This is a genomic window from Streptomyces sp. NPDC058221, from assembly GCF_042882365.1.
In the GTDB taxonomy this organism is placed as follows: Bacteria; Actinomycetota; Actinomycetes; order Streptomycetales; family Streptomycetaceae; genus Streptomyces.
Map to the genome: position 1 here is coordinate 55,690 of NZ_JBHVWF010000011.1, position 42,235 is coordinate 97,924.

The 42,235-nt window shown below is 67.5% G+C and carries 41 protein-coding genes (1 of these 41 cut by a window edge); 3 read left to right on the plus strand and 38 right to left on the minus strand.

Features of this window, described 5'->3' with window-relative positions:
• Window positions 1-666 carry the end of a bifunctional 3'-5' exonuclease/DNA polymerase gene (locus tag ACFVW8_RS06175; protein WP_389686546.1) on the plus strand. Its footprint begins 1,050 nt before the window's first position, so 666 of the gene's 1,716 nt are visible here — the last part of the coding sequence; its start codon lies beyond the left edge, outside the window; it ends in the stop codon at window positions 664-666.
• Between the two features lie 20 nt (window positions 667-686).
• Here ACFVW8_RS06175 and ACFVW8_RS06180 read toward each other — a convergent pair whose 3' ends face one another.
• Window positions 687-896 (minus strand): hypothetical protein, encoded by a 210-nt coding sequence (locus ACFVW8_RS06180; RefSeq protein ID WP_389686548.1) that lies wholly within the window; start codon window positions 894-896, stop codon window positions 687-689.
• Between the two features lie 222 nt (window positions 897-1,118).
• On the opposite strand from ACFVW8_RS06180, the gene ACFVW8_RS06185 reads away from it, so the two are divergent.
• Complete coding sequence (locus tag ACFVW8_RS06185; protein WP_389686550.1) at window positions 1,119-1,799, plus strand: phosphotransferase; 681 nt, start codon at window positions 1,119-1,121, stop codon at window positions 1,797-1,799.
• 828 nt (window positions 1,800-2,627) lie between these two features.
• Here ACFVW8_RS06185 and ACFVW8_RS06190 read toward each other — a convergent pair.
• The 37 genes from ACFVW8_RS06190 to ACFVW8_RS06370 form a co-directional block, all read right to left on the minus strand.
• Window positions 2,628-3,335, minus strand: coding sequence for a response regulator transcription factor (locus tag ACFVW8_RS06190; protein ID WP_389686552.1), 708 nt, complete (start codon window positions 3,333-3,335; stop codon window positions 2,628-2,630).
• 141 nt (window positions 3,336-3,476) lie between these two features.
• Window positions 3,477-4,235: a 3-oxoacyl-ACP reductase FabG gene (gene fabG / locus ACFVW8_RS06195; RefSeq protein WP_389686554.1), complete on the minus strand. Its 759-nt coding sequence runs from the start codon at window positions 4,233-4,235 to the stop codon at window positions 3,477-3,479.
• Window positions 4,236-4,319: 84 nt separating this feature from the next.
• Complete coding sequence (locus tag ACFVW8_RS06200) at window positions 4,320-4,520, minus strand: MbtH family protein (protein WP_389686556.1); 201 nt, start codon at window positions 4,518-4,520, stop codon at window positions 4,320-4,322.
• Window positions 4,501-5,811 (minus strand): cytochrome P450, encoded by a 1,311-nt coding sequence (locus ACFVW8_RS06205; RefSeq protein ID WP_389686558.1) that lies wholly within the window; start codon window positions 5,809-5,811, stop codon window positions 4,501-4,503. The genes ACFVW8_RS06200 and ACFVW8_RS06205 overlap by 20 nt, the downstream gene beginning before the upstream one ends.
• A 4-nt stretch (window positions 5,812-5,815) precedes the next feature.
• Window positions 5,816-8,836, minus strand: a complete 3,021-nt coding sequence (locus ACFVW8_RS06210) for an amino acid adenylation domain-containing protein (RefSeq protein ID WP_389686560.1) — start codon at window positions 8,834-8,836, stop codon at window positions 5,816-5,818.
• Between the two features lies 1 nt (window position 8,837).
• Window positions 8,838-10,406: a class I adenylate-forming enzyme family protein gene (locus ACFVW8_RS06215; protein WP_389686562.1), complete on the minus strand. Its 1,569-nt coding sequence runs from the start codon at window positions 10,404-10,406 to the stop codon at window positions 8,838-8,840.
• Window positions 10,407-10,441: 35 nt separating this feature from the next.
• On the minus strand, window positions 10,442-11,149 hold the full coding sequence (locus ACFVW8_RS06220; RefSeq protein WP_389686564.1) for an SDR family NAD(P)-dependent oxidoreductase: 708 nt from the start codon (window positions 11,147-11,149) through the stop codon (window positions 10,442-10,444).
• A 112-nt stretch (window positions 11,150-11,261) separates the two neighbouring features.
• On the minus strand, window positions 11,262-11,945 hold the full coding sequence (locus ACFVW8_RS06225) for a 4'-phosphopantetheinyl transferase (RefSeq protein ID WP_389686566.1): 684 nt from the start codon (window positions 11,943-11,945) through the stop codon (window positions 11,262-11,264).
• Window positions 11,946-12,137: 192 nt separating this feature from the next.
• A complete protein-coding gene (locus ACFVW8_RS06230; protein WP_389686568.1) occupies window positions 12,138-13,460 on the minus strand; it encodes an aldehyde dehydrogenase family protein in 1,323 nt (440 codons plus the stop codon).
• A gap of 16 nt (window positions 13,461-13,476) precedes the next feature.
• Window positions 13,477-14,847, minus strand: coding sequence for a carotenoid oxygenase family protein (locus ACFVW8_RS06235; protein ID WP_389686570.1), 1,371 nt, complete (start codon window positions 14,845-14,847; stop codon window positions 13,477-13,479).
• Window positions 14,844-15,617 (minus strand): thioesterase II family protein, encoded by a 774-nt coding sequence (locus ACFVW8_RS06240; protein WP_389686572.1) that lies wholly within the window; start codon window positions 15,615-15,617, stop codon window positions 14,844-14,846. Before ACFVW8_RS06240 ends, ACFVW8_RS06235 begins: the two co-directional genes overlap by 4 nt.
• Window positions 15,618-15,657: 40 nt before the next feature.
• The gene (locus tag ACFVW8_RS06245) at window positions 15,658-15,873 is read right to left on the minus strand and encodes an acyl-CoA carboxylase subunit epsilon (protein WP_389686574.1); all 216 of its coding nucleotides are present in this window, start codon (window positions 15,871-15,873) and stop codon (window positions 15,658-15,660) included.
• An 11-nt stretch (window positions 15,874-15,884) separates the two neighbouring features.
• A complete protein-coding gene (locus ACFVW8_RS06250; RefSeq protein ID WP_389686576.1) occupies window positions 15,885-17,474 on the minus strand; it encodes an acyl-CoA carboxylase subunit beta in 1,590 nt (529 codons plus the stop codon).
• Window positions 17,467-18,180: a 4'-phosphopantetheinyl transferase family protein gene (locus ACFVW8_RS06255; RefSeq protein WP_389686578.1), complete on the minus strand. Its 714-nt coding sequence runs from the start codon at window positions 18,178-18,180 to the stop codon at window positions 17,467-17,469. Before ACFVW8_RS06255 ends, ACFVW8_RS06250 begins: the two co-directional genes overlap by 8 nt.
• Window positions 18,181-18,184: 4 nt before the next feature.
• Window positions 18,185-18,757, minus strand: a complete 573-nt coding sequence (locus ACFVW8_RS06260) for an NADPH-dependent FMN reductase (protein ID WP_389686580.1) — start codon at window positions 18,755-18,757, stop codon at window positions 18,185-18,187.
• 122 nt (window positions 18,758-18,879) lie between these two features.
• Window positions 18,880-19,644 carry an SDR family oxidoreductase gene (locus tag ACFVW8_RS06265; RefSeq protein ID WP_389686582.1) on the minus strand — a complete coding sequence of 255 codons (765 nt, stop codon included), beginning with the start codon at window positions 19,642-19,644 and terminating at the stop codon, window positions 18,880-18,882.
• Window positions 19,645-19,719: 75 nt separating this feature from the next.
• Entirely contained in the window at window positions 19,720-21,210 is a 1,491-nt protein-coding gene (locus tag ACFVW8_RS06270) for an FAD-dependent monooxygenase (RefSeq protein WP_389686583.1), read from the minus strand.
• Window positions 21,211-21,215: 5 nt separating this feature from the next.
• On the minus strand, window positions 21,216-22,163 hold the full coding sequence (locus ACFVW8_RS06275; protein WP_389686585.1) for an aromatase/cyclase: 948 nt from the start codon (window positions 22,161-22,163) through the stop codon (window positions 21,216-21,218).
• Between the two features lie 26 nt (window positions 22,164-22,189).
• On the minus strand, window positions 22,190-22,975 hold the full coding sequence (fabG, locus tag ACFVW8_RS06280; protein WP_389686587.1) for a 3-oxoacyl-ACP reductase FabG: 786 nt from the start codon (window positions 22,973-22,975) through the stop codon (window positions 22,190-22,192).
• 17 nt (window positions 22,976-22,992) lie between these two features.
• Window positions 22,993-23,259 carry an acyl carrier protein gene (locus ACFVW8_RS06285; RefSeq protein WP_389686589.1) on the minus strand — a complete coding sequence of 89 codons (267 nt, stop codon included), beginning with the start codon at window positions 23,257-23,259 and terminating at the stop codon, window positions 22,993-22,995.
• 51 nt (window positions 23,260-23,310) lie between these two features.
• On the minus strand, window positions 23,311-24,525 hold the full coding sequence (locus tag ACFVW8_RS06290) for a ketosynthase chain-length factor (protein ID WP_389686591.1): 1,215 nt from the start codon (window positions 24,523-24,525) through the stop codon (window positions 23,311-23,313).
• Window positions 24,522-25,790, minus strand: coding sequence for a beta-ketoacyl-[acyl-carrier-protein] synthase family protein (locus ACFVW8_RS06295; protein WP_389686593.1), 1,269 nt, complete (start codon window positions 25,788-25,790; stop codon window positions 24,522-24,524). Before ACFVW8_RS06295 ends, ACFVW8_RS06290 begins: the two co-directional genes overlap by 4 nt.
• Entirely contained in the window at window positions 25,787-26,113 is a 327-nt protein-coding gene (locus tag ACFVW8_RS06300; RefSeq protein WP_389686595.1) for a TcmI family type II polyketide cyclase, read from the minus strand. The genes ACFVW8_RS06295 and ACFVW8_RS06300 overlap by 4 nt, the downstream gene beginning before the upstream one ends.
• 49 nt (window positions 26,114-26,162) lie before the next feature.
• Window positions 26,163-27,638: an FAD-dependent monooxygenase gene (locus tag ACFVW8_RS06305; protein ID WP_389686597.1), complete on the minus strand. Its 1,476-nt coding sequence runs from the start codon at window positions 27,636-27,638 to the stop codon at window positions 26,163-26,165.
• A gap of 257 nt (window positions 27,639-27,895) precedes the next feature.
• Window positions 27,896-28,747 carry an NAD(P)H-binding protein gene (locus tag ACFVW8_RS06310; protein WP_389686599.1) on the minus strand — a complete coding sequence of 284 codons (852 nt, stop codon included), beginning with the start codon at window positions 28,745-28,747 and terminating at the stop codon, window positions 27,896-27,898.
• Window positions 28,744-29,205, minus strand: a complete 462-nt coding sequence (locus tag ACFVW8_RS06315; RefSeq protein WP_389686601.1) for a hypothetical protein — start codon at window positions 29,203-29,205, stop codon at window positions 28,744-28,746. The genes ACFVW8_RS06310 and ACFVW8_RS06315 overlap by 4 nt, the downstream gene beginning before the upstream one ends.
• Window positions 29,206-29,218: 13 nt before the next feature.
• The gene (locus tag ACFVW8_RS06320; protein WP_389686603.1) at window positions 29,219-30,028 is read right to left on the minus strand and encodes a hypothetical protein; all 810 of its coding nucleotides are present in this window, start codon (window positions 30,026-30,028) and stop codon (window positions 29,219-29,221) included.
• Complete coding sequence (locus ACFVW8_RS06325) at window positions 30,025-30,978, minus strand: 3-oxoacyl-[acyl-carrier-protein] synthase III C-terminal domain-containing protein (protein WP_389686605.1); 954 nt, start codon at window positions 30,976-30,978, stop codon at window positions 30,025-30,027. The genes ACFVW8_RS06320 and ACFVW8_RS06325 overlap by 4 nt, the downstream gene beginning before the upstream one ends.
• On the minus strand, window positions 30,975-31,946 hold the full coding sequence (locus tag ACFVW8_RS06330) for a Gfo/Idh/MocA family protein (protein WP_389686607.1): 972 nt from the start codon (window positions 31,944-31,946) through the stop codon (window positions 30,975-30,977). The genes ACFVW8_RS06325 and ACFVW8_RS06330 overlap by 4 nt, the downstream gene beginning before the upstream one ends.
• Complete coding sequence (locus ACFVW8_RS06335) at window positions 31,943-32,701, minus strand: NAD-dependent epimerase/dehydratase family protein (RefSeq protein ID WP_389686609.1); 759 nt, start codon at window positions 32,699-32,701, stop codon at window positions 31,943-31,945. The genes ACFVW8_RS06330 and ACFVW8_RS06335 overlap by 4 nt, the downstream gene beginning before the upstream one ends.
• Window positions 32,702-32,710: 9 nt before the next feature.
• A complete protein-coding gene (locus ACFVW8_RS06340) occupies window positions 32,711-33,871 on the minus strand; it encodes a nucleotide disphospho-sugar-binding domain-containing protein (protein WP_389686611.1) in 1,161 nt (386 codons plus the stop codon).
• 57 nt (window positions 33,872-33,928) lie between these two features.
• On the minus strand, window positions 33,929-34,972 hold the full coding sequence (locus ACFVW8_RS06345; protein ID WP_389686613.1) for an aldo/keto reductase: 1,044 nt from the start codon (window positions 34,970-34,972) through the stop codon (window positions 33,929-33,931).
• Window positions 34,973-35,019: 47 nt separating this feature from the next.
• Window positions 35,020-36,270, minus strand: a complete 1,251-nt coding sequence (locus ACFVW8_RS06350; protein WP_389686615.1) for a beta-ketoacyl-[acyl-carrier-protein] synthase family protein — start codon at window positions 36,268-36,270, stop codon at window positions 35,020-35,022.
• A gap of 106 nt (window positions 36,271-36,376) precedes the next feature.
• Entirely contained in the window at window positions 36,377-37,456 is a 1,080-nt protein-coding gene (locus tag ACFVW8_RS06355; protein ID WP_389686617.1) for a beta-ketoacyl synthase N-terminal-like domain-containing protein, read from the minus strand.
• Window positions 37,453-37,701 carry an acyl carrier protein gene (locus ACFVW8_RS06360; RefSeq protein ID WP_389686619.1) on the minus strand — a complete coding sequence of 83 codons (249 nt, stop codon included), beginning with the start codon at window positions 37,699-37,701 and terminating at the stop codon, window positions 37,453-37,455. The genes ACFVW8_RS06355 and ACFVW8_RS06360 overlap by 4 nt, the downstream gene beginning before the upstream one ends.
• Before the next feature lie 145 nt (window positions 37,702-37,846).
• Entirely contained in the window at window positions 37,847-39,202 is a 1,356-nt protein-coding gene (locus ACFVW8_RS06365; RefSeq protein ID WP_389686621.1) for an acyltransferase, read from the minus strand.
• 375 nt (window positions 39,203-39,577) lie between these two features.
• Window positions 39,578-41,218: a DHA2 family efflux MFS transporter permease subunit gene (locus ACFVW8_RS06370; RefSeq protein WP_389686623.1), complete on the minus strand. Its 1,641-nt coding sequence runs from the start codon at window positions 41,216-41,218 to the stop codon at window positions 39,578-39,580.
• Window positions 41,219-41,317: 99 nt separating this feature from the next.
• Here ACFVW8_RS06370 and ACFVW8_RS06375 point away from each other — a divergent pair, with 99 nt between their 5' ends.
• Window positions 41,318-42,055 carry a TetR/AcrR family transcriptional regulator gene (locus ACFVW8_RS06375; RefSeq protein WP_389686625.1) on the plus strand — a complete coding sequence of 246 codons (738 nt, stop codon included), beginning with the start codon at window positions 41,318-41,320 and terminating at the stop codon, window positions 42,053-42,055.
• Window positions 42,056-42,235 lie beyond the last annotated feature (180 nt).

Consider the following 42,235-nt stretch of genomic DNA (forward strand, 5'->3'; position numbering starts at 1 on the left):
GAGGTGGCCGGTCACGACGGCGATCTCTACACGGCACTGTCCGACCGCGCCTTCCACGGCGACCGCGACCACGCCAAGATCGCCCTGCTCGGAGCCGTCTACGGGCAGACCTCGGGCGACGGCCTGAAGAATCTGGCCGCCCTGCGCCGAAGATTCCCGCACGCCGTCGCGTATGTGGACGATGCCGCGAAGGCGGGCGAGGAGGGCCGTCTCGTACGGACCTGGCTCGGCCGCACCAGCCCGCCCGCCGCGGGCAGCGGCGACGACGGCGAGGCGGGAATCCCGCAGGAGGGCGGCGACGGTCCCGCCGGGGCCGGCTCCGAGCACGCGTCGGACGGCGGCTTCACCCCCGGCTACGCCTCGTCGGACGCCCGCGCACGCGGCCGCTTCACCCGCAACTTCGTGGTGCAGGGCAGCGCCGCCGACTGGGCGCTGCTGCTCCTGGCCGCCCTGCGCCGGTCGCTGTCGGAGGCCGGACTCCGGGCCGAACTGGTCTTCTTCCAGCACGACGAGGTGATCGTGCACTGTCCGCAGGAGGAGGCGGAGACGGTGGTGGAGGCGATCCGGGCGGCCGGTGAACTGGCCGGGCGGACCGCCTTCGGTGAGACACCGGTCCGCTTCCCGTTCACCACGGCGGTGGTACGGCGGTATTCGGACGCGAAGTGACGGGGCGGCGGCCGCGGCGCTCAGGGGCCGGTCGGCGGACGCGGGCCCCGGGGCGGCGTCCCACTGCCCCGCCGCCCGGCGGCCGGGCCGCGGAACCCGGTGAGCCGGGGGTCGTGGGGAACAGCGGCAAGATGCTGCCGGTGGCGCTGCCGGCCGTTGAGCAGATGGATCGCGAACGCCACCACAGCGATCATGGCGAGGACTACCACCACGGTGATCAGGGTCTCCATGCGACATGGCCTCCTCGGGCCGTCCCCCGGTCCATCCAGGTTACTGCGCGCCCGCCCGCCGCGACGGCCCGGAAACAGCCGGGGCCGAGGACCGGCACGAGCCCCCTGAGCCGTGGGACGGCGCCTGCCCGGGGAGGAGAGCACGCCGACGACCGGCGGCGATACGGTGAAGCACCCGTTCCCGGCCTCCCCGCGAACAGTCGGCACGAGTAGGTTCCCCTCATGCGCATAGGCCAACTGCTGGGCACCGGTCGTTCCGCCGACGTATACGAGCTGGACGCGCAGTGGGTCCTGCGGCGTTATCGCGACGGACTGGACACCGCACGCGAAATGCCCGTCATGTCCTATCTCTCGGCCTCCGGCTATCCGGTCCCCCGCCTCGGCCCGCTGCCCGTCTCAGCCGGCCCCGGCGACCTGATCCTGCAGCGCCTGACCGGTCCGACGATGGCCGAATCGCTGCTTGCCGGCGAGCTCTCCGGCGAGGAGGGCTCCGCCATGCTGGCCGGTCTCCTGGCCGATCTGCACACAGTCCCGGCCCGGCTCTCGGCGGACCCCGAGGACCGGATCCTCCACCTCGACCTGCACCCGGACAACGTCATGCTGACGGCCGACGGACCCGTGGTGATCGACTGGAGCAACACCGAGGAGGGCCCGCCCGCCCTGGACCGGGCCATGACGGCGCTGATCCTGGCCCAGGTCGCCGTCGATCCCGGCGCCCCCGCCGCGGAAGGCGCCCGCGCACTGCTGGGCACCCTGATCCCGCGCCTGGCCGCCGACGACGGCATCCCGGCCCGCCACCTCGCCGCCGCGGCGGCCCGCCGCACCGCCAATCCGACGATGAGCCCGGCCGAACTGGCCCGGATCGGCGAAGCGTCGGCTCTGGTCAAGGCGTTGGCGGCCTGAGTCCGCGGTCCCGCCGGCCCGTCGCCCGGCTGGCGGACAGCCCTCAGGGGCTGTCCGCCGCGTGCCCTCGCCGCCGAACGCCCCGCCCCAGTCACTCGCGCATGCCCGCGAGTTCAACCGGCCGAATGCGCGGCGCGAACGAGGCGGGCAGCACGGTGAAGAACACAGCCGCCACCGCGCTCGCCGTGATTTCGATCGGCATCCCGCTACTGCTGACCCTCGCTCTCTCGCGGGCATCGCGGCGGGCCTCGCCGGAACGGCGGAGACTGCGACTGGTGACACGGACCGCATATCGGCCAGCATCTTTCGCGAGAGGGCCACCTTCGTGAATCCAACGATCCTGACCTTCGAGGCGGAGCAGATCGCCTGAGCCGGATTCCCATGGACGCCCGCCACCGAAGGCGCGTTGACGACACATCCAGATTTATGCTTCAGCATTCCGAAAACCACGTTCCGGTAAACGTTATGCATTTGAGATCGGCATCGATGGCGTCCTGGCAATCCTCGCCCCGCATCATCGCAGGCGGCCGTTCGCGTACGATTCCGACGAGGGTTACCACTACGTCGACGGCCCGAATGAGTCTCGGTGCCGAGCACCCATTCCGCACCCGTCCTACGTCTGCTACATTTATCTGACGGTGCAACACTCCCACTGAATGCCAGCCACTGCTTTCTCTGAATCGGTGGCCAACTCCAATTCACGCCGAAAACAGAACGCTACGGAATCTATCGCGAACCGACAACCGAGGGCGCCATTGCCATCAGCTGCGACATGGGGAGATCCATTCACTGTCCGGGTGCAGCGGACGTCGCGCCGGACAGGCCCAATCAGGCCGCCTCTTCCGCCAACGCTCTGTGGGTAGCCAGTCGAAAACCGACCCCACGAACAGTTTCGATGAGCATCGGCATCCTCAGCTTCTTGCGAAGCCCCGTCATGTGGACACCGAGCGTCCGCGTGTCTCCCGCACCGTCGTGCCCCCAGACCTCGCTCATTATCTGCTCGCGCGTGCACACCCGGCCCGGATTCGTCGCCAGCAACGCCAGAATGTCGAATTCCTTGCGTGTGAGCATGACCTCGTGGCCGCCTCGCAGCACCATTCGGCGGTGCATATCGATGCGGACCGGACCGAAATCGTGGACCTCGCCGTCCAGCTGGAGCCCCCAGGACTCCCAGGAATTCCGGGCACGCCGGTGAACCGCCTCAATCCGGGCAGCCAGTTTGCGCAGGCTACAGGTCCGCACAACGTAGTCGTCGGCTCCCAGCTTGAAACTCAGTACCTGGTCGAATTCGTCATCTCGCAGGCCTATGACGATTACTGGCACATGAGAAATGGCCCGAAGGGCCCGACATACCTCAAATCCGTCGACAACCGAGAGAGTGAGGTCGAGCAGTATCACATCGACACTTCTACTCTTTTCCAGCGCCGTACGGATACAACTCTCCCGTTGGACCTGAAACCCCTTGCCCCCCAGCCCTTCTGTTAACTCCAAAGCAAAGTCAAGATCATCGGCAATGACTAACACCTGCATCATCATCCCCCGCTCCCTGGTCCCGCCGTAGCTTCGCCCTATAGCGGACCAAACGCTCCGTCGTCAATTAGCCAGAAAAACTAGACTTAGCATACAGTGGATCTTTTTGGTGTCACAAGGGATTTTACCTTAACTAGCCAATCGACGTTACTGCGGCCCTCCGTCCACGTAGATGGTCTGGCCGGTCAGGTACGCCGCATCCGCACTTGCCAGGAACGCCACCACCCCAGCAATGTCCAATGGTGAACCAACTCTGCGTAGCGGCACCCTCAACGCCGCCTTTTCCCGAAAATTCACCGGGTCGGTACCAAGCCGGCGGGCCGTATCGTCGGTCATCGCGGTGGCAATGAAGCCGGGGGCCACCGCATTGACCGTGATCCCGTGCGGACCGAGTTCGACCGCCAGGGTGCGGGTGAGTCCCTGGACAGCGGCCTTGGCGGTCGCATAATTGGCTTGACCCGGGTTGCCCAACGCCGCGATGGAGCTCAGGTTGATGATCCGGCCCGAGCCCTGTCGCATCATGTGCGGCCGTGCTGCGCGCGCCGCCCGGACGGCGCCGTGCAGATGCACGTCGATGACGGTGTCCCAGTCCTCGTCGCTCATCATGAAGAACAGGTTGTCCCGGGTGACCCCGGCGTTGTTCACCAGGATGTCCAAGCGGCCGAACTCCTCGGCCGTGCGGTCGATCGCCGCGTCCACCTGGTCAGAGGCCGTGACATCGCACCCGATACCGACGCACCGGCCGCCGGCCGCACGAATCGACGAGACGGTGACAGCGGTGTCCGCCTCGATCCGTTCGATGACGGCGACGGCGGCGCCCTCACGGGCGAGGCGTTCGGCCGTGGCTGCGCCGATGCCCCGTCCCGCTCCGGTGACGATGGCGACTGTGTCGGCGGCGAGGCCCATGCGCGGTCCTTCCTCTGCGGGCTGTCAGTGGCTGTCGGCGGCGGAACTGGCTGGATCTGGACGCTGTCCGGACCGGTGACCCTGCTACGGGCAGATCAGACTCTTCGGACGCAGATCGGTCCATTGCAATTCGATGTGCGCGAGGCATGCCGAGCGATTGTCCGGCCCCATCACGACCCGCCATCCGGTCGGCACGTCAGCGAATTCGGGCCAGAGCGAGAACTGCTCCTCGCCATTTCGTAGCACCAGATAGCTGCCGTTTTCATCATCGAACGGGTTGGCCATGACCTATACCCTTCCGCAGAGGTTCTTGAGGGGCCGTCTGGCCACCTGTGCCAGATGGCTGGCGTCGGGCTTCGAGGGAGACCGGCAACGAGCTCATTCCCTGCAGGACGCTCGAATAGATCCATTTTTCGGGCGCAGTCTGCTCGAAGTCGGACACCGTGCGGCGCAGTCCGTCCAGCGTCGCCTCGACCTCCATACGGGCGAGGAAGTGGCCGAGGCAGTAGTGAGAGCCGGTGGCGAACGTCAGGTGCTTGTTGGGCGTGCGGTTCAGGTCGAACCTGTCCGGCTCGGCGAAGGTCCGCTCGTCCCGGTTGGCCGAGGCAAACCAGACACTGACGATCTCGCCGGCCTTGATGAGCTGCTCGCCGTTCACCACGGTATCCGCGGTGGCGTAGCGGCCACCGTGCAGAGGCGGAACGGTCCACCGCAGAACCTCTTCCGTGGCGGTCTTCAGATCTGCCTCGCCCCGCTTGAGCGCCTGCCACTGGTCCCGGTGCTCCATCAGCGCAAGCAGCCCGCCGGTGATCGCGTGGCGGCCGGTCTCGTCCCCTCCGATGATCAGCCCATAGCAGTTGGCCATGAGCTCAGCAGCGTTGAGCGGCTTGCCATCGATCGTGCTGTTGGCCAGCAGGCTCACCACATCCGTCTCGTCGCTGCCCCGGCGAGTCTCCGCCAAATCGGCGAAGTACAGAAGAATCTCGTTCTTGGCCACCGCCCCCTCCTCCGGCGGAGCGTCGGCATAGTCCGAACTCAGGACGTGGCCGGTGAGGTTGAGCAAATACTTCCGGTCCGTCTCCGGAATGGCGAGCAGGTCGCAGATCGCCGCGAGCGGGACGTTGCCCGACACATCGGTCGCGAAGTCGCAGCCCCCGCCGGCTGCCGCATCGGCCAGGAGTTGGTCGACCGTCCTCGTCAGGGTGTCCTTGATCTTCATCAGCATCCGCGGCGAGAACGCCCTCGTCAGGATCGCGCGCATCTGCGTATGCCGGACGCCGTCGGTCACCGCCAGCATCGTACGAGCTGCCGCGTCGCCGCCAGCGACCAACATCGGCAGGACGTTGCCCCTCTCGGCGGTGAAGTTCTCCCGGTCCTTGTACACGGCGGTGGCGTCGGCGTGGCGCGTGACCGCCCAGAATCCGGGTTGCGAACCACGCGGGCGCTGCCAATAGAACGGGCGCTCCTCCCTCAGCCGACGCCACACCTCACTGAGATCGTTCTCCGCGTGCAGCCTGGGATCTGCCAGATCGATGTTGTCGAGCTCATGCGGCGGGACTACCGGTAGTGCGGTCATCGTCTTACCTTCCGTTTCCGTCCGTCAGAGCTGCCGCGCGTGCCGGTGCTTGGTCGACACTGCCCGCTGCTGCGGCAAGCGCCTCGACGGTCGGGTTCATGACGAGATCCTTCGGCGAGATCGCCAGACCGGCCTTCCGCGCCTTCTGGATCACGGCGATGGCCACCATGCTGTTGCCGCCGAGCTCAAAGAAGTTCCTGTCGGCATCCACCGGGGGTATGCCGAGCACTTCGCCGAAGATCTCGCTCAGTGCCTTCTCCTGCGGAGAGTCGGGAGCCCGCCCGGTCGACTCGGGCTCGGCCGTCGGCGCAGGCAGCGCCCGACGGTCGAGCTTGCCGCTCGGCGTCAGCGGAAGCGAGTCGATCAGGACGTAGGAGCCCGGAACCATGTAGTCGGGCAGGAAGCGTCCGGCGTGCCGGCGAAGCTCCTGCGTGGTCGGTGTGGCACCGGAGGGAATCAGATACGCCACGACCTGCCGTGTGCCGGCCCTGTCCTCACGGATCACTGCGACAGCCCGGTCGACTGCGGGGTGCGTGGCAAGGGCGGCCTCCACCTCCCCGAGTTCGACCCGGAACCCACGCAGTTTCACCTGCTCGTCGGCGCGGCCGAGGAAGTCGAGGGCCCCGTCCGGCCGCCAGGACACCACGTCACCCGTCCGGTACATGCGGGAGCCGTCGGCGGCGAACGGGTTGGCGACGAACCGCTCGGCGGTCAGTGCCGTACGCCCGAGGTAGCCGCGTGCGAGTCCAGGACCGGCAACGTACAACTCCCCGGGCACTCCCACAGGCACCGGGCGTAGTGCCTGGTCGAGTACGTAGCACGCCGCGCCGGCGATGGGCCCGCCGATCGGCGGCGCTGCCGCGGCCGACAGCGGCTCACTCATCGTTGCGCAGACAGTCGCCTCGGTCGGGCCATAGGCATTGATCACTCGACGGCCGGTCGCCCAGCGCCCGACGAGGTCTGCGGAGGCGGCTTCGCCGGCGAGCACGAGGGAGCGCAGATCCGGCAGGTCCTCGGGGGACACGCTTGCCGCAGCCACCGGCGGAAGGACCGCGTGGGTGATTCGCCGGCTGCTGAGGACGTCGGACAAGGTGTCGCCGGCCAGAATCGCGGCAGGTGGAATGACCAGGGTTGCACCGGAGCCGATGGTCACGAGGAGTTCCGTCAGGAAGGCGTCGAAGCTCGGTGACGCGAACTGGAGAATCCGGCTCTCCTGATCAACTTCCATCCGCTCGACCTTGGCTGCCGCGAGGTTGGCGAGACCGGCGTGGGTGACCGCGACGCCCTTCGGCTTCCCGGTGGAACCGGAGGTGTAGATGACGTAGGCGAGCCCCGCGGTTGACAGCGGTGCCCTGCCGTCGCAGTCCCCGAGGTTCTCATCGGACAGCCGCTCCGTCTCGGCGACGACGGCCGCATCGTCCAGCACGATGCGCTGAGGCTCCTGCGGCAGCCCGGCCGCCGACTCCCGGTTGGTGCACAGCAGCACGGGACCGGCATCGGCCACCATGAAGGCGACGCGATCAGCGGGGTAGCCGGGGTCGATCGGCAGAAAGCCTGCGCCGGTCTTGGCCACCGCCAGTATCGCGACCACCATCTCGATCGAGCGGGGAAGAGCCAGGGCCACCAGCTGTTCCGGTCCGGCACCTCGGGCGGCCAGCAGCTGCGCCAGCCTGTTGGCGCGACGGTTCAGCTGGTCGTACGAGAGGGTCTCACCGCTGGAGACCAGCACGGTGTTGCCCGGGCTTCGCTCGACCCTGCGTTCCAACAGGTCCGCCAGGGTGACGGCAGGCACGACCTGGTCGACGCTGTGCGAGCCGAGCAGGATCCTCTGGTCCTCGGCATCGTCGAGCATCCGCACCCGGCCGACGGGCTGCGCCGGCTCCTCGGCGAACGCGTTGCAGATCCGGCACAGCACATCCAGCACCCGCTCGGCTTCGGCGCGGGCGAACAGATCCGGCCGGAAGTCCAGCACCAGTCGCAGCCCGTCATCGCTGCGACGCACGACCAGGGCGAGTGCGGCGCCGAAGTTCTCGTGATGCTCCACCGAGACGATGCGCAGCTCAGGGAGGGCGCCGAGGTACCGGGCCGGATCGGGATCCACGTCCTCAAGCACCGCGACCGTGTCGAAGACCCGCTGCCGGCCGGCAAGGGCATCGATCTCCGCCGCGCGGAGGGGCGCGTGTTCAGCGATCCGCGCCTGCTCCCGCTCCAACCGGGACAGCATCTCCACGAGCGGCTCGGCCGCACTCCAACGCACCGGCACCGGCAGGATGTCGGAAAAACCACCCACCATCGACTCAATGCCAGGGAACCTCGGCGGGTCCGCGTGGGTGCTGCCGAAGACGACCTCTCGACGGTTGGTCAACCAGCCCAGCAACAGCCCCCACGCGCCCTGGACCACCGTGGCGAGCGACAACTGGTGGTCATGCGCCTGGGTCAGCACTCGGGCTCCGACCTCGGCCGGGAGTTCGCAGACGACTCGCTCCAACGGCATCGGCTTCCCGGCGGGGACCACCGGCGCCACCAGGGTGGGTTCGTCCGCTTCGGCGAGCCTCTCGCGCCAGGTGCGTTCGGCAGCGGCACGGTCCCGCCCGGCCAGCCATGCTTCATAGTCGTCAGTGGCCGTCGGCACGGGCAGGTCGGCCACATCGAGGGGCTTGACGTACCAGTCGAGGAGTTCACCGAGAAGCATGCGATGGGATCGGCCATCGAGCACTGCGCGATCGCTGGTCAAGCGGAGCCGATGGGTGGTGGCTCCCAGCCGCACCAACGTCAGGCGGAGTGGGACTCCGTCGGCTGTTCCCTGCTCCTCCCGCGACTCGATCCGGTCCAGCTCGGCTCGGCGCCGTTCCTCGTCGAACTCGCTCAGGTCGACGGTATGCCAGGACAGACCTGCGGCAGACCCGGGGTGCCGCGTCGCCAGGACATCCGCGGCGGCGGCGAGCGCTGCCGCATCGACAGAGCCCTCGATGTCGACCACCGAGACCACACCGCCGGGCGACATGGCCATGTTGTTCTCCGTCATCTCAGGCACCCTCTTCGCCGTGGGTGGCCACGAGGCGAGCCAAGGCATCCGTACGGAGCCGCAACTTGTCCGGCTTCCCGGGGCCGATGACCGGGAGGCTCCTCCGCAGCTCGATGTCGGTCGGAGCGTGATTGGCGCTGAGCAGGCTCTCGACGTGCTTCCGGAGTTCGCCGGGAGCAGCCTCCATGCCCTCCCGCAGGACGACCGCGGCGCAGATGTGCTCAAGGCGGTCGGCGTTCTCCACCCCGAACACCACTGCCTCCGCGACAGCGGGGTGCTCCAGCAGTACACGCTCGACCGAGGCGGGATAGATCTTGATTCCGTTCGCCTTGATCACATCCGCGATCCGGCCGTACAGATGGAGGTAGCCCGCGGCGTCAAGATGCCCGATGTCCCCCGTGCGGATCCATCCTTCCCGCACGGTGCGCGCGGTCTGATCGGGATCGTGCCAGTAATGATCCATGGCCCGGGGCGAGTTGACGCATACCTCACCGGACTCGCCGGGCGCCAGCACCCGGTCGTCCTGCGGATCGCGGATGGTCACCTGCAGCCATTCGAGCGGACGCCCCACCGTCGCGCGCAGGGCGTCGTCTCCGTGCTCGTGCGGCAGGAGCCAGCTGATCATGTTGGTCTCGATCGTGCCGTAGACCTGCATGAGCACCGGCCCGAAGACCTTCGCGGCCACCGCCAGCCGCTCGGGCGAGGCGGGCAGGCCGGTGTAGAAGAGGTCACGCACACTCGACAGATCGGCCTGCGCCGTGTCCGGGTGGTCGGCCAGTGCGTACAACTGCGGTGCGGACAACACCAGTCGGTTGACCCGGTGCAGGGCCACCGCCCGCAGGACCTCTGCCGCGTCGAAGCCGGGCAGCAGCACGACCGTGCCGCCGGGAACCATCACATCGTCCGCGGCGAAGCCGCTGGTGTGGGTCAATGGTGCGGTGATCAGGCTGGTCGCCTTCTGTGCCCGGAGGGCGGACGCCGTGACCATCTCGTTCTTCACTCTGAACGACCAGCTCGCCCCTTTGGGCCGGCCGGTCGAACCGCTGGAGTAGGTGACCACGGCAATGTCACCACTGCGCGCCATGTCCGGCCGGAAGGCATCCGGGGGCAGGGCTGTCAGGTCAACGACGTCGCTACCCAGGTCGCCGAACCCGGCGAGCAGCGGGCGGTCCGCCATCGTGCCGCAAATCGCCCGCGCACGGCTGAGATTGGCTGCGTCCACGGTGATCATCGCGGGCGCTGCCTCGGCTGCGATGCCGCCCTGCGAGTCCATCGAGAGCTGGTCGGCAGGATTGACCGCGTTGACACCGGCGAGATGGACCACGGTGGCGCCCAGCAGATTCGCCGCGTAGCGCGACACCAAGGTCGCAGGGGTGTTGGGATCGGCCAGAATGCCAACCACGCTTCCCACCCCGACAGCGTGCGCGCCCATCACCGCGGCCGCCGACGTGACCGAGTCGGCCAGGTCGCCGGCTGTCGTGGGAACGTCACGGTGGACAAGCGGTATGCCGGAGGGGTTGGCTCGGAAGGCGTTCAGGATCTGACGGACATAATGCTCGTTGCCTTGCAAAACACATTCTCCAATCCAGCTGACGGGGCGAGGTGTCAGACCATTTCCTCGTCGCCCACATGGACGACCTGACCGGTCACCGATGACGCCCCATCGCTGACCAAGAACGCCGCTGCCGCGGCGATCTGCGCCGCGTACCGCGGCCCGGCCGCTTCGGCGATTCGTGGGCCGGTATCAGCCCGGGTGTCCGCGGCGGGAAGCGCGGGCGCGATGGTGTTCGCCGTGATCCCGAACGCTCGCAGCTCCAGCGCGATCGTCCTGGTGAACCCCTCGATGCCGGCCCGCACGGAGGCGTGGTCGTGCGGCCCGCTCGCCGCAGACGTGGGCAAGTCTGCGATGTTGATGATGCGCCCCCAGCCCTGCCTGCTCATCGGATCGATCACTGACCGGCTGGTGACGAAGAGTCCTCGAAGGGGGCGGCCGGTCACTGCGCGCCAGTCATCATCGGAAATCCGGCTGAGCACATCGTGGACGGTGACGGCGACGTTATTGACCAGGACATTCGGAACACCGAGTTCGGCGCACACCCGGCCGAGGGCGGCATCGACCGAAGCGGAATCAGCGATATCAGTCTCGACGGTCAGGGCCTGGCATCCGGTCTCACGTATTCGATCGACGGTCTCTGCACTCACAGCACCATCCCGAAAGAACATCGCAATGTCCCAGCCAAGCTCCGCCAATTGCACGGCGACGGCATCACTCGACATCTCGTTTCCGTCGGCAACAATCGCGACAGGAGCCATGCGCCGATCCTCCTTGAATTACCGCCGTCCATTATGCGACGACTTTAAAAAGGTTCGGCGCATCCTGTAAGAACCCTCTTCGAGTACCGAAGAAAACTCAAGCGACCAGTGACTAAGCTTTCGCTAAATCTGCGCTACCGGGGGCCACGGTGACCGCCGTGAGCACGAGCCCGTTCCGGACCAGCCAGCGCCCGTCGAACCCCTGCAGTCGATCCCCGCCGATGACGGGGCCGGGGACCAGCAGCCGGGCTCGGAATGTTCCGGCATTCGGATCGATGGTGACCGACGCCTCCTCGAATCCCAGCCACCGGTTGGTGAGTGGGAACCATGCCTTGTACACGCTCTCCTTGGTGCTGAACAGCAGCCGGTCCCAGCAGATCTGCGGCCTCCGGGCCGCAAGGCCGGACAGCCGGCTCCGCTCCTCGGGAAGCGCGACGACATCCAGTTCGCTGCCAGGCAGCGGCTCGTGGGGCTCGGCGTCGAGACCGATTGTCAGCAGGTCGGCGGCGCGCGCGACGGCGGCGGCCCGGTACCCCGCGCAGTGGGTCATTGAGCCGACGACGCCGTCGGGCCAGGCCGGCGCGCCTTGTGGCCCGGGGAGGATGGGCGCGGGAGCGATTTCAAGCCCGGAGAGAGCTGAGCGAGCACACGCCCGCACCGTGCCGAACTCCCTTCGCCGGCTGTCCACCGCCCGCACGATCAGGGCCTCCTCCTCGGCGAAGAGCATGGGCGAATCCACCGGGTCGGTGAAGGCCTGGACAGCTACGACCGGCGGCGCCAGTAGCTGCTCAATCATTCGACTCTCCGCACCGCCGCCAACTCAGGAAGGATCCCCACCAGTCGGCCAGCGTCTCGACGACTCTCCTGTTGTCGTCGTAACGGACATGCACATCGCTGATCGTCACCAGGCTGCACAGCCTTCTCACCGCCCCCTGCCCCCTTCGCCTGAAGAATCACCAGATGAGTTCCAGAGCCCCGCTAAATCGGCTTAGCGTTCCGGCACTTCGAGCACGGTCTTGCGATGGCTGAAGGCGGCCAAGGAGTGTGCGCCCCGGTAACTGCCCATCCCGCTCTGCCCCACCCCGCCGAACGGCAGTCCGGGGCCCAGGACCTGCGCCATGGGCAGGCCGAGCACGAGACTGCCCGAGGCCGTCTCCTCGGCCAGCCGGCGCCGGATCTCCGAGGACCCGGTAAAGCCGTACACCGCGAGCGGCTTGTGCCGCTCATTGATGAAGGCGATCGCCTCGTTCACCCCGGGCACCTCAACGATCGGCAGGACCGGACCGAAGATCTCCTCCTGCATCACGGGTGAATCGGCCACCACATCGGCCAACACCGTCGGCGCTATAAACCGGCTCTCCCGATCGTGGCCGCCACCGACGACGATCCGGCCGGAGCCGAGAAGACGGGCGATGCGGTCGAAGTGCCGCAGATTGATGATCCGTCCGTACTCCCGCGAGTCTTCCGGCGCCTTTCCGAACAGCTTCTCGATGGCCCGGGAAAGCTCCGCCTCCAGCGCCCGCGCGGTCTCAGGGTCGGTCAGGACATAGTCCGGGGCGACGCAGGTCTGGCCGGCATTGGCGAACTTGGCCCGGGCCAGCCGTGCTGCCGTGACTTCGAGACACGTCCCGCGGTCGACGAACACCGGTGTCTTGCCCCCCAGTTCCAGCGTGACCGGGGTCAGATGCTCGGCTGCGGCACGCATGACGATCCGTCCGACCACGCCGTTCCCGGTGTAGAAGACGTGGTCGAAGCGTTGGGCCAGCAGCGCCGTGGCCTCCGCGACTCCCCCCTCCACCACGGCGACCGCATCCGTGTCCAGATACCGCGGAATCAACCGGGCCATGAGCGCCGAGCAAGCGGGCGCCACCTCACTGGGCTTGGCCACCACCGCGTTGCCGGCGGCCAGCGCCCCCGCGGCCGGAACGAGCAGCAGTTGCACCGGATAGTTCCAAGGCGCCATCACCAGCACCACGCCCAGCGGGTCGTACTGGAGGTGAGCCGTCGAGCCGGGAGGGCACCCGGTCACGGCCACCGGCACCGGCCGCAGCCACTGCGCCAGGTTCACCAGGATGTGGTCGATCTCGCGGATCGTGAACCCGATCTCAGCCGCGTACGCCTCGGTCCGGCTCTTGCGCAGGTCGGTGTGAAGGGCGGCGGCGAAATCCTCGGCATGGTCGCGCAACAGGTCCCGTAGCCGGGAGAGCTGCTCCGTCCGCCACTCCAGTGAGCGGTAGCGGCCGGTGCGACATGCGGCGGAGAGACGAGCGACGATTTCCTCGGAACGCTCCGGAGCAGATGTGGGCGGCAAGGGACCTTCCGTTCAGTCAGGCCGGGTCAGCGATCCAGCTCCCGTGGAATCCGAGCGGCACGCGGGCGGGCAGATGCACGGTGGCCAGGGGGTCACCCGTGAAGTCCTGTGCGGACAGGACAACGAGATCACTGGCGCCGCGGTCGGGGTCGTGGACATAGGCGAACAGATAGCCCTCGTCCTCCGCACCTGCCGAGGCGCCGGGGACGAAGACCGGCTCACCGGTGTAGTGGCCACGGCCCAGGGAACGGACCGCGGTGGTTCCAGCAGCGAAGTCATGCTTGAGCAGCGCATCGCCGTACGCCCGATCAGGCAGGCCTTCCAAGTCGTTGTGGGGGCCGAAGTAGGAGTGCATATCGGGGACAACGGCCGCGTAGCCAAAACGGTGAGGTGCCGAGACCACGGCCGGGTTGACTCCGGGAAACTCCTGGGCGCGGTCGTCCAGGCGGGTCTCGGTGACCTTGCCGCTCACCGTGTCGATGACCCAGCGGTCAAGTGTGGGCAGGGAGTTGCCGTCCAGCCGGAGGCCCGTGTACATGCGGGGGTATCGAATGACATCGACAACCACCCGGTCGCCGTCGTCATATGCGTTCAAGGTGTGGAAGACCCAGCACGGGGCGATCTCGAACCAGCGCACCTCGGTCCCGTCCCTCGGCAGCAGCCCGATCGTGGCTCCCCGGCTCTCCTGCCAGTCGTACACCAGGGGTTGACCGGACGCCGCCGCGACCAGGCTGTTGACCACCGGCAGGTCATAGAGAACGGCATACTTGCCGGTGAGCGCGAAGTCGTGCATCACCGGGCGGTGCGGCGCGGGGATGTTCACGATCCGTGTGACCATGCCGGCGGGAGAGAGCACCGAGTACTGCACGAACTCCGAACGCGTCGCGTAGGCGATGGCATGGAGTTCGCCGGTCTGCGGATCGAGCTTGGGATGGGCCGAATACCCCGCCGGGAGCGTGCCACGGAAGTCGCATGGGCCAACGGTGTCCAGATCCTCGGTCAGTTCGTACGGCCGGAAACCGTTCTCGACCAGCGCGAGGATCCGTCCGGCGTGGCCGATCACATGGGTGTTGGGGGCGAAGTCCGACCCCGCAAAGCGCGAGCCCCGGCGCACCCTCTCCCCGAAGCCCCTTGCCACGGCGGCGGAGCGGACCCACCTGTTTCGGTACCACTCGGCCCGGCCGCCCCTCAGCCGCACCCCGTGAACCATGCCTTCCCCGAGGAACAGATTGAGGCGCGGGTCGTCCAGGCGCAGCGGATTCGGACCGATGCGCAGATAGCGACCTTGCAATTCAACGGGAATCCGTCCGGTCACTGGCAGATCGAAAGCAGTGACCTCCTCACTCACCGGCGTGAAAGCCCCCTGATAGGGGTCCTTGATGCTCACCGGACAACTCCTCTCGTCGATTCCCCGGCCAGGGCGCAAAACTCCAGCGTTTCGGCAATGTCTGCCAGGAGTGAACGCCCGTTGGACGGCAGGAAGGGGAAGAAGTGGCCTCCGGCCAGGGTCCTGGAGCGAAAGCGACCGGTGGTGAAGTCACGCCACCCCGGCAGCGTGGACGCGGGAACCAGCGGGTCATCGGCACCGGCATAGGCAGTCAGCGGCAGGCCGAGCCGGATACCTCCCAGCCCGAGAAGGGCGCTACGGGCCAGCACCAGGTCGTGGGCCAGCACGTACTTTGCCCGGGTGTGACCGCTGCCGGCGTCCAGGGCCTCCAGCGGCACCCGGTGCCGGGTGAACATCAGCTCCAGCCCTGCCGGTGAATCCAGAGGAACCGCAAGGCCGAGCGAGTCGGGACCGGGGATCCCTGCCGTCAGGACGAGGGCGTCGCACGAGCCCGGGCGGTGTGCCGCGACAGTCACGGCCAGCAGCGAGCCCATGCTGTGACCCCAGTAGAGAGTGGGGAGCGGCGGAAGAGTCGCCAGTTCACCACTGACGCCCTCGACGGCCGCGCTGAGCAGGCCGGTCGGCGACTCATCGGCCCGGTGATCACGCCCGGGAAGGGTGACCCCGGTCAGCTCGACATCGCCCGGCAGTCCGGACAGCAGACGTGCGTAGGTCTGGGGCCCCGCACCGGCGTGGGGGAAGACCACAAGCCTGAATCGGCTGTGCACAGGCGGGCGCAGTTGCCCGGTCCAGACAAACGGCGAAGGCATGACAGTCGGTCCTCACGGGCAAGGGACGGGCGGGCTGCGCTCAGGGAGATGTCTTCCAACTCCTCCGGTTTTGATAGGTGTTGCCGCAATCGAGACGACGCCAGCGGGCCGTGCCCTGCTGGCCTGCGCCGTCCACCGCCCGGTCGGGGCCGGCGTTGCGGAGCCGGGCGAGGATGACAGCGGTGATCACCGCAACCTCTTCGGGTCCCGGCTGTCCTCTCACCACTCGGATGGCGTCGATCATGACGTCGGCCATCAAGGTCTCCCCTATGTCGGTGGGTTGCCGTGTTTGCGGCTGGGCAGGTCGGCGTGCTTTGTGCGGAGCATGGCAAGGGCCGCCGCGAGGACCGGGCGGGTCTCGGCGGGGTTGATCACATCGTCGACCAGGCCGCGTTCGGCCGCGTAGTACGGGTGCATCAGCTCGGTCCTGTACTCCTTGATCTTCTGCGCGCGCATCGCCTCGGGATCCTCGGCGGCGTTGATGTCGCGGCGGAAGATGACGTTGGCGGCGCCCTCTGCGCCCATCACCGCGATCTCGTTGGTGGGCCAGGCGAAGGAGAGGTCCGCACCGATGGAGCGGGAGTCCATGACGATGTAGGCGCCGCCGTACGCCTTGCGCAGGATCAACTGGACACGTGGCACGGTGGCGTTGCAGTACGCGTACAGCAGTTTGGCGCCGTGCCGGATGATGCCGTCGTGCTCCTGGTCGACGCCGGGCAGGAAGCCGGGCACGTCGAGCATGGTGATCAGCGGGATGTTGAACGCGTCGCACATCTGCACGAAGCGGGCGGCCTTCTCGCTGGCGTTGATGTCCAGGACGCCGGCCAGGGACTGCGGCTGGTTGGCGATCAGGCCCACCACGTCGCCGCCGATGCGGCCGAGGGCCACGATGACATTGGTGGCCCAACGCTCATGGATCTCCAGGAACTCGCCGTGATCGACGATCTCCTCGATGACCTCACGCATGTCGTAGGGGCGGTTGCCGTCGGCGGGCACCAGGTCCAGCAGGGCTTCCCCGCGCCGCTCCACCGGGTCGTCACTCGGGGCGGCCGGCGGCATCTCGCGGTTGTTCTGCGGCAGCATCGACAGCAGGAAGCGGACCTCCTCAATGCAGGACTGCTCGTCGTCGTAGGCGAAGTGCGACACCCCGGAGACCGCCGAGTGCACGTCCGCGCCACCCAGACCGTTCTGACTGATCTCCTCGCCGGTCACCGCCTGCACCACGTCGGGGCCGGTGATGAACATCTGCGAGGTCTCGCGGACCATGAACACGAAGTCGGTGAGCGCCGGGCTGTACGCCGCGCCGCCCGCGCACGGACCGAGCATCACGGAGATCTGCGGAATGACCCCGGAGGCCCGGGCATTGCGCTGGAAGATGCCGCCGTAGCCGGCCAGCGCGGTGACGCCCTCCTGGATCCGGGCCCCGGCGCCGTCATTCAGGGAGACCAGCGGCGCACCTGCCGCGATCGCCATGTCCATGACCTTGTGGATCTTCTGCGCGTGCGCCTCACCCAGCGCACCGCCGAAGATCCGGAAGTCGTGCGCGTACGTGAAGACGGTCCGCCCGTACACCGTGCCCCACCCGACGATCACACCGTCGGTGGGCGGCCTCTTCGCCTCCAGCCCGAACCCCGTGGCCCGGTGTCGGCGAAGCGGCTCCACCTCATGGAACGAACCGGCGTCCAGCAGCAGTGCGATGCGTTCACGCGCCGTCAGCTTTCCCTTGGCATGCTGTGCCTCGGTGGCCTTCTCACTGGGGCCGAGCAGAGCCTGCTCACGCAGCTCACGCAACTCCGCCAACCGATGGCGCGAAGTCCCTTCTGTGGACAACGCGGTGGAGGGTAGGACATCAGTCATGGTCGACACTCCTTGGAAACCGGCGCGGAACGACAGGCAGCGAGGCCCTGGTCAGTACAGCCACAGATGCCACGTAACGGTCGTCACACGGCACGTCCTCCACCGTCCAGCCCGCCGGGCCGGCCGGGGCTGCGGGCCCACCCGCACCCAGGTAGTCGGCGGCCAGCGAACGTCGCAGACCGAGGCCGATCCCTTTCAGGTAGGCCTCCTTGCGCGTCCACAGCCAGGTGAAGTACCGCGCCCTGGCGGACTGCGGCAGGGCCGCCAACTCGTTCTGCTCCGACGGGTGGAGGCGTCGGCTGCACAGGTCGACGGTGGACAGCGAAGGAATCTGCTGGACGTCCACACCGATCGGTACGGGCGCCATACCCACCAGCGCGAGTCCGGCACTGTGGGAGAGCGAGAAGTGAATGGGCGGTGGATCGCCGGAAAGCGTCGGCCTGCCACCTTCGTCCCGAACGAGGCGCACCTCCTGTGGGGTTGTGCCGAGGTGTGCGGCAAGCAGCCGGCGCAGTGCCAGATGCGCCGAGACGTAGAGCGCGCGGTCCGCCGGCCGATGGAGGGAGCCGGCCCGACGCCTCTCCTTCTCGTCGAGCGCGGCAAGCCCGTCGCTGTCCGAGAGGTATTCGGGCCGCACCATCCAGAGGCCCACTCTCTCCATCAACGCGGCGTCCGGCGGACGGCCATGCATGGGCAGCGCTGTCATCGGATCAGCACCGAAACGGGTGTTCGCGCCTGGCCTGCTGCAACGCGGAGCCCCACCAGAGGAGTTGATTGAGCATGACCTTGGCGGCGGCGTTGCAGCCGCCCGGTTCCCGCGGCTCACCAGCATCGTCGAACAGGTCGCCGGCATTGTGGAAGCTGACGGTGTCCCGGATCGTCGTGGCATGCAACTCAGCGAAGACGGGACGAAGCTGCTCCACTGCCCGCAGCCCCCCGGCCAGCCCCCCGTAGGAGACGAATCCCACCGGTTTGGCCTGCCACTGGACGTAGTGCCAGTCAATGAGGGACTTCAGGGCTGCCGGAAAACTGTGGTTGTACTCAGGCGTGACGATCACGAACGCATCGGCCGCCTCCAGCCGCTCCCCGAGTGCCTGCACCTCGGCAGGCGGCCGCGGCGACAGCGCCACTGGAATGTCCAGGCCGGCCGGATCGACGACGTCGATGTCGAACGCGTCGATCTGGAGGGCCTGCCGCGCGAACCAGGACGCGACGGTCGGACACAGACGCCCCTCACGCGTGCTTCCGAGGACAACGGCAAGACGAAGACCTGCGGGTGGCATGGCTCTCCCATCACGGGACGAGGAGGAATAACGACGCGCGGCCGCGGTGGATGCGTCCGCACGGTATGTACGCGCCCGCCTCGTCCGGTCGGCGCGTACATACCGGGGGTCCTTCCGGCTTGTCAGCCTCCGAGCAGCGTGCCGCCGCTGGCGTCGATGAACGTGCCGGTGATCCAGCGGGCGTCGTCGGAGGCGAGGAAGGCCACGACGTCGCCGACGTCCTCGGGCTCGGCGATCCGCTTGAAGGCGTTCATGTTGGCCATGAACTCGCGTGCCTCCGGAATCTCGAAGACCGGGCTGCCGTTGTTGGTGATGCCGGGCGAGACGGTGTTGACCGTGATGTTCCGCGGGCCCAGAAGCCGGGCGAAGTGCAGGCTGATCTGGTCGATCCCGCCCTTGCTCATGGCGTAGGCGACCTCGTCCGGGTTGGCGTAACGCAGCAGACCGGTCCCTATGTTGATGATGCGTCCGCCATCCGGCATCACGGTCAGAACACGCTGGGTCAGGAAGAGCGGCGCCTTGGCGTTCACCGCCATCAGGCGGTCGAAGATTTCGGGAGTAAGGTCCTCAGGCTTGACACCGCCCATCACACCGGCGTTGTTCACCAAAATGTCCAGCTCCTCCTTCCCGGTGAGCTCGCGCAGTCCTGCCGTCAGACCCTGGAAGAGGGTCTCGACATCGCCGGGCACGCCCAGTTCCGCCTGGACCAGGAAGGCCCGTCCCTCTTCCGCCTCGATGGCGGAAAGCGTCTCCTTGGCCGCGTCGGCGTTGCTCGCATAGTGCACGGCGACGGTCGCCCCTTCACGGGCGAGCCGAATCGCCGTCGCACGGCCGATGCCGCGGCTCGAACCCGTTACCAGGGCGGTCTTGCCGGCAAGTCGCTTCACAGGAGTTCTCCTCATCTGATGAGGCCGGCGACCTCGTGCGCAGCGCACGGGAGCCCGGCCGGAAAAGGGGGGGTGTCACCGTCGGGTGGACTGCGGGCGGCCGAACCAGCGGGCCATCGCGCCCCGCAGTCGCTGCTCGCCGCCGTCGGCCCACACCACGTGCCCGTCGGGGCGGACCAGGACGGCGCGGGCCGCCACCGCGGTGTCACTCGGCAGCGGATCCGCCGCTACCACGCACACCCGGTCGGCCCAGCCCTGCGCGACGGTCCGCAGGGCTTTGTGCCCGGATGCCTCGGGCGCCAGGTCGAGCAGAAGTCCCCGCCCGGAGCGCAGCAGCGCGCCGGTGGTGGATGTACCTGCCTCGGTGATCAGTTCGGAGTGCGGCAGTCGCGCTCCCAGGAGCGGGTGATCGGCATCCTCCATGGGATACCGGACCCCGATCCCGCTGATCCCCGCGCCCAAGCGCTCGCGCACCGCTTCGAGCCCGAGCAGACCGCTCATGACGGAGCGGATCGAGTCCACTTCGGGCCCGCCGAGCAGCAGCGTGGCCTGGGCGGCTATGTCGGTCAGCACCTGGGAGCCGACCAGGTGCCGTTCCTCGTGGTAGCTGTCGAGCAGGCCCGGAGGTGCCCAGCCGCGCGTCGTTGCGGCCAGCTTCCAGCCCAGGTTGACCGCGTCCTGCAGTCCGAGGTTGAGAGCCTGCCCGCCCACGGGCATCTGCTCGTGCGCGGCATCGCCGGCCAGCAGTACACGGCCGCGGCGATACTGCGTCACTTGACGGCTGGCGTCACCGAATGAGTTGACCCATACGGGCGTGCCCCGGCTGATGTCCTCACCGGTGATGCGTGCCCAGGTGTCGGCCACTTCGTCGAAGTCCGGCTCCGCCCGGCGAGACACCGCGGACCGACCGAACTCGTGCACCATCACGCGCGTGACGCCATCCGGGCGGCGCGCCGCGATGGCGAGCCCCTTCGGTAGCCGCTGGAACCTCCTGTTGGGCACGTAGATGCCCGCCACATCTGCCCTGAGCAGTTCCCGGCGGGCGGCGCTCCCGACGAGCTCGAACCCGGCCAGCGTCCTGACAGTGCTCTTCTCTCCGTCACATCCGACCACGTACCGAGCCCGCACTCGGGTCTTCGAGCCACCCTGCTGCCGAAGGACGGCGGTCACTGCGTCACCGTCCTCGTCAAGACCGGTCAGCTGTCGGCCACGGCGCACCTCGGCCCCCAGGCCTGCGGCCCACGCGCCGAGGATCTCCTCCACCCGGGTCTGCGGGACCTTCCACAACCCGGCGTACCGGCTCGGCTGCCCACCGAGGGGGAGCGGGATGCCTCCGAAGTGCCCTGTGTCATCGCGGCCCACATCACCCAGCTCCGCCACCAGGCCCCGTTGATCGGCTATCTCCACAGTGCGGGCGTGCAGCGTGGACGCCCGGGATTCCGTGGTCGGCGCCGGCAGCCGCTCGGCCACGATCACCTGAGCCCCGCCGAGCCGCAGCTCACCGGCGAGCATCAGGCCGGCCGGCCCGGCCCCGACGACCAGAACATCTGTCTGCGACTCGGACATGGCGGTCAGACCCGACGCTCGGCGTAGTCCTTGGCGTAGCCAAGGGTGGCCCGGCTATTGGAGCTCAACGCACCCTGCACGTACTGCCGGGCGTCCGCGACGCCGGCCTTGTCACCGAGGATCGCGGGGATGTTCTCGGTATTGATGACCACCGTGTGCCGGGAGGTCGCGATGACGCCCTCGCCGTCCTCCTCCAGCAGCCAGCAGCCGGTGTGCAGGGTCATCAACGCGGGGACGACAGTCTGCTTGTAGACAATCCGCTCGTGGGGGAAGCAGACGCGCACCGAGGTGGTGGTGTGTGTGGAGCCGTCCTTGGCCCGCGTATCCATCGTCAGCAGCTGCAGCCCGGGGGTGTTCTCGGTCAGCTCCACCTTGGCCACGTGAGGCAAGCGCTCGGGCCAGCGGTTCGCCTGGTCCAGGAAGTCGTAGACGTCCTTGGCCGATCCGTCGATCCGGACCGAGTCCTGGAAGGACAGCAGCAGATTTTCCGAAGGCCCGACCATCGCCTCGGCATTGGCCTTCAGCGCCGCCAGCTCGGACCGGCTGTTGCGGTCCACTGCCTGGTCGATCCAGGCGAGACCCTCCGCTTCGTCGTCCACAGCCCGAAAATCATGCAGCAGCCGGACCCGGCAGGTGCGGTCGGACACCGGCTCGATGATCCACGCCCCGCCCATGGCGGCTACCGGCGGGGCGGAGACCTCCTGTCGGAAGTCGATGCGCAGCGTCTCCGGATGGAGCTGCCTGCGAGATGTCCAGCTCTTGGCCTCGCCGTTGGCCGTGGCCCAGATCTGGATCCGCTCGGTGTGCTCTCCCCGCTCGATGTGATCCACATGAATGGTCGGGTGGAAGAGACGCGGCCAGTTCTCGACCTCCGCCAGCAGACGGTAGATGTCGGATGCCGGCGCGTCCACCTCGATGGTGTGTTCCACCCGGCTGATTTCCCGGTCGGACATGGTGCCTCCTTGCGCTCGGGTGCTGCTCAGTAGTTGCCAAGCCCTCCGCAGACATTGAGTGCCTGCGCAGTGATCGAAGCAGCGGTGTCCGAGGTCAGATAGCCCACCAGCCCGGCCACCTCCTCGGGGGTCGAGTAACGGCCGAGCGGGATCTTGGCCTGGAACTTTTCGAGGACGACTTCCTCGGAAACCTTGAGCGCGGTCGCGTACCCCTGCCGGACACGCTCTGCCATGGGGGTCTCGACATAGCCGGGGCAGACCGCGTTGACGGTGATGCCGGTCGGCCCCAGCTCATTGCCGAGCGCCTTCGTGAAGCCGACAACGCCGTGCTTGGACGCCGAGTACGGTGCCCCCAGGACGACGCCCTGCTTCCCGGCGGTGGAAGCGATGTTGATGATTCTCCCGCTCGCCTTCTCGCGCATGCCGCCGGCGGTGAGCACCTCGCGCGTGACCAGGAACACGCTGTTGAGGTTGGTGTTGATCACGTCCGCCCACAGGTCGTCGGTCAGCTCCGCGGTCACCCCGCCGCCGCTGCGACCGGCGTTGTTGACCAGTACGTCCACCGGGCCGAAGCGTGTGACGGCGGCAGCCACGAAGGCCCTGACCTGCTCGGTCGACCGCACGTCGCAGCTGGTCCCGTCGACGTCCAGGCCCTCCGCGAGCAGTTCTTCGACGGTGGTCTTCACGTTCTCCGCGCTGCGTGCGCAGAGAAACACCCGGTGGCCCTGGGCGGCGAGAGTCCGGACCACGGCGAGACCGATTCCACTGGTGGCACCGGTGACCAGGGCCACCGGCTGCTCCTGCTGAGGCATGTCTTCTCCTGTGTCGATCAGCCGGCTTGAACGGTCACGAGCTGGTCGTGGACGAGCCCGAGCAGGGCTCGCGGCGTCCGGGCCGCCAGCGCGTCGTCGTCCAGCCTGACTCCGTACTCGCGCTCGATCCGGCCGCACGTCTCCAGCAGCGCGAGTGATTCATAGCCCAGCTGCTCGAACTCGGTGTCGAGGATGTCCGCGTCGAGGTCGACCCCCTCTTCGGTCCCCGCACCCTCGCGGAGGATGCGCCTCAGGTCGTCGATGGTGAACTCGGTGCTCGGCATGTCCTTGCGTCCTTCCTGAATGTCATTCGGTACGTCATGAGGCCCTGGCCTTCAGTGCGAGTCCGTGACTACCAGGGCCGAGTTGAAGCCGCCGAACCCGCGCGCCACGACCAGGGCCGAGCGCAGTGGTGTCACCCGCTCCTCCCCGGTGACCAGGTCAAGGACGTAGTCGGCGCGGGGCGAGACATTGATGGTCGACGGGATCACACCGTCCCGTATGGCCAGCAGCGCGGCTGCAACGTCCAACGAGCCGGCCCCGGAGTTCAGGCGCCCGGTCATCGACTTCGGCGCGGTGACCGGTACGCCCCGGGGACCGAAGACCTGCGTGAGGGCCCGGGCCTCGATGTGGTCGAGCTCGGGAACTGCCGCTGCGTCCGCGAAGACCACATCTATATCGCCAGGTGTCAGCTCGGCGTCCCGGAGCGCGATCTCGATGGCTCTGCGCAATCCCGGCTCGCGCCCGCTTCCGGGCCTGGGGTCGAACGTGGTGCCGTAACCGGCTATCCGGCCGTAGACCTGAGCACCGCGTGCGCGGGCCGCCGGTTCGTCCTCCAGGACGAGCAGCGCCCCGCCCTCGCCCGCCACATGGCCACTCGCCCCGGCATCGAACGGACGGTAGGCCGTGGCCGGGTCGTCGTCGGTGCTCAACCGCCCACTGGCCAGCTGTGCCACCCAGCCCCAGGGGCAGATGGAGGCGTCGACGCCACCGGAAACGATCACCTGGCTGCCGCGCCGGATCTGGCGCCGTGCCTGCGCGATCGCGTCCAGCCCTCCGGCCTGGTCACTCACCAGGACCCCGCTGGGCCCGCGCAGTCCGTTCCGGATTGAGATCTGACCGGTGTTGACAGCGTAGAACCATGCGAAGGACTGGTATGCGCTGACGTACTGGCTGCCCTTGCTCCATAGCGCCCGCAGCTCGTTCTGGCCGAACTCGAAGCCACCCGCCGAACTCGCGGTGACCACTCCCGCGGCGAACTCCGGGAGATCGTCCGGCCGGATCCCGGCATCCAGGAAGGCCCAGTCGGCGGTCACCAGGGCGAGCTGTGTCATGTGATCGGTCTGGGGGAGCAGCCGTCCGGGCAGGTGGTCGGTTGCGACGAATCCCGGTACCTCGCCCGCCAGGCGGGCAGGGTATGTGGTCGGGTCGAATCGGGTCACCCGGCCGATGCCGCTGCGGCCCGCCCGGGTGGCGGCCCAGTAGTCCGCAGTCCCCAGCCCGTTGGGGGCTGCGATACCGAGTCCGGTAACGACAGCGGACGCGGTCATGCCGTGTTCCTCTCGGGACGGGTGAGCACCATCGCGCTCTGGAAGCCGCCGAAGCCGCTGCCGACGCTGAGCACTTGGTCGAGTTGCGCTTCCCGGGCGGACAACGGCACATAGTCGAGATCGCACTCCGGGTCGGGGTTGTGCAGGTTGGCAGTCGGGGGAATCACGTTCTCCGCCATGGCCAACGCGCAGGCCGCGATCTCAAGGGATCCGATGGCGCCGAGCGAGTGCCCGATCATCGACTTGATCGAACTGACCGGAGCTCGATAGGCGTGCTCACCGAGGCTGCGCTTGAAGGCCGCGGACTCGTGGCGGTCGTTCTGCTTGGTGCCGGAGCCGTGGGCGTTGATGTAGTCGATGTCCGAGGGGTTCAACCGGGCTTCGTCCAGGGTGGCCCCGATGGCCTCGGCCATCTCCCGTCCATCGGGACGCAATCCCGTCATGTGGAAGGCGTTGCACCGGGAGGCGTATCCGCCGATCTCCGCGTAGATGTGCGCCCCACGCCGCTGGGCCCGGCCGAGTTCCTCCAGAACGAGAACCGCGGCACCCTCGGCGAGGACGAAGCCGTTGCGGGTCCGGTCAAAGGGCCGCGAGGCCTGCCCGGGTTCTTCGTTGTACGGCGTGGTGGCCTTGATCGCGTCGAAACAGGCCATCGTGATCGGGGAGATGGGCGCATCCGTCGCGCCGGCGATCATCACGTCGGCACTGTTCTCGCGGATCAGTTCCACGGCGTGCCCGATGGCGTCCAGCCCCGACGTGCAGCCCGTGGAGACCACCGTGCTCGGCCCCTCCGCCCCGGTCGCCCATGCGACCTCGGTGGCAAAGGAGCTGGGAACAAAGTGGCCGTAGAGGTGTGGCACCGAGTACTCGTGGTCGACCAGCTCCAGTCGGCCGCCGTCGCTGACGACCCGGTACTCCTGTTCGAGCCCCGTAGTCGCGCCGACAGCGCTGCCGATGGTGACACCGGTCCGGTGGGGGTCCGTAGCGGCCGTATCGAGCCCGCTGCCGGCCACTGCCTCACGCGTGGCGACCACCGCCAGTTGCGCTGCCCGGTCCATCCGCCGGATCTCCTGCGGCGTCAGTCCGTGGTCCTCCGGCCGGAAATCGATCTCCGCGGCGACCCGGGAACGGAACGGAGCGGGATCGAAGAGAGTGATCCCCCGGGTGGCGGTCCGGCCCTCGCTCAACAGACTCCAGAAATTCTTGACGCCTATACCGCCCGGTGCCATGACACCGATGCCGGTGATGGCGACCCGTCGCCTCACCGCGCGCTCCAGTGGTAGAAGCGCTGCGCCATCGCGTCCGCCGGCGAGCGCCAGGTGGCGGGGTCGTAGGCCTGGATGAAGGGCTTGAGGTCGGCGCTGATCTGTACGAACGACGGATGCGACTTGGCCGCCTCGATCGCGTCACTGCCGGCTTCGGTGTCGAAGTCCTGCAGATGGAAGTACAGGCCCCGGTACGAGAACAACTGGCGGCGGCGAGTGCCCATCAGGTGGGGCATATCAGTGGCGTCGAATTCCGAGAAGAGCCCGGCGACGTCGTTGCCGTCACCGGGGGTCATCCGAGCAACGATCAGGGTGCTGTGCATAGCTTCTCTCCTTGGCTGGGCCCCGATACGTTGCCGGGGCTGAGGCTCGTCAACGCGAACGTGGAGCGCCGAAGTACCGGGCCAGTGCCTCGGCCGGCGGGACAGGCCCGGGGACGGTCCACGCGATGTGGCCATCGGGGCGGACAAGGATCGCGTCGGCCGATGCGAGCGGTTGTCCGTCCGCCGGGCCATGCACGATCGCTGTGACGATGTCGACCCGGTCCGACCACGGTTCGGCTGCGGCCCGCAGAGCGGCGTCGTCGGCGAGGTCCAGCAGGATGCCTCGTGCCGGGTGGAGCAGCTCGGTCGTGCTGGTCCTGCCGGATTCGCCGACCAGTTCCACGTGAGGGATCCGAAGACCCAGCAGCGGTTGGTCCCCGGAGTCGTGTTCGTACCTGATCGACAGCCCGCTGACCATCCCGGCCAGGTGGGAACTGACGTTGTCGAAAGCGATCAGCTCGCTCATCACATCCCGCAGCGGCTGCATCTCCGCTCCGCTGAGGAACAGCAGGCCCTGGGCCTGCGTGTTCATCAGCAGACGCCGACCGACCGGGTGCCGCTCTGCGTGGTAGGTGGAAAGAAGACCCTCGGGGGCCGTCCCGTTCACCGTCGCCGCGAGCTTCCAACCGAGGTTGACGCTGTCCTGGATGCTGGTGTTCATGCCCTGGCCACCGGCGGGCAGGTGGATATGAGCGGCGTCGCCGGCGAGCAGGACGCGCCCGCGACGGTACTCCGTAACCAGCCGGGCAGCGTTGCCGAACGCGCTGAGCCAGAGCGGGGTGCCACCGCTGATGTCCTGGCCGGTCAGCCGCTGCCAGGCCGAGGAGACCTCTTCCCAGGAGGGCGGCTCGACCCGCCGGCGTGGCGGAGTCCCGCGCTCACACACGATGATCCGGTGCAGGCCCTCCCCCATCGGCCCGGCCATGACCATTCCGCCGGGCACCGTCTCGCCGATCATGCGCGGGGTGATGTCAGAGTCCCGCACATCCGCCAGGAACATCTCCATGGTGGAGTCGGTACCGGGGAAGTCGAATCCCGCGAGCTTGCGGACGGTGCTCCGACCGCCGTCGCAGCCCACGAGATAGGCCGCTCTCAGCCGCTGAGGACCCTCCGGGGAGCCGACCTCGACCTCGACGTACTCGCCCTCGTCGACCAGGGAAAGCAACTCATGGCCGCGTCGGAGGTCCGCCCCGAGCTCGACCGCCCACTTCTCAAGCATGGTCTCGGTGACCGCCTGGGGAACACCCTTGACACCGCCGGAGTGCGCCGGGCCAAGAATGCTGAAATCGACCGGCAGTCCGCCGAAGTGGCCCAAGTCGGTGACCTCGATGTCACCCAGCCCGGGCAGCAGCCCACGCTGGTCGAACACCTCCAGGGTCCGCGCCGTGAAACCGAGACCGCGAGACTCCCCGGTGGGTTCCGTCAGGCGTTCGAGAACGACGACCTCGACTCCCGCGAGTCGCAGTTCACCGGCGAGCATGAGCCCCGCGGGGCCAGCACCTACGACTATGACCTGCGCGTCCATTCCCAATTCCTTCCATCATTCGAGCAAGCGAGGTCCCCGGGTGGCAGCGGGCATGCGGAATCGCCATGAACAAGTAATTCAGGAACGACGTCGCAGGCAGTTGGCCCACACCAGCGGCCGAAATTCAAACGCCTCCGGAGCACGTCACCGGACGATGATGAACAGCTTCTTCGGGAGCGCGGACAAGTACAAGCGAGAACTTTCTAAGCTTTCGCTAGGTCGATGTCATTCCGCATTAAATTCGCGCCGGCCTGCCGTCAGCGGAAGTCGGCCGCATGGTCGGCCGCCCAGGTCGCGAATGTCCGCGCGGGGCGGCCCGTCACGGCCTCGACCGTGTCCAGCACCGTGGCCGGCCGGCCGTCGGTCATCGCTTGACCGGCCAGAATGGTCTCCACCACATCGGCCGGGTAGATGCTCTCCATCGCCGCTCGGGCCGCATCCACCGGGATCCTCTCGCACCGCGCCGCGCGGCGCAGCACCGCTCCGATGAGCCTCACCTGATCCTGCTGGGTCAGGGTCTGCGGTCCGGTCAACGAGTACGCGGCAGACAGGTGGCCTTCTGTGGTGAGCACCCTGACCACCACATCGGCGATGTCCTCTTCGTGGACCGGGGCGGTGTATGAGCCCGGATAAGGGCAGCGCACGACGCCATCAGCCCTGATCCCCGGCGCCCAGGCGAGTGCGTTGGTGGCGAGAGCCTCGGGCCGGATGAAAGTCCAGCCGATCCCTGACTCCCGGAGAGGCTCCTCGACGTCGAGGTGCATCCGGGCAATCGAGTTCCGGTCTCGGTCTGCCCCCGTCACGACGATCGAGGAGAGCAGCACCACGTGCCGGACACCCGCACTGCGGGCAGCGTCGATGAAGCCGTCGATGCCCTGGGGCACGGCATACAGAAACACCTTTTCAACGCCCTTGAGCGCACCCCGGAGCGACTGCGGCCGGGTCAGGTCGGCGTGCATGATCTCAACGCCGTCCGGCAGTCCGGGCGCCGCCAGGTCACGCGCCGTACCCCTGACCGGGAGGCCGCCGGCAACCAGCTTCCGGGCCACTCGGCTCCCGACGTTCCCACGGACTCCCGTCACCAGAATCGTCATAAGCGTTCCACTCATCCCGCCTGATCGAAGCTCGCGTCGCCGCCGATGTTGCTGAGCATGCGCCGCAGCGTCTTGACGACGAAGACGTAGTCCTCGTCGCTGACACCGTCATGGATCCGCGCGCGCACCTCGGGCAGCAGGACCAGTACCCGGTCTCGCAGGGTGATGCCGGCCTCGGTGAGGCTCAGCCGCCCCGCCTCGTCCACACCGAACTGCTGGGAGTCGAGCAGATCGTCGATGGCCGGCTCCAGCGTGGAGAGATCCACGTACGGCCGCTGCTGCGAGATCAGCGTCAGCAGCTCCTCGCGGGTCAGGCGGCGGTTCTCCCCCAGCTGGTAGACCGCCCACCAATGCGGCTGCGTCATGCCGAGTTCCCCCAGCCTGTCGTTGATGTACTGGACAACCGCGGTCCGAACGGCCCCCGTCCAGTAACCGACCGGCTGCTCGGCAAGCTGGGCATCGGTGAACTCCATGGCCCCTCCTTGACTACTCTGCCGCGGCACGCAGCACCAGCAGATGGCTCGTATCGGAACTGCGGGACTCGGTGTCGCAGAGGACGACCACCGCATAGGCGCTCTCCCACCGCGTCCAGTGCTGCGCAAGCGCCGCCCACACGCCCGTGCCGTAGCCATCCGAGGAGGCGTGGTGCAGATCCGCGCCCTGCGCCGGGACGACGCCGGGATCACATCCCGGGCCGAGCACCACCAGCAGCCGGCCGTCGACCGGCGTCAACTCGGCAAGATAGGCCCTCAGTTCGCTGGAACCGACGCTGGCGATGGTGCTTACCGCCCCAGGTCCCGGGCTGGTGTCGAAGGTCAGCAGAACCCCGGAGTCGGCAGGCGTACCGTCCACTGGTTCCTCGGCGTCGGGCGGCGCGCAGTCGAGGATCGCGAGCAGCGACTTCGAGATCCGTCCGGTCCGTTCGTACGCGTCGGCCACGCGCATCGCGCTGAAGGGGGCGCCGAAGCCCTGTCCGCAGAGTGCGAAGCTGTGCGCATCACCGCCGGTCCGCATGTTCAGATACGAAGCCACCGTCTTGAAGCCGCTGGTCTCCGGCCGAGCGTAGGTGAGCTGTAGCAGGTCCGGTCCCTCAGCGGTCTCAGGCACCTGATCGACCAACAGGTCGACCAGCCGTGTGTGGCCTGCCGTAGCAGCCTGCCCGTCAGGTTCGTGGCCGGGTGTTTCGCCGACCGCGACGACGGCGTCGTCCCCACCGTCAGAGGCCGCCGGGCGGGACGCCGGCGCAGGGGCGGATGGCTCCAGCACGGACACGGCGGTGCGCAGTCGCAAGGTCATGACCGGGGCCCCCCTGTCTTCGACGACGGTGTGAAGACCATGGCGGAGAAGGTCATGCCGACTCCGATCGCCACGAACATGGCGGGACGGTCCGGTTCGAAGCGTTTTTCTTCGCCCAGGGTGACGTAGTTGACGAGGATGTCCGAGGCGAGGCAATGGCTGTAGCGCGGGATGTTGTCGAAGAAGAACTTGCTGCGCAGAGCGTCATCCTTGATCGTGTCCTGCCACAGAGTGGTGTTTGGATTGGGCGCGATGATGACCTGGACGTCGTCCAGCGTGCAGTCCGCCCGCTCGGCCGCCTCCCTCATCACCTCAAGCATGAGGAGCGGCCGCGTCTCAGACTCGGCCCTGATCAGCGTGGGGGAACTCATCATGCCGTCCGAGAACTCGCCCCTGGTCCTCGTCACAAAGGAGCGGACAGCCGATCCCGAACCGTTCAAGGCCACCAGGGCGGAAGCGGATCCGTCCCCGACCACGCAGGTGTTCATCACCAGCTGCGCCGCCCGGTGGCGGGGCTTGTCGCCTGTCACCACCATCGCTCGGGCCTCGGGATCCCCATCCGCCTGGAGCAGGGCGCCGGCGACATCGATCGCGCTGAGCGCGATGGCGCAGTTCTGCTGGGTCAGGGCAAACGTGGTTGCGTTCTCCAGGCCCAGAAGCTGCTTGATGTTCTGTGCGGTCTCCGGCCCCACGCTGCGGCCGCCATGGAGCGCGTGGCAGTAGATCAGGTACCGCACGGACCGGGGATCGATCTGCGCCAGGGTCTTCCTGGCCGCCGGCAGCACCAGGTCGTACAGACTCAGATCCGGGTCGTAGTGCATCCGATCGAGCCCGTGAACCCTGCGGAACATGTGCGTCTGCGCGGGATTGAGCCCGAGTTCGACCGCTCGCTCCTCCACCGTGACCGTGCGGTCGGGGAAGAAGGAATCAACTGCTTCCAGGGTGATCATTTCCAAGAACCTCCTTCACTCACCAGTGCCAGCAGATGGGCCTGGCGTATGCTGCCGTGAACCGCTGCGTCGTCCGCCTTCCTCGTGCGCACAGCCGCGGTGAATGCCCTGAGGCTGTTGCGGGCCTGATCGTCCGGTGCGAGTGATATCTCCCGGCTGTCGGCGCCGCAGTCGAGTCGAATCACCGGAATGTGGTCGGCGGGCGGTGCGAAGGCGCGGTCCACCCGGATGCACCCACTGCTCCCGCGCAGCTGGTACCGCGAGGCATAGGCGTGTTCGAGCCCGAAGGTCAGCTGCGCCGTGACGCCGCCCCGCCGCAGCAGCACGGCTCCCGAGGTGTCGACCTGACGTCCCGGACTCGCGCCGAGCACCGCGCCGGCTACCTCCAGGTCGTCGCCGAGGAAGTACATCGCAGCCCGCACCGGGTAGAGACCTACGTCCCACAGCGCCCCACCGCCCAGCTCCGGCTGGTACCGGATGTCCTGGTCCGGGAGTCGCGGGACGGTGAAGTCGGCATGAAACGACCGCAGATCACCAATGGCTCCGCGCTCCAGCAGGCGACGCACCGCGTCGTGCCGGTGATGATGCAGGAACATCACATTCTCCATCAGAGCCAGCCCTCGCGAGGAGGCCAGGTCCAGCAGCCGACAGGTCTCCCGGGGATCTGCGGTCAACGGCTTCTCCACCAGGACGTGCTTCCCGGCGTTCAAGGCGGCCTCGACCCAGCGGGCGTGCAGGGCCAGCGGCAGCGGGATGTACACGGCGTCCACCTCGGAAAGCGCCAGAAGCCCGTCGTACCCGGCGACCGGGCGGCAGCTGTACACACCCGCCAGATCCTCCGCCGTAGGTCCGGTACGGCTGGCTACCGCGACGACTTCGATGTCGTCCGCCGCCGCCATCGCCGGGAGCATCCGTCGCCGGGCAATGTCCGCGCAGCCCATGATCCCGATCCGCACCGGTGGCGTCACGGGGTTGCCTCAGCGCTGCCCCGCGTCCCTGCCAGGTAGCTGTCGAGCACTGTCCGGTAGTAGTCGGGGCCGAAGCCGAACTCGCGGACCTCGGGCAGCAGCGAGTGCAGCTTGTCGACCGACACGAGGTGCGACGTCCCGGTGTCCTCGTACCGCCTGTCGGCCGAGAGCCCGAGCCGGAACTCCAGGTGGTCGACGATGTGTTCCACCGGCACGGCCGTACCAGTGGCCACATTGAGAGTCTCCCCTCGGATTCCGCGGCGCAGCAGCAGATCGACGACGGCAACCACATGTCCGACGTCGATCACATCACGGGTGGCACGGCGCTGAATCGCGATCCGCCCGGCGCCGAGGGACTTCACCAGCGTGGGAAGCAGCTGGTGAGCGGGCTGGCCCGGGCCGACGAGATGACCCAGCCGCAGCACCAGGAAGTCGACGCCTGACTCACGCAACTCGCCTTCCATGCCGAGTTTGTGCTCTCCGTAGGCACTGCGAGCCATCACTGCGTCGTCCTCGCGGCCAGGCCGGTCGGCGCCGTAGACGCCGGCCGAGGCCGTGGAGAAGAAGATCAGAGTCCGGCATGACGCCCGGCACCGCTCCAGCACCTGGCGGAGGAGACTGCGTTCGCGTTCGAAGTCAGCGAGGGACGTGCCACTCGCCCATGACACCCCTGCAGCCAGCGCCACCACGTCGGCGTGCTCGTGGGCAAGCGGCGCAAGGTGCCCGGCGAGGAATCCGCGGCCGATGATCTCCATTGCCAACTCCTAGACCAACTCAGCGATTCTGTACACGGCTTGGGAGGGTAGCGCGAGTTCGGCGATCTCCCGGGAGAGTGCACGGGCGCGGCCGGCGTACGAGGAATCACCCAGGATCTCCCGGCACGCGTCGACGATCGCCGCTGGTGATCCGTCAGTGCCGAAGAGGGTCTTGCCGGCCCCGTAACGGGACAGCCGTTGTGCGCCGAGATTCTGGACGGCGCCCTGGGGAATGGCGACCTGCGGCACAGCGGCAGTCATCGCCGTCAGGCTCGTGGTTCCCCCTCCGTGGTGCACGATCACGTCACACGTCGGTGCCAGCACGTCGAGCGGTGCCCATCCGGCCCGCACGCCCGGGACCTCCGCCCGCAGGGCCGTACCGGCCTCGTCGGGCGTGGCCACCACCAGGTCGATATCCAGCTCCTTGAGGGCGACCGCCTGGGCGCGCAGGAGTTCGTACGAGCGGCGCCGGATGTCGTGGGCGCCCACGTCATGTGCCACCCGGCTGCCGGTGGTCAGGCACAGCCGCGGCCTTTCAGACCGGGCGAGCATCCAAGGCTCCAGCTGTCGCTGCCCGTTGACCGGGACCCACCGCATTTCCATGGCATGCTTCGCCGGATGGGACTCCGGAGGCCGCAGACTGGGGGGACAGACATCGATGAACAACTCCGGCTCCGGTAGCCACGCCAATCCCAGCTCGCCAAGCTCCCGATCGAGTTCCACAACCGCTCCGTGGTCGATCGCGGTTGCCTCGATCGCGTCCCAGGCGTGGCGTACATACGGGACGCCGATCCGGGCGGCGAGGAGACCAGCGGCGTAGGCCATCGTGCCGCCTACGATGACATCGGGCCGCCAGTCACGGGCCAGCTCGCTGAGCGGATCCAGCCAGGCGGCAGCCATCCGTCCGAACCAGCGTCCCGTGAAGGGGATCTGCTCCTCCGGCTCTGTGGGGATCACCACCGGCCGGCCCGCCCTGTCCGTGTTGACGAAGTGGCCGAGCGGCAGCGACGAGACCGAGAACGCGGGCAGGCCGACGCCCGTGATGGCCGGTACCACATCGTCGTTGGCGGCCATGATGACGGCATGGCCCGCGTTGCGCGCAGCCGTCGCGACCGGGGCGAGCGCGAACGCGGTGGCGAGGCTGCCGGCGGCAACGAAGAGGATGCGCATCAGTACTCCCGATTCCGTGGAGGTCGTCCCGCCGGAGCGGCTTTCGCGTTCTGCTCCTCAGCGGAGATCTGCCAGCCCCCGGCCCTGCAAATCGGCGATGTCCTGCCAGCGATCGCCGTAGCAGGACGTCGTGAACTTGGGTAGGCGCAGCTGCTCGTGAGGGGCGCCGAGGTCGATCCGGCTGATCTCGTCGAGGCGGGCCAGCTCAGCCTCGCCCAGCCGTACTTCCAAGCACGCGAGGTTGTCACGCAACTGGTCCTCGGTGGTCGCACCGAGGATCGGATGCACAGCTCCGGGACGATTGCGCAGCCAGGCGAGAGCGACCTGCGCAGGCTTCCACCCACCCTCGGCAGCAATCCTGACCACCTCGCGGACGATCGCCTCGTCGCACTGGGCCTCTCCTGCCCAGTTCTCCGCGCTGAGGCGGCCCGCCTCGCCTCGCAGATACTTGCCGGTCAGCCGGCCTTCGGCCAAGGGCCCCCAGGCGAGCGTGCTGACCTCACAGCTGCGCGCCATCGGAAGAAGCTCACGCTCCGGGGTGCGCTCAAGCAGGTTGTAGCGGATCTGGAGGGCCGCGAAGGCCGACCAGCCGCGGAGGTCGGCCAGCATGTTGGCCCTGGAGATCTCCCAGGCCGTCCAGTTCGAGGCGCCGACGTACAGCACCTTTCCGGCCTTCACCTGGTCGTCCAGGGCGCGCATGACCTCCTCGACCGGCGTGAAGCCGTCACGCGCGTGCAGCCAAAGCAGGTCCACATGGTCGGTCTTCAGCCGACGCAGGCTCGCCTCAAGCGAGTTGACCAGGTTCTTACGGTGGTTGCCTGCCGAGTTCACATCTCCCGGTCGCGTCATCGCGTTGTATTTCGTTGCCAGCACGAAGTCATTCCTTCGCCCGGCCAGCAGTTCACCGAGGAACGCCTCCGACTGACCGCCCCCGTACACATTGGCAGTGTCCAGGAAGTTACCGCCCGCCTCCGCGTACAGATCGATCAGCCGGCCGGCAACCTCCTTCGACGCGCCCCAGTCGCCGGCGCCGAACGTGCCGGCACCGAAACAGAGTTCGGAGACCCTGAGACCGGTCTTCCCTAGTACGAAGTACTTCATCGGGCATGCCCTTCTCTATCTGTCGGCCGGAAACTCGTCGGCGAATATCACGCCGAATGCTGATGTTTGCCCAGCACGACAACCGCATTGTTGCCCGCGAAGGCCAGGCCGTTGTTCTGCACCACCCGCAGCTCGGCAGGGACCGACTCGTTGGGCACGCAATCGATCTCGCACTCGGGATCGGTCTCCCGGTGGTTGATCGTCGGTGGGATGAATCGATGGGTGATGGCCAATGAGCAGGCGATCGCCCCCAGCGCGCTGGCTGCTCCCATGGTGTGGCCGAGCATGGACTTCAGCGAGACTGTGCGCGGCGGCATCCCGGAGAACACTTCGCGTATCGCCCGGGACTCGGTCACGTCATTGGTCTTGGTTCCGGTGCCATGGGCGGAGACGAGGTCCACCTCCTCGGGCCGCACACCGGCGTCCGAGAGTGCCGAGCGCATGCAGCGCGCGATACTCGACTGCTCGGGCTGCACCGGGTGGTAGGCATCGCAGCTCAGGCCGTATCCCAGCACTTCGGCATAAATCTGCGCCCCCCGGGCGAGGGCGGAGTCCAGACGCTCAAGTACCAGCACGCCGGCACCCTCACCAGTCAGGATGCCCTGACGATCCCGGTCGAACGGCCGACAGAAGTCCGGTGCGATGGTGCCCAGTCGGTAGAAGGCGGTGAAGGACTTCCGGCACATCGCATCAGCCCCACCGCACAGTGCGATGTCCGCGTCACCGACCCGGATCGCGTCAAAGCCCATGCCGATCGCATAGTTGCCCGCCGAACAGGCCGTGGCCAGGGTCAGCGCTTCGGCGTCCGACAACCCCAGCTCCCAGGCGACCGCAGCCGACAGACGTCCGGCTCCGACCCGTCGCGTCACCTCCGGATCCCAGTCCTGAGGTCCGGACTCCACCCAGGCCTGAGCCAAGTGGTCCAGGTCCTGCGACTCGCCATCGGTGGTGCCGATCGAGATCTGCACCCGCCGCTCACGCAGGCCGTCATCCGTGAGCCCGGCGTCGCGCACCGCCATCCGGGCCGCCGCGACCGCGAACTGACTGGTCCGGCCGAGCTCGTCCACGGACCACCGCTCAAGCCACTCCTTCGGCTCGAAGCCTGGCACCTCACAGCCGTTGGCATGGGCAAACCCAACGGTGTCGAACACCGAGATCGGCGAGACGCCGTTGCGGCCTTCCCGCAGCCCTGCGGCGAATTCCTCCACACCGATTCCGATACTGGAGAAGACGCCGAGCCCGGTAATCACCACCCGGTCACTGGCAGGCCGCGAATGCGCGGCAAGCACATCACCCATGTCCGTTCCAACCCTCCAATGCCTGCCCCGAGCAGGGGTCTTGGGCATCTCAACTACGCGGTACAACAGGACACCTGCAGGACCCGGCCACCGGCACAGGAACAGCTCAGGACAGCTTCACCAGACAAACCACCACAGTGCCGCTCTCGTCGGCCGAGGTGATGACAGCCAGGCGTTGGGAAGACTCCGGGTTCTTCCCGGCCAGGCTCAGCACGGCCGCGAGCTGCAGAGCCCCCGAGGCGGCGTGAGTCTCTCCGATCAGCTCGGTGACGGAGACCATCCGATCACCGACCTCGAAGAGATCGCTCAGCGCGGCACGCTCGGCCTGCCCAGCCGCGCCGGCGGCGCCGGATGGGCTGGCCATCCACACATCAGAGGGCTGCACGTCGGCCGCAGCCATCGCCCGCTCGGTACATCGGCGGACGGCCGCATACCAGTCCCCGTCACTGCAGGTCATCGCCTTCACCGCGAGCAAGGTGGCGAGCGGCGGCTCGTCCGTGGGCTCGGCGGTCAGTGCGAACATCGCGCAACCCTCTCCGAGCAGAGCGCCGGGAGCATCGTTTGCTGCGCTGTGCTCGGCGATCCAGGCACGGGCCACCGAGTACTCCTCGGCGGCACCGCACAGTACAGTTCCCGCCCGATTGGTGAGCAAGAGTCGGCGGGCGTAGTTGAGCGCGAGCAGCCCGGCCGACCGGCCGGCGGCCAGAGTGGCGTTCGGCCCCTTGACCCCGTGCCAGATGGCACACTGTCCGGCCGCCCCATTCATCACCGCGTACGGGATGAGGCCCGGCTCGACATGGAATGGGCGCTCGCCGGTGAGCGAGCCACGCGTGAAGTCGATGGTGCTCTGCGCACTCCCGACCGTCGTCCCGAGGACCATTCCGGTCGTGTCCGGATCAAGCCCGTCGCTGCGCAATTCCCGGAGCAGATCCCCAATGGTCGAGACCGCCATCCCGGTCACCCGGTTCATCATCCGGGTGCCCTTCTTTCCCAGGACGGCCCGCGAGTCAAAATCCGGAACCAGGCATGCTGTCCCGGCCGGCCCCTGTCCCTGCTCGATCACCCGCTCCGTGGAACGCCCGGCAGCCAGCCCTTCGGAGAATACGCTTCGACCAATGCCGTAGGGCGAGGTCACCGCCCACCCTGTGATGGCGAGGCCGGAGCCCGCCGAATCGACCTTACTCATCGAGCGATGTTCCCGATGACCTTGTAGATTCCCTGAAGGTTCACCATTCGGGAGAGTTCCGACTGCTCGATGGTCACCCTGAGGTTCAGTTCGAGAGAGGAAAGAATCTCGATAAGCCTCATCGAATCGGCATCGTGGTCCTCGACGAACAGGCTGTCATCAGCGATCTCATCACCATCGAGCTCCAGAATATCGCAGACGATCCCCTTGATGCGCTGCTTTTCGTCTGGCGTCACAACCGCCATGCCCGCCTCCAGGTCTAATTACTGAAACCACTTCACCGGATGTCATCAAAAGCTTCTTCGGAACCCCAGCAAAGTTCAAGCCGAAGAATTCTATGTTTTCACTAGCTTGCAGCGCACGAACGCTAAATCCGGCTGTCGCCCGCCGTCAGACGACGTCCGGCGGAAGCACGGCATGTGCCCGACGTTCCTCGGCCGGATCGACGAAGCGGTGGACCGCCGCCCGGCCTTCCGGACTCCGCAGGTGTTCGGCGAGCCGTGCCGGGACGACTGCGGTGAGCAGGAACCCCCTGTCACCGAACCCTCTGTTGAGGAAGCCAAACCACGACAGCGGAGCCCGGGAGCTGACGACCGGGCTGAAGAAAACCGGGTGCTGCCCGTCAAATGAGACGCCGTACGCGCCCGCGCGGGACCAGTTCGTCACAATGAATGTCCGGTGCGCAGGGTCGAAGGCCACGGGAGCACACCGGTGGAAGCGGGATCGTCCGACGGGTCCGACAAAGGCGCGATCGGAACGCATGCAGAGATGTGACTGCGTGAAATCATCCAGCCCGGACCGAATACGGGCCGCGAGTACGTCGGCCGTTTCCATCGGTGGACACGGGAGGAACATGGACTGGACGAGATTGCCGAGAAACTCGGCCGGAACGCCGAGACGAGGACGGAGGTCGACGGGTACCGACAGGTTCCAAGGGACGGGATCCGCCTCCATGCCCCGGAACGTGGTCACCAGGTGGGCACAGAGCACGTCGTTCGATGAGAGGGGTCGCGAGGGCTCGCCGCCGAACATCTGCCGCATCCGGCGCACCTCGTCATCGCCGAAGCAGATCTGAACGGTTCCGTTGTCCTCCCGCATGGGGGGCATCCGGTGCCCCGCACCGGTCAACTCGTCCCGGCTCAGCGGCTGACAGATCGGCTGACCGGAGCCCTCGCGCGGCAGAACGCGGTCCAGGTAGCCGTCCCGGTCGTCGACTATGAGTACCTCTGGCGGTGTTATCCCTTCGACGAGTGCCGACCAGACACGAATGAACTGCATGAAGCTGCCCATGTCGCCCACCGAGTGGTTCCACGTACACCCCAGAGTCATGGCGCCGTCGGCCAGCCGGCAAATGCGCACCGTCAGGAGCGGGCGCGCCTCCAGGGGTTCGTTCATGACATCGACCCGCTCGGTCAGACCCCAGTCCGGATGCGTTGCCTCCCGGACAGCGTCACTGAGGGACGCATCAACATCGAGGACCGTCATGGGCACTCCGGCGTCGGAGCAGACGATCTCCAGCGCGTCACCTCCGGCCCGGAGCCGGCCCCCGAAAACCGGCACGAGGCCGAGCGCACGACGAAGCCCGTCCGCCAGGTCCTCTCCGTTCACGGCTCGCTCGAAGAAAAACGCGACCGCCACATAGCGCTCGACGTACGTCGCGTCGGTCGAGCCGCACTGCACGACGGTGTCGCGGACCTTACCCGATGTAATCGTCCATGCTTCACGCAGCCGCACCCGAGTGCCCATATATTCTCCTGATTCATAGACGAGTACGCCTACGCGGCCAGCTGTGATCCGCTCCCGCAAAGGCCGGATCGAACTTCGTCGAATTTCCCTACGCCCCAATTCAGCGGCAAATCCAAACAAAGCTTCGGCGCACCTTGCAGAGCAGCCTCTTCGAACATATGAAAGAACTCAAGCACTCATCATCTAAGTTTATGCTAAATCTCCGCTATTCAGTCGGCCCGCAGGCCTGCCGCCGGCAGCAAGCGTCTCGCCGGCGCCGGGCAGACCGGGCCGAGCCGACACCCCCGCGGCGTCGACTTCTGCGAGAAGCACGTACTCCCGCCGTAGATCCGGGATCTACGGCGGGAGTACGTGCTCTGCTTGGCGCACCAACGGCTATCCGGCATTGGGCGTGAACGGCGCATCATTCCGGTCACGGCTGCCGCGCGGCCGGCCCGGCTGACCCGGCTGACCCGGCTGACCCGGCTGACCCGGCTGACCCGGGATGATCAGGCGGCGACGGAGGAAGAATGACGTCACCAGGGCCAGCACTGCAATCACGGCCATCCCGATGACTACGCTGTGCAGGCCCGCCACGACGGCAGCCTGGAACGCCTCGCGGATTTGCGCGGGCAAGGCACGGATGTCGGCGGGGGTGCTCTGGCCGCTGGCCGCGGCAAGCGCGTGACCGTCCTTGGCACCGAGTCGGCTGGTGAGGACATGCTCCAGTCGGCTCGTGTAGAGCGAACCGAGCAGGGCGACACCCAACGATCCGCCGACCGCACGGAACAGGTTGATCATTCCGCTCGCCGCGCCAAGATTGCGCTGATCTGTCTGGCAGGCGAAGGAGATGATCAGCGAACTCTGCATCAGCACGCCGATGCCGAGCCCGGCCAGCAGAGGCAGCAGTGTGGCGGCGACAAGACCGGTCCCCGTCCCCAACAGCAGCAGGAGGAGGACGCCGGCCACCGCAACGATGGCGCCGACAACCGGATAGAGCCTCAGCGGACCGGTCCGGACGACCAGCCGGGCGACGACCAGCTCCATGATGATCATGCCGATCAGGAACGGCAGCAGCAGGAGTCCACTGGTAGTGGGTGAGACGTCCAGTGCCTGCTGCAGGTACTGGGGAAAATACACCAGAGCACCAAGCAGTCCGGCGCCCACCAGCAGACCCAACACCTGGGCGAGCGTGAAGTCGCGGGTATGGAAGAGCCGAGACGGCAGGATCGGCTCCACGGCTCGTCGCTCGACCAGCGGCAGCGAGGCCAGCAGCACGACGGCGGCCACGCCCAGCCCGATGATCGGGGCCGAGTCCCACGAGTACCGGGTACCCGCCCAGCTGAGGAGCAGGGTCAGCGCCACGATGCCGCCGGTGAGTTGCACACTGCCGAGCAGGTCGATCCTGACCTTCGGACGGCGAGGACTGCGCGGGATGCCCACAGCGCTGGCCGCGAGCGCGACCAGGCACAGCGGAATGTTGATGAAGAACGACCAGCGCCAGCCGACGTGTTCGGTGAGCAGGCCGCCGAGCATCGGCCCGGTCCCCATGGCAAGCGGCATGACGATGCCGATCATCGTCTGCATCCGGATCCGGTCGGCCGGACCGGTCGCCAGATGACCGATGAGCGTGAAGGTGCCGACCATCAGGCCGGCCGAGCCCAGACCTTGCAACGCGCGGAAGGCGATGATCTGGGTCATGCTCTGCGCCAGGCCCGAGAGCAGAGAACCGACCAGAAAGACCACGATCGCGGTGATGAAGGTGCCTCGACGGCCGTAGAGGTCACTCAGCTTGCCCCAGATCGGGATCACCGCCGCGCTGGCCACCAGATAGGCCGTCACCACCCAGGAGAGCTCTTTGAGTCCCCCGAGTTCACCGACGATCGTCGGCAGCGCCGTGCCCACGATGACCTGATCCAGCATCGAGAGCGTCAGGCCGAGCAGCACCGCCAACACGCCGTAACCGCGGCGCTTCGGCGCCGGCCTGGCCGACGCCGTGGGGGGAGCCCCGATCGCAACCACATCTCCTTCTGGCATGACGTCTCACATCCTTGGTCCACGCTTCTTCATACACCGTACGAAGATGAACGTAGCATAGTTGGTACGCTGTACGACAGATAGGGAGTGGAGTGTGCGATGAACGAGAACGAACCCCTGAGCATCTGGATGCGCCCGGAGCCCGCGGACCGACGGACGGCACGGGCACAGCGGACGCTCAGCCGCGACCGGATCGTGCAAGCAGCCATCAAGATCGCCGATTCCGAGGGCCAGGAGGCGGCCTCCATGCGCCGGATCGCGGCCGAGATCGGCGCCGGCGCAATGTCCCTCTACTACTACGTCCCCAGCAAGGAAGACCTCATCGAACTGATGGTCGACGAGGTGATCGGCGAGACCCGGCTCCCGGAACAGCCCGGCCCCGATTGGCAAGGCTCACTGACAACAGCGGCCAACGAGAAGCGCGCCCTGTGGCTCCGCCACCCCTGGCTCGCCACCGCCTGGACGCACGGCCACCCGATCTGGGGTCCCAACTCGCTGCGTCAGCAGGAGTTCGTGCTCGGCACGCTCGCCGAGTTCGACCTTCAGGTCGACGAGCTGCTCAGCCTTATCGGCCTGTACAACAGCTATGTCGAGAGCTTCGTACGCAACGAAGTCGGATGGCTGGAGGAAGCGCGCAGGACCAAGATCGACATGGTGGAGTGGATGCGACAGAGCAGGCCGTATGCGAAGCAGCTGGTCGCCACCGGTGAGTACCCGATGTTCACCCGGGTACTCACCGAGACCATGACTCCGCACATGCAGCCCGACGCACGTTTCCAGTACGGCCTCGCCCGGGTACTGGAAAGCATCGCGGCCAGTCTCGCTCGCCTCGCCTGACGGGCCGCAGCCCGCAGATCGACGCCGGGCACGGTACTGCGTCGCCCGAAGGCAGGCGTTGAGTCCCCGCCCGGGTCGCGACAGGGACCTGTGGCGCACTGCCGCCGCCTCCGGTCCCGGTGTTGCCCAGGGGGCTGCCGCGCGTCGGCGGCCGGGTACGGCGGCGCCCCCGCGTACCCG

Excerpts from the sequence above, each read along its gene's own strand:
- ACFVW8_RS06180 (WP_389686548.1), bottom strand. The coding sequence starts at position 896 with ATGGAGACCCTGATCACCGTGGTGGTAGTCCTCGCCATGATCGCTGTG.
- ACFVW8_RS06185 (WP_389686550.1), top strand. The coding sequence starts at position 1,119 with ATGCGCATAGGCCAACTGCTGGGCACCGGTCGTTCCGCCGACGTATAC.
- ACFVW8_RS06190 (WP_389686552.1), bottom strand. The coding sequence starts at position 3,335 with ATGATGATGCAGGTGTTAGTCATTGCCGATGATCTTGACTTTGCTTTG.
- fabG (WP_389686554.1), bottom strand. The coding sequence starts at position 4,235 with ATGGGCCTCGCCGCCGACACAGTCGCCATCGTCACCGGAGCGGGACGG.
- ACFVW8_RS06200 (WP_389686556.1), bottom strand. The coding sequence starts at position 4,520 with ATGGCCAACCCGTTCGATGATGAAAACGGCAGCTATCTGGTGCTACGA.
- ACFVW8_RS06205 (WP_389686558.1), bottom strand. The coding sequence starts at position 5,811 with ATGACCGCACTACCGGTAGTCCCGCCGCATGAGCTCGACAACATCGAT.
- ACFVW8_RS06210 (WP_389686560.1), bottom strand. The coding sequence starts at position 8,836 with ATGACGGAGAACAACATGGCCATGTCGCCCGGCGGTGTGGTCTCGGTG.
- ACFVW8_RS06220 (WP_389686564.1), bottom strand. The coding sequence starts at position 11,149 with ATGGCTCCTGTCGCGATTGTTGCCGACGGAAACGAGATGTCGAGTGAT.
- ACFVW8_RS06225 (WP_389686566.1), bottom strand. The coding sequence starts at position 11,945 with ATGATTGAGCAGCTACTGGCGCCGCCGGTCGTAGCTGTCCAGGCCTTC.
- ACFVW8_RS06240 (WP_389686572.1), bottom strand. The coding sequence starts at position 15,617 with ATGCCTTCGCCGTTTGTCTGGACCGGGCAACTGCGCCCGCCTGTGCAC.
- ACFVW8_RS06245 (WP_389686574.1), bottom strand. The coding sequence starts at position 15,873 with ATGGCCGACGTCATGATCGACGCCATCCGAGTGGTGAGAGGACAGCCG.
- ACFVW8_RS06250 (WP_389686576.1), bottom strand. The coding sequence starts at position 17,474 with ATGACTGATGTCCTACCCTCCACCGCGTTGTCCACAGAAGGGACTTCG.
- ACFVW8_RS06255 (WP_389686578.1), bottom strand. The coding sequence starts at position 18,180 with ATGACAGCGCTGCCCATGCATGGCCGTCCGCCGGACGCCGCGTTGATG.
- ACFVW8_RS06260 (WP_389686580.1), bottom strand. The coding sequence starts at position 18,757 with ATGCCACCCGCAGGTCTTCGTCTTGCCGTTGTCCTCGGAAGCACGCGT.
- ACFVW8_RS06270 (WP_389686583.1), bottom strand. The coding sequence starts at position 21,210 with ATGTCCGAGTCGCAGACAGATGTTCTGGTCGTCGGGGCCGGGCCGGCC.
- ACFVW8_RS06275 (WP_389686585.1), bottom strand. The coding sequence starts at position 22,163 with ATGTCCGACCGGGAAATCAGCCGGGTGGAACACACCATCGAGGTGGAC.
- fabG (WP_389686587.1), bottom strand. The coding sequence starts at position 22,975 with ATGCCTCAGCAGGAGCAGCCGGTGGCCCTGGTCACCGGTGCCACCAGT.
- ACFVW8_RS06285 (WP_389686589.1), bottom strand. The coding sequence starts at position 23,259 with ATGCCGAGCACCGAGTTCACCATCGACGACCTGAGGCGCATCCTCCGC.
- ACFVW8_RS06290 (WP_389686591.1), bottom strand. The coding sequence starts at position 24,525 with ATGACCGCGTCCGCTGTCGTTACCGGACTCGGTATCGCAGCCCCCAAC.
- ACFVW8_RS06300 (WP_389686595.1), bottom strand. The coding sequence starts at position 26,113 with ATGCACAGCACCCTGATCGTTGCTCGGATGACCCCCGGTGACGGCAAC.
- ACFVW8_RS06305 (WP_389686597.1), bottom strand. The coding sequence starts at position 27,638 with ATGGACGCGCAGGTCATAGTCGTAGGTGCTGGCCCCGCGGGGCTCATG.
- ACFVW8_RS06310 (WP_389686599.1), bottom strand. The coding sequence starts at position 28,747 with ATGAGTGGAACGCTTATGACGATTCTGGTGACGGGAGTCCGTGGGAAC.
- ACFVW8_RS06315 (WP_389686601.1), bottom strand. The coding sequence starts at position 29,205 with ATGGAGTTCACCGATGCCCAGCTTGCCGAGCAGCCGGTCGGTTACTGG.
- ACFVW8_RS06320 (WP_389686603.1), bottom strand. The coding sequence starts at position 30,028 with ATGACCTTGCGACTGCGCACCGCCGTGTCCGTGCTGGAGCCATCCGCC.
- ACFVW8_RS06325 (WP_389686605.1), bottom strand. The coding sequence starts at position 30,978 with ATGATCACCCTGGAAGCAGTTGATTCCTTCTTCCCCGACCGCACGGTC.
- ACFVW8_RS06335 (WP_389686609.1), bottom strand. The coding sequence starts at position 32,701 with ATGGAGATCATCGGCCGCGGATTCCTCGCCGGGCACCTTGCGCCGCTT.
- ACFVW8_RS06340 (WP_389686611.1), bottom strand. The coding sequence starts at position 33,871 with ATGCGCATCCTCTTCGTTGCCGCCGGCAGCCTCGCCACCGCGTTCGCG.
- ACFVW8_RS06345 (WP_389686613.1), bottom strand. The coding sequence starts at position 34,972 with ATGAAGTACTTCGTACTAGGGAAGACCGGTCTCAGGGTCTCCGAACTC.
- ACFVW8_RS06350 (WP_389686615.1), bottom strand. The coding sequence starts at position 36,270 with ATGGGTGATGTGCTTGCCGCGCATTCGCGGCCTGCCAGTGACCGGGTG.
- ACFVW8_RS06355 (WP_389686617.1), bottom strand. The coding sequence starts at position 37,456 with ATGAGTAAGGTCGATTCGGCGGGCTCCGGCCTCGCCATCACAGGGTGG.
- ACFVW8_RS06360 (WP_389686619.1), bottom strand. The coding sequence starts at position 37,701 with ATGGCGGTTGTGACGCCAGACGAAAAGCAGCGCATCAAGGGGATCGTC.
- ACFVW8_RS06365 (WP_389686621.1), bottom strand. The coding sequence starts at position 39,202 with ATGGGCACTCGGGTGCGGCTGCGTGAAGCATGGACGATTACATCGGGT.
- ACFVW8_RS06370 (WP_389686623.1), bottom strand. The coding sequence starts at position 41,218 with ATGCCAGAAGGAGATGTGGTTGCGATCGGGGCTCCCCCCACGGCGTCG.
- ACFVW8_RS06375 (WP_389686625.1), top strand. The coding sequence starts at position 41,318 with ATGAACGAGAACGAACCCCTGAGCATCTGGATGCGCCCGGAGCCCGCG.